A 57,671-nucleotide genomic window follows, 5' to 3' on the forward strand; every position below is an offset into this window, starting at 1 on the left:
ATGGTACTGCACTGGAGACGGTGTGGGAGAGTAGGTGGCTGCCGGTTTTTAAAAATGAATAAAGCACAACATATATAAATGAGGGCTTATAGCTCAGCCGGTTAGAGCGCACGCCTGATAAGCGTGAGGTCGGTGGTTCGAGTCCACTTAAGCCCACTGGCAGAGAACTTGATGAAAGCGAGTCTCAGACGAAGCTTGAATCTAGTCGTAGCCGTGTCACCACAGTTGGCGAGGTTTTTAACGAGCCTGCTAAGAGTGACCTGACAGTAACTCTGTAAAAAGAATAAATAGCAACACCTGGGGGATTAGCTCAGTTGGGAGAGCGCCTGCCTTGCAAGCAGGAGGTCACGAGTTCGAATCTCGTATTCTCCATTTGAACTTCTTAAGAGGTTCAAATGATAATAAATGTACCTTGAAAACCGCATACAAGAGAAATGATAAAATATTTTATCAAGACATCCGAGGTGACATCGAAAGATGGAACTTTAACTTCGAGAAAACGAAGAAAAAAAACAACCTAACCAAACATCTTCAACGCTATGAAGATGTGAATAATAACCACCCGTAAAAGAGGTTATTGTTCGAGTTTGGTCATACATAAAAGAGCGTATGGTGGATGCCTTGGCACTAAGAGCCGATGAAAGACGTGATAAGCTGCGAAAAGCTTTGGGGAGGAGCAAATATCCTATGATCCAGAGATATCTGAATGGGGAAACCCGGCTGAGCAAACCTCAGTCACTGCATAGTGAATACATAGCTATGTAGAGGGAACCCGGTGAACTGAAACATCTAAGTAACCGGAGGAAGAGAAAACAACATGTGATTCTGTAAGTAGCGGCGAGCGAAAGCGGAAGAGCCCAAACCGAAGTGCGTGCACTTCGGGGTTCGGACTGCATAATTGATTCTAAAGTTTTAATGGAATGGTTTTGGGAAAGCCAGCCAAAGAGGGTGAAAGCCCCGTACATGAAAAGACGATAGACATGGCAGTATCCAGAGTACCACGAGACACGAGAAACCTTGTGGGAATAAGCGGGGACCACCCCGTAAGGCTAAATACTCCTTAGTGACCGATAGCGCATAGTACTGTGAAGGAACGGTGAAAAGAACCCCGGGAGGGGAGTGAAAGAGAACCTGAAACCATATGTTTACAAGCTGTGGAAGCACTTTATATGTGCAACCGCGTACTTTTTGTAGAACGGTCCGGCGAGTTACGCTGGCTGGCAAGGTTAAGCACTACAAGGTGTGGAGCCGAAGGGAAACCAAGTCTTAATAGGGCGATATTAGTCAGTCGGAGTAGACCCGAAACCGGGTGATCTATCCATGTCCAGGTTGAAGTTGCCGTAAAAGGCAATGGAGGACCGAACCCACATCCGTTGAAAAGGGTGGGGATGAGGTGTGGATAGGGGAGAAATTCCAATCGAACCCGGAGATAGCTGGTTCTCCTCGAAATAGCTTTAGGGCTAGCCTTGTTTTAGAATCTTACGGAGGTAGAGCACTGAATTTCCTAGGGGGCGTCAAAGCTTACCGAAGAATATCAAACTCCGAATGCCGTGTAGATAGAAACAGGAGTCAGACTATACGAGATAAGTTGGATAGTCGAAAGGGAAAGAGCCCAGACCTACAGCTAAGGTCCCAAAATGTGTGTTAAGTGGAAAAGGATGTGAGATTTCGAAGACAACTAGGATGTTGGCTTAGAAGCAGCCATACATTCAAAGAGTGCGTAATAGCTCACTAGTCGAGAGGTCTTGCGCCGAAAATGTCCGGGGCTAAAACACACTACCGAAGCTTAGGAATTGATTATATCAATTGGTAGAGGAGCATTGTTAGCGGGAAGAAGCTACACTGTAAGGAGTAGTGGACTGCTAAGAAGAGAGAATGCCGGAATGAGTAGCGAGAGGAAGGTGAGAATCCTTCCGGCCGAATATCTAAGGTTTCCAGAGTAAAGCTGATCTGCTCTGGGTAAGTCGGGGCCTAAGGCGAGGTCGAAAGACGTAGTCGATGGATAACAGGTTGAAATTCCTGTACTACATTTATACAGAACTGTGGGGACACGTGTGGAAAGCATAACCCGGGAATGGAAAGACCGGGGTAAGCGAGGTAGGAGTATGGTAGGCAAATCCGCCATGCAATCCGAAGACGTGATACGGAGCGAACTTTAAGTAGTGAAGTATGTGAGCCATGCGTCAAGAAAAGCCGCTATTGTTATAAATGTACCCGTACCGTAAACCGACACAGGTGGATGAGGAGAGAATCCTAAGGCCGACGGGAGAAGCATTGTTAAGGAACTCGGCAAAATGACTCCGTAACTTCGGGAGAAGGAGTGCCAGTTAACGCTGGCCGCAGAGAATTGGCCCAAGCAACTGTTTAGCAAAAACACAGGTCTATGCAAAACCGAAAGGTGAAGTATATGGGCTGACGCCTGCCCGGTGCTGGAAGGTTAAGGGGAGAGGTTAGAGGTAACTCGAAGCTTTGAACTTAAGCCCCAGTAAACGGCGGCCGTAACTATAACGGTCCTAAGGTAGCGAAATTCCTTGTCGGGTAAGTTCCGACCCGCACGAAAGGCGTAATGATTTGGGCACTGTCTCAACAATGCACCCGGTGAAATTGAAATACCAGTGAAGATGCTGGTTACCTGCGCCAGGACGGAAAGACCCCATGGAGCTTTACTCCAGCTTGATACTGGGATTCGGTATTGTATGTACAGGATAGGTGGGAGACTGAGAAGGCATGACGCCAGTTGTGCCAGAGTCGATGTTGGGATACCACCCTTGCAGTATTGGATTTCTAACCAACAGCCGTGATCCGGCTGGGGGACAATGTCAGGTGGGGAGTTTGACTGGGGCGGTCGCCTCCGAAAGAGTATCGGAGGCGCTCAAAGGTTCCCTCAGAATGGTCGGAAACCATTCGAAGAGTGCAAAGGCAGAAGGGAGCTTGACTGCGACACCGACGGGTGGAGCAGGTAGGAAACTAGGACTTAGTGATCCGGTGGTATAAAGTGGGATTGCCATCGCTCAACGGATAAAAGCTACCCTGGGGATAACAGGCTTATCACTCCCAAGAGTTCACATCGACGGAGTGGTTTGGCACCTCGATGTCGGCTCATCGCATCCTGGGGCTGTAGTAGGTCCCAAGGGTTGGGCTGTTCGCCCATTAAAGCGGTACGCGAGCTGGGTTCAGAACGTCGTGAGACAGTTCGGTCCCTATCCGGCGTGGGCGTAGGATATTTGAGAGGAGCTGCCCTTAGTACGAGAGGACCGGGGTGGACTGGCCGCTGGTGTATCTGTTGTCTTACCAAAGGCATAGCAGAGTAGCCAAGCCGGGACGGGATAAACGCTGAAGGCATCTAAGCGTGAAGCCCCCCTCAAGATGAGATATCCCTACGTAAGTAGTAAGACCCCTTGAAGACGACGAGGTAGATAGGGCAGAGGTGGAAGTGCAGTAATGTATGGAGCTGACTGTTACTAATCGGTCGAGGGTATGACCAAATCTAGAGCACTTAGCGAGCTAAGCGAAGCGAAAGCCGAGCTTAGTGGGAAGATTGTTCGAAGGAACTTAATGAAAGCGAGTCGAAAGACGAAGCTTGAATTTAGTGAATCGAACTTCCTTATGAAAAGTGCCTAGGCAAATGGATAGGTAGGATGTTCTATTTTCTTGTATGCAGTTTTGAAGGTAGGTTAGAATTAAATGAGTTTATTTAGTAGTATTGAATGTAAAGTTCAATACTATTTTTTATTAGGAAAGGAGAATTCCATGGTAATCAAAACAGAACGGTTAATACTCCGTCCTTGGGAAGAAAAGGATGCAGCTGATTTGTACGAATACGCAAAAGATGAACGAGTTGGACCAAGTGCAGGCTGGATACCCCATACCAGTGTTGAAAATAGCAAAGAGATTATTCAGACAATTTTTTCGGCACCAGAAACATATGCAGTAGTATTAAAAGAGACAAACCAGCCAATAGGAAGCATAGGCTTAATGATTGGAGAAAATAGTAATCTGGATATTCTTGAGGATGAATGTGAGATTGGTTATTGGATAGGTGTCCCTTATTGGGGAAAAGGACTAATCCCAGAGGCAGTAAGAAGATTAGTAGACTATGGATTTACTGACTTAAAGATGAAAAAAATATGGTGTGGTTATTTCGATGGAAATGAAAAGTCGCGTCGCGTTCAGGAAAAGTGTGGATTTCAATATCATCATACGAATAAAGATATTAAGTGGGAGATAACAGGAGAAATACTAACGGAGCATGTGACGTGCTTAACAAAGGAAATGTGGGAATAGAATAAAAAGTCCGTAGCTGTGTGTATGAGCCTGAGCCGACCCGCAAAAGCTATGGACTTTTTTTGTGTTATACTGTTTTTTTGTAGGTAGAAGGAGGGATTCCAAAATGCTTTTTAAAGAGTTTGCTAAAGTGATATGCATCCTCGTATCCCACTGATTGGGCAATAGTTTGAATGCTTAAGGCTGGGTTTTCTTTCATTATATTCCTTGCTTTTTCCATACGCAGTCCTATGAGATAGCTTATAGGAGTGTCGCCAGTTTCACTTTTAAAAATCTTTGACAGATAAAAAGGGCTTAGATACATATTTTGTGCAATGCACTCCAGGGAAATTTTCTCGGGGTAATGTTCGGTAAAGTACCGGATCATTTGATCTACAACGTATTTTTTGTTAGGAGAGGCAAAAATATATCCCTCCTGAGCGTGCTTAATAAATTGCTGGCCTCGTAAAAGAGTTACAAGGAATTCTATTAAGTATGCCTTGAGCATGAAGTAACGCCCAGGTTTATTACTTTGTGATTCCTTATTCATGGAGTTACAAAGGTCTAAAACATGTTCCTTTATCTCACCACTTAGGGAATAGATGAAATCGTGATCTGGAAAAGGAACCGTATTGGGTTCGCAGTCTCGGAAGTTAATATCTGTAAAGGCGATATAGTACTCTGTCATTAATTCTTCCTTGTTCGTCATTACGCTTTTATGATAAGTTCCGGGATTGAAAATCAGAAGATCTCCTGCTTTTACAGGATAGTCTTTCCCGTCTACATGAAAAGTTCCTTTGCCCTTGGCAATAATAGAAATCTCGATGTGTTCATGGCTATGGTAGCAGACCTCATTTTCAGTACGTACCAGGTTACACACATAAAGAAAGGTTGGGTTCAAATCATTATAGGTCAAATCATAATCTTGTATTTTCATAGGCATTTTCCTTTCTATGTTCTCTAATAAGAATACTCCAATAAAGCAAACTTGTAAATAAAGAAGAAGTATGATATTCTTATTTTTGACAACCCCCATAGGGGGATATTGCAAAGGAGAAAATTATGGAGCAAATACATGATATGCAGGACAAAAAAGCAATTATTCATCGCCTTTCCAGAGCAATTGGGCATTTGGATTCCGTTCGTACAATGGTCTTAAACGATAAGGATTGTACAGAGATATTGATACAGTTGGCTGCAGTTCGTTCTGCACTGGCTGGTACAGGTAAAACGATTTTGAAAGATCATATTCACAACTGCATTGCAGAGGCAGTTGAAAATGGGGATCAGAAAAAGATTGATGCACTAGACGAAGCAATTGATCAGTTTATTAAGTAAATGAAAGAGACTAAGACCGTCTTAAAGCTATCCATACCAATCATTATAGAGACAATTCTTCAAACCCTTTTAGGGACCACAGATGTCTACTTTGCTGGCAGAGTTGGGGATGTGGCAATTGCGGGAATCAGTATTACGAATCTGATTATGAACATTTTTATTGCCTTCTTTTCTGCTGTAAGTGTGGGAAGTATTGCAGTTGTTTCCAGATATTTCGGGAAAAAGGATAATCCGAAAGTAAAGATGGCAGTCATGCAATCAATATTGGTTGCAATTTTATTAGGAATTATAGCCGGAATTATTAATCTACTATTTCCATCCTTTATATTAAGGCTTTCCAGGGCAGATAAGGCTATTATTGCCTCAGCCCTGCCTTATTATCGGATTGTAGGTATTCCGGTTGTTTTTCTTGCCCTCCAAATGACTTTGTCCAGTTGCCTCAGAGCAATGAAAAATACAAAAGCACCTATGTATATTACGGGGATATCTAATGTTTTAAACATCGGTTTGAATACGATCTTTGTTTCTATGGGAATGGGAGTCTTCGGCCTTGGGTTGGCAACGACACTTTCCAGAGCTGTAGGAGTTGTACTGTTATTTTTCAGCTTGAGAAAGCAGAATCAAAGTCTCTATTTTAGCTATAAGGATTTATTTGTTCATACCCAAACGATGAAGCAGATTCTGTCCATTGGTGTTCCAGGAGGAATTGAGAAGCTGGTGATGCGGATGGGGCAGCTTTTATATAATGGAATGATTCTCTCTATTGGAGTGCATGCATACGTAGCTCATAACATTGCAGGAACGGTGGAAAATTATACGTATATTCCATCAACAGGTTTTGGATTGGCAGTTTCTACTTTGGTTGGAGTGTCCTTGGGAGAGAGGAATCCCCAACAGGGAAGAAGCTACGTCTATAAAAGCTATTTTATATCGGCTTTTTTAATGCTTCTAATGGGTGTGGGCTTTTTTCTTTTTGCACCGGAGCTGGCAAATTTTTTCACCAATACAAAAGAAGTGCAGGTACAAGTAATAAAAGTTCTTCGTTTTATTGCTTTTTTTCAACCCTTTTCAGCCTTAGTTCAGGTATTGACCTGTGCTCTTCAAGGTGCAGGAGATACAAAGTTCTCAATGTATACTACCTTTGCTGGAATATGGGGGATTCGTCTTTGCCTTGGATATTATCTTGGAGTTGTTTTAGAACTGGGATTAATGGGAGTTTGGTATGCATATGCGTTGGATTTGGTGTTGAGGGGGACAATTCTTTATTGGCGATTTCGCAAAGGTAAATGGATGAATATAGAGTTATAACAAAATAATACAAGAAAAGCACAAGAAACTACATTTTAATTCCAAATAAAACAGTTATAATAAAACAAGTTTGTAAAAATTGGAAGGATTGATGTAGAATGACAAAAGAAATGACAAAAGGGTCTCCAGCAAAGCTGATTATTGCTTTTACGATACCGCTTTTAATTGGAAATATTTTTCAACAATTTTATAGTATGGCAGATACCCTTATTGTAGGAAGAACGATTGGAGTTAATGCACTGGCGGCAGTGGGAAGTACAGGGAGCATTAGTTTCTTGATATTGGGTTTTGTTTTTGGTGTCACGACGGGGCTTAGCATTATTGTGGCACAGCGCTTTGGAGCAGGTGATATGGCGGGGTTACGCAGAAGTGTTGCAACGGGTATATGGATTAGCTTGATTATGACGGCAATATTAACAGCAGTATCTGTCATTTTTGCACGGCAGATTTTAGAGCTGATGAACACACCTCCAGAGATTATAGAGGACGCCTATGATTATATTATTATTATTTTTTGGGGAACCATAGCAAATATGATATTTAATCTATTCTCCAATATTATAAGAGCTTTAGGAGATAGTAAGATGCCGCTGGTGTTCTTGATTGTGGCTTGTGTTTTGAATATTATTTTAGATTTTGTGTTTATACTAGGTCTGAACAGTGGAGTAGCGGGTGCCGCATGGGCAACGGTGATATCCCAGATGGTATCAGGACTCCTTTGCATTTTTTACATTGTAAAGAAGATACCGATGATTCATCTGTCGAAAGAAGACCTAAAATCCAATTCATGGGATTTTAAACAGCATTTAGAAGTTGCTCTGCCTATGGGATTTCAGATGTCTATTATTGCCATTGGAGCAGTGGTTTTGCAGTTTGTATTAAATGGTCTTGGAGCTATATCAGTAGCAGCCTTTACGGCGGCACAAAAGATTGACCAGATTGCAACGCAGCCGATGAATTCCTTTGGAACGACAATGGCAACTTATTCGGCGCAGAACTATGGAGCCGGAAAAATTGATCGAATCAAAAAGGGAGTATTTCAATGTAGCTTGATTTCAGTAGGATTTAGTGTTTTTATGGGATTTGTCAATATATTTGCCGGGTACATGCTAACGGCAGTATTTGTAGGTAAAGAAAATGTAGAGGTCTTACATCTTTCTCAGGTTTATTTAAAGGTCAATGGTTCCTTATATTTTGTCTTGGCCTTACTATTTATATTTCGCTTTACCTTGCAGGGTCTTGGAAGAAGTGTTATGCCAACCCTTGCTGGTATTATGGAGTTGGTAATGCGAATTTTTGCAGCGGTTATTTTAACTTCCAGATTAGGCTTTTTAGGTGCAAGCTGGGCAGGGCCTCTTGCATGGATTGGAGCCTGCATTCCTTTGATTATTGGCTATTTTGTGACCATTCGGGGATTACAAAAGAAAAAGGACGAAAAAGAGCGCCTTTTAATTTCTGAATAATTAGAGTATTATAGGTATTAGAAATAAGGCATTAGGAGTAAATCATATGATTCAAATGAAAGAACGAATGGAAGCCAATCTTTCTGGGGCAATAAAAGAAAGCAGCAATGAAGAGATTTTCATTGCTCTTTTAAAATCTGTCAAGGATATGGAAGAAGAGAAGCCAGTGATTAAAGGGAACAGAAAGCTTTATTATATATCTGCCGAGTTTCTTGTGGGGAAATTACTGTCAAATAATCTAATTAACCTTGGGGTCTATGATGAGGTGAAAACCCTTTTGGCAGAGAATGGGCGAAGCATTCATGAAATAGAAGAAATTGAAAAAGAACCTTCTCTTGGAAACGGGGGATTAGGAAGACTGGCAGCTTGCTTTATGGATTCCATAGCCACCTTGGGATTGCCTGGAGATGGGATTGGATTAAATTATCACTTTGGTCTTTTTAAGCAAGTATTTAAAAATCACAAGCAAATGGAAGAAATTAATCCGTGGATTGAGAAGAACAGTTGGCTAAGGGAAAGTGGAGATCGTTTTTTGGTTCACTATAAGGACTTCACTTTGCAATCAAAGCTCTATGATATTGATGTAATTGGATACGAGAATAACCGCAATAAACTCCACCTTTTTGATGTGGAAAGTGTGGAAGAATCTCTTGTGAAATCAGGAATTGATTTTGATAAAACAGATATTCCTGAAAATCTCACTCTTTTTCTTTACCCAGATGACAGTGACGAAGCTGGACAGCTTCTCCGTATTTATCAACAGTATTTTATGGTTAGTTGTGGGGCACAATTGATTTTAAAGGAAATGGACGAAGCCGGTCATTATATTCAAGATTTGGATAAACATGTGGTGATTCAGATTAATGATACGCATCCCTCTTTGATTATTCCGGAACTAATAAGACTTTTAATGGAACGGGGAGTGGATAAAGAGCGGGCAATTTATCTGGTGTCCAAGGTATGTGCTTACACGAACCATACGATATTAGCAGAAGCATTGGAAAAATGGCCAATGTCTTATCTGGAGCAGGTAGTCCCTCATTTAATTCCAATTATTGAAACTTTAAATGAAAGAGCAATCAAATCCTATGGAGAAGATGTTGCTATCATAGATAAGGATCAGAAGGTGCATATGGCATATATGGACATTCACAATGGATTTAGCGTGAATGGAGTGGCAGCGCTTCATACGAAGATATTGAAAGAAACGGAACTGAGAAAGTTCTATGAAATATATCCAGAAAAATTCAATAACAAGACGAACGGAATTACTTTCCGCAGATGGCTTTTACACTGTAACCCAAGACTTTCTGATTTTATTACAGAGAAAATTGGAAGTGGATGGAAAAAGAACGCCTGTGAATTGGAAGGCTTACTTCAGTATAGTGAAGACAAAGATGCTTTAAGTACATTGTTAGGCATTAAAGAAGCAAATAAAAAGGACTTAGTTACTTATCTGAAAAAGACACAAGATATCCAAATCTCAGAAGACTCAATTTTTGATATTCAGATTAAGCGTCTCCATGAATATAAGAGACAGCAAATGAATGCTCTTTTTGCTATCTACAAATATTTGGAAATCAAAAAAGGAAATCGGCCATCTACACCAATTACCATCCTGTTTGGAGCAAAGGCTGCTCCGGCGTACCGAATTGCAAAAGATATTATTCACTTGATTTTATGTTTGTCTGAGTTGATTAATAATGATCCGGAAGTTTCTCCTTACCTTAAAGTAGTGATGGCTGAGAACTACAATGTCACTTTGGCAGAGAAATTGATACCTGCTTGTGATATTTCGGAGCAAATTTCTCTTGCATCGAAAGAGGCAAGTGGAACTGGAAATATGAAATTCATGCTCAACGGAGGAATTACCCTTGGAACGGAAGATGGGGCCAATGTAGAGATTAAGGAGCTGGTTGGAGAAGAGAATATTTTTATCTTTGGTGCAAAGAGTGAAGAGGTAATTGAGCTTTATGCAAAAAGCAGTTACAAGTCTAAGGAGTATTATGAGCAGGATTCCAGAATAAAGACCTTAGTAGATTTCATTATAGATCCAAAGCTTCTTGCAATTGGAGATAAGGAACTGCTGACCCGTCTCTATGATGAAATCATAGGAAAAGACTGGTTTATGACATTGTTAGATTTGGAAGATTATATACGAGTGAAAGAAGAGGCTTATGAGGCTTACGAAGATAAAGAAAGCTGGGCAAAGATGATGCTGTATAATATAGCGAAGGCAGGATTCTTTTCTTCCGATCGGACAATTGAAGAATATAATAGAGACATATGGAAGTTAAATGTGTAAAATAGGGAATTTTTCCTTGACAGTTTAGGTACTATTATGATATAAATATCTAGTGCGATACGAGTTATCGCACTATTTTAGGGGATTGGTCAAGTGGTATGATAGGGGTCTCCAAAACCTTTGGCGGGAGTTCGATTCTCTCATCCCCTGCTTGATGAAAATGACACTGAAAGTTGAAATGACTTTTAGTGTCATTTTGTGTTAGGCTATAAAAATTGGATCCATGTCAAAGCCTGAGCTTTATCTTTAAATCGGGATAAGGTATAATTAGGCTATCTAAGCAAAGCATTTGATGGAAAGGAAATATTGTAGAAAATGATAATCGGATACTTACTAATAATTAATCTTATTACATTTATTGCATTTGCAGTGGATAAGAACAATGCAAGAAAACAAAGATGGAGGATACGTGTCACCACCTTATTAGGACTTTCCTTTATTGGAGGTTCTCTTGGAGGTTTATTGGGGATGTATTTGTTTCGACATAAAACCCAGAAAAAGGCTTTCACAATTGGTATTCCATTCATGCTTATCATGCAATTGTTTATCAGTTTTTACTATTTGACAATAGAATTTTGAAACATAAAATTGGGAGGTAATGAAAGTGGCATATCAAGAAGTAATGGAAGCAGCAAGAAAAAATGTGGGGTCTTTTTGTAAGGCCTGTCCCATTTGTGATGGACGAGCCTGTCGAAATCAGATACCGGGACCAGGAGCCAAAGGCTCAGGAGAAGGAGCAATAAGAAACTATAATAGCTGGCAAAAAATTCGTCTTAACATGGATACAATTACAGAAAACAGACCAATAAATACCCAGGTGCAAATTTTTGACGTAAGCTTTGATTTGCCAATATTTGCTGCACCAATTGGCGCAATGAAGATGCACTATGGCGAGAAGTATACAGATATGGAATATAATGATATTTTGATTCCTGCCTGTAGAAATGCAGGAATTGCTGCTTTTACCGGAGATGGAATGGATCCAGAGGTAATGAAAGGAGCTACAACAGCGATTAAAGCAAACCAAGGCTTTGGTATTCCTACGGTAAAGCCCTGGGATAAGGACACCCTTTTGAGAAAACTTGAGCAAATTGAAAAGTCCAGGTCAATTGCTGTGGCTATGGATATAGACAGTGCTGGTCTTCCGTTCTTAAAGAATCAAATGCCACCAGCAGGTTGTAAGTCTGTGGAAGAATTAAAAGAAATAATCAAAAGTATTAGTCAACCTTTTATCATCAAGGGAGTTATGACGGTTAAAGGTGCAATAAAAGCCAAAGAAGCTGGGGCGGCAGGAATTGTTGTATCCAATCATGGTGGAAGAGTATTGGATGGCTGCCCAGGTACAGCGGAAGTCTTACCAGAGATTAAAGAGGCAATAGGAGATTCCTTAAAGATCTTTATCGACGGAGGAATTCGTTCAGGCCAGGATATCTTTAAGGCGTTAGCTCTTGGAGCAGATGCCGTGCTTATTGGGCGCCCATTTGTAACAGCACTTTATGGTGGTGCAGAAGAGGGTGTGAAATTATTGGTGGATAAGCTTGGTGAGGAGCTGAAAGATACGATGATGATGTGTGGTGCCTACGATATTGCAGAGATAACTAGAGATATGGTGAGGAATTAGAAAGATAATTTCAGCACCATATTGTTTGGCAAATATGATAATATATACAAAAGGATTGAGTTTGAAAGGAGTGGGTTGTATGCAGGTGACAATTCAAACTTTATTGGAGCAATATGTAGAACGATTAGTAGAAATCTATGAATCGCATTTAAAGAGCGTTATCTTGTATGGTTCCTATGCCAGGGGAGATTACTCAAAGGATTCAGATATAGATATTATGTTACTTTTGGATTTGACGGATATGGAACTGAAGGAATACCGTCATCAATTATCGGAACTTACTTATGATTTTTTAATGGATTATGATGTGGATATTAAGCCAATTGCGAAAAACATAGACCACTTTGAAAAATGGATATCAGCGTATCCATTTTATTATAACGTAAGAGAAGAGGGAGTGAGTTTATTTGATGCAGCATAAAGAAGAAGGTACAAGAAAAGATTTAGTTGGATACAGGATTACAACTGCAAAGAGTGATTTGAAATCGGCAATATTATTGTGTGACGCAAAAGAATATAGAGGTGCGAATAATAGAGCCTATTATGCAATTTATCATGCTATTTCAGCTATTCATGCAATGAGTGGAGACGCTTATAAGCGACATAAAGATGCATTAGCCAATTTTAATAAGAAGTATGTTAAAAGCGAAATATTTCCACGTGCTTTAGGAAGGAAGGTTGCACAGGCTGCTGAGATAAGGCATGCAAGTGATTATGATGATTTTTATATTGCGACGAAAGTTGAAGCCCAAGAACAAATTGAAACAGCTAAAGAAGTAATAAATTCTATTGAGGATTATTGTACTAAAAAATATCTTGAGTAATAGTCAAAATTGTAGGGATGAGGTGTAGACACAACTATATCGTGTAATAATAGCACGATATGTCTATACCTGTTTGTTAAGTGTTTTTGAAAATGTTATAAAATTTTGTTGACAGGGAAAAACAGCAATGCTATAATTTCCCCGTGATGACAAAGAGGTCAAATCCAAGAGAATTTGGATTTGGCCTTTTGTTTTTTTGTATTTTGTATAAATATATTATCAAGACAATGGGGTCTGGTTTCGTTTGAAACCGGACCCCATTAACCATTTAAAGGAGACGATGAAGGATGAAAAAAAAGAGAATTATGGCACTTTTGATGAGTATTGTTATGACAGGGGCACTAGTAGGCTGTAGTGGGGCACAAGCAAAAGATGCAGATAGCGATGAAGCTTCAAGCGTAAAGGTTGGTATTCTTTATTCAGCCACAGGCTCAATGGCAATCAGTGAAGGTGCAGTAAAAGACGCAGAAGTGCTCGCAATTGAGGAGATTAACGCAGAGGGTGGCATACTTGGAAAACAGATTGAATACGTAGCGGAGGACGGTGCCTCAGAGCCATCAACATTTGCTACAAAAGCAGAAAAATTAATTGATCAAGATAAGGTTAGTGCGGTGTTTGGTTGTTGGACATCGGCATCCAGAAAAGCGGTTAAGCCAGTATTCGAAGAATATGAAAATCTTCTTTTATACCCAGTACAATATGAGGGGATGGAAGAATCATCAAACATTGTATATACAGGTGCAGCACCAAACCAACAAATCGTTCCAGCAATTGATTATTTGATTGAACAAGGCTATAAAAAATTCTTCCTGTTAGGTTCAGATTATGTATTCCCAAGAACAGCTAACATGATTATTAATTCACAATGCGAAGCAAAGGATGTTGAGGTTGTTGGCGAAGAATATGCACAAATGGATCAAACAGACTTTGGCTCAATTATTGCTAAGATTGAAGCGGCAAAGCCTGATGTAATCATAAATACCCTAAATGGTACAGGAAATCTCTCATTCTTTAAACAAATGAACGAGAAGAACTATACTTCAGAAGATTACATGACAATGTCTTTTTCAATTGCAGAAGAGGAAGTGAAAACAATTGGTGCAGATATTTTAAAAGATCATATGGTTTCATGGAATTATTATATGACAACAGATACCCCAGAAAATGAGAAGTTTGTTGAAGCGTATAAAAAGGAATACGGTACAGATCGTGTAACATCAGACCCAGCGGAAGCAGCATATGATGCAGTATACTTGTGGAAAGCAGCGGTGGAAAAAGCGGAAAGTTTTGAACCAGCCGACGTTATTGCAGCAATCGAGGATGGAGGTATTAGCTTTCTTGCCCCGGAGGGTATAGTAGAGATTGATGGTACCAATCATCATTTAATCAAACCAGTAAGAATTGGTGTAATTGCAGAGGATGGGAAAATCAACATAGTTAAGGAAACAGAACCGGTAAAGCCAGACCCATACTTGGAGTCATACGATTGGGCTGTAGACTCAAATCTTAAACCTCTTGAGTAGTTCGTATATAGGTTTGTATCGAAGATATTAATTTGTTCAATGGAAGTGAGGACATAACATGGCACAATTTATAAATACAGCCTTTAATGGACTGAGTCTTAGCTCTATAATATTGCTTACTTCGCTAGGACTGGCTATTACGTTTGGTCTAATGCGAGTAATCAATATGGCGCATGGTGAATTTTTGATGATTGGTGCGTACATCACATATGTAGTACAAACCATATTTGAAAAAGTCTTTCCTGACAGTTTATTTAGCATTTATTATTTTTTGGCTCTTATTGTTGCATTCGGAGTAACGTTTTTGTTGGGTATGCTTATGGAGAAATTCATTATTTCAAGATTATATGGGCGTGAGGTAGACAGTTTGCTTGCAACGTGGGGTGTTAGTATTATTTTACAACAAGCAGCCAGAAGTGTATTCGGCATGCAAGGTGTTAATGTTAAAGCACCGTCATTTTTAAACGGAGGTATGACAGTTGGTCGTTGTACTTTTTCATACAACCGTCTTTTCATTATCGGATTAGTTATCCTGTGTATGATATTAGTTTGGTATATTATGTACAAATCAAATTTTGGCAAACAGATGCGTGCTGTTATGCAGAACAGATCAATGGCTCAGTGTATGGGAATCAACTCACGTGAGGTGGATACATTGACCTTTGCATTCGGTTCAGGACTTGCAGGACTTGCAGGCTGTTCGGTAGCACTGCTTGGTTCGATTGATTCAACAATAGGGCAAAGTTACATTGTAAATTCATTTATTGCTGTTGTACTTGGCGGTGTAGGAAAACTTATTGGTACAGTATTTGGTTCTTCAATTATTGGTTTTGCAAATATTGGTATAGAAAATTATACCTCAGCAAGTATTGCAAAGGCAGCAGTGTTACTGCTTGTAATCATCGTATTACAGTTTAGGCCTCAGGGTTTATTTGCAATTAAGAGCAGAAAACTAGACGAATAAGGAGAACATACAAATATGAAGATAAAAAAACAAGGCTATAATATCTGTTTTGCAGTTATTGTGGTAATACTGGCACTAATGCCTGTACTTTTGAATGCTGGAGTTATTTCAAGCAACTCGTTCATTCTGTTTCTTGGAAAATGTATTGCATTTTCAATTGTAGCAATTGGACTTGATCTCATCTGGGGTTATACCGGTATTTTATCGCTAGGACATGGGTTGTATTTTGCACTTGGAGGATATGCAATGGCTATGTTTTTAAAATTGCAGGCAACTGATGGCAACATCACATCGTTTATGCAAACTGGTGGCATGACGAAATTACCACTCATGTGGAAACCATTTCTTTCAGGTTATCTTTCTGTAATTTTGATTATTGCAATTCCGGCTGTACTGGCAGCGACAATAGGATATTTCATATTCAGAAATAGAATTAAAGGGGTATATTTTTCAATTATATCTCAAGCACTTACGTGGGCAGCGTATTCACTATTTACAGGATTACAGTCATATACAGGTGGAAATGTGGGGATTACAGAAATCAAATCAATTATTGGAAGTATAAAGGGTGATGCAAATACGGGTAAGATGTTTATCCTATTTTATATTTCACTTGCAATACTTGTCTTGATTTATGGAATATCGTATTTTCTTACACACAGCAAATTTGGAAAGATATTAATAGCTATTCGTGATGGTGAAAACAGAACATATTTTTCTGGCTATTGCGTAAGTACGTACAAAAACTTTATTTATGTTTTATCTGCAATATTCGCAGCAGTTGCAGGTGCCATATTTGTAAATTTTAACGGATCAATCACTCCTACTCAAATGACTATATCGTACTCAATTACAATGGTGATATGGGTAGCCGTTGGTGGACGTGGAACACTTGTGGGTGCTGTAATGGGTGCGTTTCTAATAAACTTATGCGACTATCACTTCAGCTCAGGTGTGATGGTAGAAGCATGGCAGTACATACTTGGCACGATTTTTGTTGTTACAATCTTATTCTTCAAGGGCGGCTTGGTTGGAGTTATTCGTGATCAGCTTCCTATACTTATAAGAAGAGTGGCACATAAGGAGAGGTGATAAAGTGACAAATGATACAGTTTTGAACATTCAAGATGTGACAGTGGACTTTGATGGGTTTTGTGCTCTTTTGCGAGTGAACGTTGCTGTTAAGAGGAATACAATTCATTTTTTTATTGGACCTAATGGAGCAGGAAAAACAACTCTTTTGGACATTATATGTGCAAAAACAAAAGCGACAGATGGTGAATGTACTTTTTATCCAGAAAATCGCTCACCAGTCAAATTGACAGGCATGAAGGAATACAAAATCGTCGGTGAAGGCATAGGACGTAAGTTTCAGGTGCCGTCGGTGTTTGTGAATTTAAGCGTTATAGAAAATATGGTTTTGTCATTAAAGGACAACAAAAGTATTTGGCAGTCTATTTTTTATCGAATCTCTAAGGAAGAAGAAAAAAGTATAAATGAAATATTAGAAGCCGTTGATTTACTTGACAAAAAGGACGAAAAGGCAGGTTCGCTTGCACATGGACAAAAGCAATGGTTAGAAATTGCTATGCAACTTGTCCAAAAACCAGAAATCATTATGCTGGATGAACCAGCAGCAGGAATGGGTAAACCAGAAACATATAAAACAGGTGAAATTCTAAAGAAAATAAAAGATCAATGTACAATCATAATCGTAGAACATGACATGGATTTTGTAAAACAAATTTCCGATTGCGTAACGGTATTGCATGAGGGAAAGGTGCTTTTGGAAGGCGATTGTGATTTGGTACTTGCCAATAAAACGGTACAGGAAGTATATCTTGGTAGGGGAGGAGAAAGAAATGCTGAAAATTAAAGGTATAGATTCTTATTATGGTGAAAGTAGAATCATATCCTCATTAGACTTGGAATTTGAGAAAGGCAAAATCACCTGTTTAATTGGCAGAAATGGTGTAGGGAAGAGTACAACACTAAAAAGTATTATGGGATTGGTCAAGACACCAGAAGGTAATATTTGTTTTGATGGAGATGAAATTATAAAAATACCAACCTATAATCGCGTTAAGCAAGGGATAGGATATGTACCTCAAGGACGTGAGATTTTTCCACAGATGACTGTATACGAAAATCTAATGCTTGGCATATGGGCAAATGGTGGAAAGGGCGAGTTACCTAAATATATTTATGAACTTTTTCCGATTTTGAAGCGTTTTGAAAAACGAAAGGGGGGCGATTTGTCTGGTGGACAGCAACAACAGCTTGCTATTGCAAGGGCTCTTGTTAGTGAACCTAAAATCTTGATTTTAGATGAGCCGACGGAAGGGATACAACCGTCTGTTATTCAAGATATCGGAGAGGTGATCAAAAAAATAAATAAGGAAATGGGCTTGACGGTATTAATCGTAGAGCAATATCTTGATTTTGTACTTGGAATTTCGGACTATCTATACATAATGGAAAAGGGTGAAATTATTCTAAAGGGAAATACGGCTCAATTAGATTCGAAAAAAGTTCAAGCTGCAATGACACATTAAACAAGGATACCTAAATAAAAGAAGGAGTTAGTAATTAGAATATGCACTTAACTACAAGAGAACAGGAACGATTATTGTTGCATTATGCAGGTGAATTAGCAAAAGCAAGAAAGGATCGTGGTCTAAAGCTAAACTATCCTGAAGCAATTGCTTACATAACCTCCGAATTGCTTGAATTAGCAAGGGATGGAAAAACGGTTACCGAGCTTATGCAATTAGGTAGAAAAATACTAAAAGATGATGATGTGATGGATGGTGTTGCAGAAATGATTCATGAAATACAGCTCGAAGCGACTTTTCCAGATGGGACAAAGCTTGTTACCGTTCATTCTCCTATACAGGGAAATGAAAAAATTATCCCCGGTGAAATGATTTTTGATGAGGGTGAGCATGTTATTAATGAAGGGAAAACGACTGTCGAAATGTATGTTACAAACACCGCAGATAGGCCAATACAAGTGGGTTCACACTACCATTTTTTTGAAGTAAATAAACAGCTTAAGTTTGAACGCTCAAAAGCATATGCAATGAGATTAGACATACCATCTGGTACGGCTGTACGATTTGAACCAGGTGAAACAAAGCTTATACGATTGGTTCAAATTGGGGGGAATAGATGTGGACACGGTTTAAATGACCTAGTACAGGGCAGCTTTGATGATGATAATGTGAAAATAAAAGCACTCGAAAAAGCAATCAAGCTAGGATTTAAAGGAGATTAGAACAATGTTTAAATTAAGTAGAAAGCAGTATGCTGACATGTACGGTGCAACAGTTGGCGATAGAATCCGACTTGCTGACACATCATTAATCATAGAAGTTGAAAAAGATTTGACCGTAAAAGGTGATGAAGCTAAATTTGGTGGTGGTAAATCCCTTCGTGATGGAATGGGGCAATGTTCCACAATACCAGATGATAAATGCCCGGATACAGTTATCACGAATGCGGTAATTGTTGACTATACGGGTATTATTAAAGGGGATGTCGGGTTGAAAAAAGGGAAAATTTGCGGAATTGGAAAAGCAGGTAATCCCGATATAATGGATGGTGTATCCCCTGAATTAATTGTAGGTGCATCTACCGAAATAATTGCTGGTGAAGGTCTGCTATTAACTGCTGGCGGAATTGATACGCATATTCATTTTATAAGTCCAACACAAATTGAAACAGCATTGTACTCAGGTATCACGACAATGATAGGAGGAGGAACGGGACCTGCCGATGGAACAAATGCGACCACCTGTACTCCAGGTAAATTCAATTTGGAAAAGATGATAGAAGCGGCAGAGGCATATCCTATGAATCTTGGTTTTTTGGCCAAAGGAAACTGTGCAGATATAAATGCACTTGCCGAACAAGTTGAGGCAGGTGCGTGTGGGCTCAAAATTCATGAGGATTGGGGGTCAACTCCTTCGGTAATTAACAAAGCATTAGAAACCGCAGATAAATACGATGTTCAGGTATCCATTCATACGGATACCTTAAATGAAGCTGGATTTGTGGAAGATACTCTAAATGCAATTGACAACCGAACAATTCACACATACCATACAGAAGGTGCAGGTGGCGGTCATGCACCAGATATTATAAGAGCAGCAGCTTTTCCAAATATATTGCCCTCTTCCACAAATCCAACAATGCCATTTACAATCAACACAGTCGATGAACATTTAGATATGCTTATGGTATGCCATCATTTGGACAATCGTGTTAAGGAAGATGTAGCCTTTGCAGATTCAAGAATTCGTCCTGAAACGATAGCTGCGGAAGATATACTTCATGATATGGGTATTTTTTCGATGATGAGCAGCGATTCGCAAGCCATGGGTCGTGTGGGTGAGGTTATAACAAGAACGTGGCAAAGTGCTTCAAAGATGAAAACACAACGTGGAGTATTACTAGAGGACAATGAAAGAAACGATAATTTTCGAGTGAAACGCTATATCTCAAAATATACAATAAACCCTGCAATCACTCATGGCTTATCAAAATATATTGGATCAGTCGAACAGGGAAAGTATGCAGATTTGGTTTTATGGAAACCAGCCATGTTTGGTGTTAAGCCAGAAATGATAATAAAAGGTGGAATGATTACTGCTTCGAAAATGGGAGATGCAAATGCATCTATTCCGACTCCGCAACCAATAGTGTACACAAAAATGTTTGGAGCATATGGCCTTGCAAGAAAAAGAAGCTGTATAACATTTACATCAAAAATAGCACATGAGCAGGGCATAAAAGAACGGCTTGGACTTTCAAGAGTTGTGCTTCCTGTTGAAAATTGTCGTGACATTCGCAAGTCAGATATGAAATTTAATAATCGTTGCGGTGATATACAGGTGGATGCTGAAACATATAAGGTTACTGTAGATGGTGAGGAAATTATTTGTGAAGCGGCAACAGAATTACCACTTACTCAGAAATATTATCTGTTTTAAGAAAGGATATATAAATGATTATCGAGAAAATAATAGGCAGTATCGGTGATACGAATAAAAAAATAGATTATGTAAATGTCGAATGGTTTGAAAGAGATAAACGTCTTTTAAAAAAAGTATCAGAAGAAGGCGTTGAGATAGGACTTCGTTTACACAAGCCACTTAATGATGGTGATATTTTGTTTGAAGATGACGAAAAAATCATTGCAGTACAGCTTACTCCAACGGAATTAATCAAGATTAGGATTAATGACATTAAGGAAATGGGCAGAGCTTGTTTTGAAATTGGTAACCGCCATATTTCTCCAGCTATTGAAGCTGATTGCGTAAAGATACCTTTTGATGAACCGACTCTGGCATATTTAATAAAATTGGGATTTTCGGCAGAAAAAGTGATAGAGAAGTTTGTTGGATTTATTGAGTGTCAAGGGCATTCCCATCACCATGAATAATCAAAATATTTTAAAACTTGTGCAGACCCTTGACCCTCTATTTCCTATTGGCGGATACACGCTATCAAATGGAATGGAAACTTATGTTCAAAAGGGAATAGTGTATGACTATAAAACCCTCGCCGCATATCTTGATTCGTATTTGTATATGCTGTCCTTTAATGACCTTGCATTTGCTGCAAAAGCATATGAAGTTGAGGATATTGCTAAGTTGGATTTACTATGTTCTTCTTTAAAAGCACCGATTGAAATACGCCAAGGCAGTATCAAGCAATGTTCACGTTTTTTAAAATTGCATACCAAAATGAATTCATATCCAAGATTAATTCAATATCAAAATCAGATTAAAAATGGGGAATGTGAAGGACATTATGGGATTTCGATGGGACTGTTTATAAAGGAGCTTAATATTAATCTCCAAGAGGCTTTGGAGTTATATTGTTACAGTTTAATATCTACGGCTGTAAACCATGCTGTTAAAATGGTGCCTCTAAGGCAGCTTGACGGACAGATAGCCATTTATGAATTGATGGAGCATATCCCAAAAGCAGTCACAACTGCAATTAACACAAAAATGATGGATTTGGGTGCTTCAGGTTGTGGATTTGATATCCGGTCAATGCAACATGAAACATTATATACCAGGCTATATATTTCTTAATCAAATTTTGAACCAAGAAAGGAATGAATATAAATATGAGCTATATAAAAATTGGTGTCGGGGGGCCAGTAGGTTCAGGGAAAACGGCTTTGATCGAAAGATTGACCCGAAAAATATCAGATGAATATAGTATTTGTGTTGTAACAAATGACATATATACAAAAGAGGATGCGGAGTTCCTTATCAAAAATTCCAAACTGGATTCAGAAAGAATTGTAGGTGTGGAAACAGGAGGTTGTCCGCATACTGCTATACGAGAGGACTGCTCAATGAATCTGGAAGCCGTTGAAGAAATGGCAGCAAAGTTTCCAGATGTGCAGATTATCTTTATTGAAAGTGGTGGTGATAATCTAAGTGCAACCTTTTCACCAGATCTTGCGGATGCCTCTATTTATGTCATTGATGTGGCACAAGGCGAAAAAATCCCCAGAAAGGGTGGTCCAGGAGTTACACGTTCAGATTTGTTAGTGATTAACAAAACGGATCTTGCAACTATGGTTGGTGCAGATTTATCAATCATGGAAAGTGATTCAAAGAGAATGCGTGGCGAAAGACCATTCTTGTTTACAAACTTGATAAGTATGGATGGTGTAGATGAGGTAATTGAATGGATAAAAAAATCTGTTCTATTTGAGGGGTTATAATATGGGGAAATTGCGTATTGAAGCTCATGTACATAATGGAAGAACAGTTATCACAGATTGCTTTTTTACCGCTCCATTTAAGATTGTAAAACCGTATTATGACAAGAATCGAGCAGAAGTTATGATTATGCAAGCATCAGCAGGGATTTTAGAAGGCGATAAATACGAGGTGGAAATAGTTGTAAAATCAGGTGCTTCCTTGATGGTAACAGGGCAATCATATACAAAGCTGTTTAAGATGGATAGTGGCTATGCAACGCAAAATGTAAAAATCACAGTAGAGAGTGGAGCATCATTGTTTTACTTGCCTTGTCCAATTATTCCTTTTGGTGGAAGTAGTTTTGTAAGCGAAAATGAAATACATCTTCAAAAAGGTTCGGAATTTATTATGCAGGACATTTTGGCATGTGGCAGAAAAGGTATGGGTGAGGAATTTAAGTTTCGAAAATATCATTCACGAGTGGTTGTATATGAAAATGAAAGGCTGATTTTTGTAGACAATACCCGGTTGATACCCAAAGAATATGAATATCACAAAATGGGATATTTTGAAGGCTGTTCGCATCAAGGTGTGGCATATTTCTATGGACGAAAACAAATAAAATCCATTAATAAGAGCGAAAGCATTACGGCAGCAATCACAAATCTGCGAAAGGGTCAGATTTTGCGCATTCTTTCCGATAGTGGTGATCGAATAGTAAACTATATAAAAACATATGTAGAGGAGGAGAACGATGGGACATAAAATTATCACGGTAACCCGGCAATTTGGCAGTCTTGGTAGAAAAATTGCAAAATCAGTTGCGGACGAATTAGGATATGAATATTATGACCGTGACATAATAGAATATTCAATTAAGGAGATGCGTGGTGATATCGAAAAACTTGCTGCATTTGATCAAACACTGTCATCACCATTTGAAAGAATGATGTATCCATTGGGAAGAGGCAATGCAGCAATGAAAAAGGCTTTGTTTGAGATGGAAAAAAGCATAATGGTTGATCTTGCAACAAGAAATAATTGTGTTATTGTAGGACGTTGCTCGGATTTTGTGTTAAGACAATATGGAATACCTGAAGAGGATATGCTTAATGTATTTATATATTCACCAATCGATAAACGACTTTTGAATTGTAAAGATGAATTAGATATAGATAATCCAGGTAAGGCGTATACATATCTAACCAAGGTAGACAAAGCACGTGAGGATTTCTACAAGCATTACACAAAACATAAATTCACATCAACGAGATTTCGCCATCTAATGATTGATAGTTCCATAGCAGACTTTGATAAGGTAGCTAAGTCTATAAGTGATACAGCGAGGATTAAGTTTGGAATTTGCTAATTAGTAAATGTAAAAATAATGAGGAGGAAATTATTATGGGATGTTTTATAGCTCCAGCTGCTGAGGCGGTTGTAACGACAATTGTAAAGAAAAGATTAGACTTCAAAGAGGTAGGAGAAGATGGTGAAATAAAGATAGAGTGCAAATCGAAAAACATGTTTTTAAGAAGGCTTAATTGGCTTAATACAATGCTTTGGGGTGGTAGTGCTTTATTAGCCTTTGAACATGTTTGGCATGGGGAGGTAGTTCCATGGTTTCCATTTTTGACAGCGATATCAAATCCAACAGACACGGCACAAATGCTTGCCGAAATGTCAACGGTAGGCGTATCTATGTCGGTGTTTGTAACTGCCGTATGGGCAGGAGTTGTTCTTGTCACCAATTCTATTGAAAAAGCACCTATGAGTAATATACGTGTGGCCGAAGGAGGTGCTAGAAAATGACATTATTAATCACGGTTTTTGCATCGATTATATCTACAATTCTTTGGTATATAAATTCAGAAAGAAATGATCTGAGGCTTGGTACACTTTCTCTTATGTATTGGGGTGCAGCACTTATGTGGTTTGTTGATGCAATATTTGAATATGTGGAAATGGGAGAAGAATTCTTCACACCACCATCATCAGATATGCTCAATGATGGGTATCTTGGACTATCGGTGGTGGCATTAGGACTTATGATTTGGTTGGTGATAGTAATCACAAAGTCAAGCATTTTGAAACAATCCTTAAATAAGTGAAACATTAGCCCAGGCTTTCTCTAGGGTTTTTGAGAAGAGTTTTATTCAATTAAAATTCTTCTCTTTTTTTTAGAGAAGATGCTATAATAGAAAACAAAATGTGTCAGGGAGGAAAAGATGTTTCAAAGCAATGATTTACGAAAAAAACTACAAGAAATCAACAGAAGAAGTTATCCAGCTTATAAAGGAGTAAAAGGAAGTTATCGATTTGATGGATTCTTATTAAATATAGAGCATGTACAAGGAGACCCCTTTGCAGCCCCCTCAAGTTTAAGTATAACCGTAGCACACCAAGTAAATAAAATCCCAGAAGAATACTATGGAAAAGGATTTGAGAAAGCTACACTGTCAGATTATCTCCTTCGTCGATTCAAAAAAGAAATTGGGAAGTTTTCTTATCAAGCCAAGGGATCCGGAAAAAGTGGTTTGATTAGCATTAGTGGCTGCGGACAAGAGGTATTACAACGATCTGCCTGTGAAGTCAGAGAAAAAGATATTATCCTTCGGTTTCAGGTTGGATTTCCGGCAAGAGGCAGAACCATTGACTCAACGGAATTGATCAAAATACTCTTTGACTATTTGCCTGTTTGCGTGGATAAAAGTTTGTATTACAGAAATCTTCCCCAAAATGAACTTCAGGAAACGATTCAGTTAGCGAGAGATCAGCAAGTGGTTCGAGAAGAACTTAAAAAGAGAGGGCTGGTGGCCTTTATTGCAAATAACTCAATCCTGCCAAGAGAAAGTGGAATTTCCAATAAACCAATGAAAGGCGGGATTCCTTTTGTTACCCCAGATTCTATGAAGGTGGTTATGGATTTGCCCTATAAAGGTGAGATTATCGGAATGGGCATCAAAAAAGGAATCACAGTCATTGCCGGGGGAGGATATCACGGTAAATCTACGATTTTGAAAGCAATTGAAAGAGGAGTTTACAATCATATAAAAGGGGATGGAAGAGAGTTTGTTATAACAGATGATACTGCCTTGAAGGTGCGGGCAGAAGACGGACGTAAGATTACGGATGTGGATATTTCCCTCTTTATTAATCATCTTCCAAATGAAAAGGATACCAAAAGCTTCTCAACTTTGGATGCCAGTGGAAGTACTTCTCAGGCCGCGAATATTGTAGAAGGCATTGAGGCTGGAAGTAAGCTTCTGCTTATTGACGAAGATACATCGGCTACGAACTTAATGGTCCGGGACGAATTGATGCAAAAGGTGGTGGCAAAGGACAAAGAGCCTATTACACCTTTCTTAGAAAGAGCGAAAGGCTTATATAAAGAGGAAGATATTTCCACGATTTTAGTGGTAGGAAGCAGCGGAAGCTTTTTCCAGATAGCCGATAAAATCATTCAAATGGACACATACAAAGCATACGATATTACGGAACGTGCAAAGGCGGCTGCAAGTGAATTCAAGAAGGATACCCTGGAGGAATCTTATATTTCTCGGACAGAAAAGAAAAGGTACAAGGATTTTCAGGGAAGTACGCAAAAAAGAAAAAGCTATCGCGGAGATAAAGTAGTAGAGTCCAGACTGAAAATCAAACAGTGGGATGACTTCTCGTTCAGCCTTGGGAATGAAAAAATCGATTTGAGATATGTGGAACAGATTGTAGACAAAGAACAAACCCAGACGTTAGCCTATGTGTTAAGGTACATCAAAGAAAATAGCAATCAGAAAGAACAGGATTTAAAGAAACGTATACAAGAAGTTATAGGAGAACTAAACGAAAAAGGATTTTCAATGTTCTTTCAAAATGATAATGTATCATCAGGACTTGCATATGTAAGGGAGCAGGAAGTGTTTGCATGTATAAATCGTTACTAAAGAAAAGTGTTTGTATACTCTATTTTCTTCTCTTAATTGTGGTGAGTCAACTCACCTTTTTTTACAAGGTGCCCATTGGGAAAATCGTGAAAATAGAAGAAAATGAGTACGTACAAAAATTGGAGATTCGAATCTTAAACACCAAAGACAAGGGTACAAAGATACAATTGGATAATAAGTACACCTTTGAACGAGTGGACAGTATTAAATATCGTAAAGGGAATCAGGTTATTCTATCGGTTGGAAAGGATGGAAATATTGAAGATGCAATATTAAGAGGACCAAGAAGGGATGGCTATGTTTTGATATTGCTTGGAATTCTTTTGTTTCTGCTGATTGCTTTGGCCGGAAAAAAAGGAGTTTTATCGATTTTGTCACTGAGTATCAACACAGGAATTTTCCTGGGATGCTTAAAGTTTTTCGAAAATAGCGACACCATTTATATTGCAACAATAGCTTTGATTTTTGTGTTTACAGTCGTTACTTTGTTACTGGTTAATGGATTGAACAGACAATCTTTGGCAGGAATCGTTTCGACAATTTTAACAGTCAGTATTACGCTATTGATTTTTCAATTTGCAAGAACAGTTGGAACAAAAATTGATTATGCCGCTCTTGATTACCTGACGGGTGATATGGATTATGAGAGCCTGTTTTTCGCCAGTATAGGGATTGCTGGACTGGGAGCGATTATGGATGTGGCAGTATCTATTGCTGCTACATTAAATGAACTGATTGAAAAAGACCGGAATATCTCATATCAGAGTCTTTTTCAATCGGGAAGAGCAGTGGGCATGATATTATGGGAACGATGACGAATGTTCTGTTGTTTACCTACGTTAGTGGTTTGATTCCCCTTACTCTGATTAAAATGAAAAATGATGTAGGACTTTTTACAATTATTCGCTTGCAGTCTTATTCTTGGCAATCGGCGGGGAAAGAGGTGCCATTTCCTTAATAGCCCTAGCGGGAAATATCATTACATTTCTGATTAGTATATATGTTATGGCATGGGGAATAAATCCCGTTCTAATTACACTGATTGCCGGAGTCATTATTAATAGTATTACCTTATATTACCAAAATAAAAAGAACGACAAGACAAAAGCAGCCTTTCTTTCAGTTGTAATCACAACAGTGGTGTTGCTTTTTGTTATGCTGCCGATTTTTCTTCAAATGCATTTAAATGGACTGGACGAAATTGAGCTTTCAGGAGACCTTTCAATCTATTATTCTTTTGCAATAAAGATTAATATGGAGCTGGTATTTTTATGTGTTGTATTGATTTGTTTTTTGGGTGCCATAATGGATACTGCTATGGCAGTTGCCAGTGGAATGTACGAGATTAAAGCAAACAATCCAGAGATCTCAGAAATAGAATTATTTCATTCAGGAATAACAATCGGAAAAGATATTATAAACACGACAATGAACACTCTGTTTTTTGCCTATTGTGGAGAAGCATTATTTATGTTCCTGTATTTTAGGAAATATCAGTATAAAATGATGACCATTATGAATTCCAAGGCATTACTTTTAAATCTTGCAGCTATCGTTACCAGTGGAATTGGATGCATTGCCATTATTCCACTTTGTGCGAAAATATGTGCAAAATTAATAAAAAGTACTGGAAAATAACAGACAAATATAGTATTATAATAAATACTTCAAAAGATTTAAAATCAATTCTTTAAGAAAGCCTTGTTCTAAGGCTTTAATTACCCAATGAAGGCACATTGATAACTGAAAAAAGCAACAAGGTTTCCGATACCTTGCGTAGTAAGTGACTATAAAATCGGATGTGTAAATAAAAATGAATAACTAATAGAAAAAATAATTTTACAATTAAATATGATTATGATATATTGTAGTAAATATGAATGCAAAAAGAGTAGAAAGGAGGATAATGATTTGAAAACGAAGCACATAATTGCTACTGTAATTACGATTGTAATAGTATCTGCACTGTCCATAGGGAGTGGGGTATTAGCGGCACCATCCAATGCATGGTATAACGAGGGAAATACGTGGTGGTATTATAATGGGGCAGGAGAAAATGTAATCGATGATTGGGTATGGTATGGCAGTCAATGGTACTATTTAGGAGCAGATGGAATCATGGCAGATAATACATTTGTCGAAGAGGGCGGAAAAACATATTTTATACAGCCTGGCGGTGCAATGAAACGAGGGTGGCTGGATCGAAGTAATGGAGATTGGAATTTCTTCAATGACTCCGGAGATCTGGCCAAAAATCAATGGGTACTTTCTTCAGGACGCTGGTATTATATGGATAAATCCGGATACATGGTTCGGGATAAATTTTTGACCGTTGATACAGAGTACTACATAAACAATGATGGAGTAATGCTTACAGGCTGGATTAATTGTGGTAATGGTGACTGGAAACATTTTGGCTCGGATGGGCGTATCACAAAAGATCAATGGGTAGGGAACTACTACCTGGGCTATGACGGATGGATGTGGCGAGACGTATGGATTGGCGATTGGTATGTGGATGATTCGGGAAAATGGATACCAGATGCCAAGAAGGATGTGATAGAAGACGATGCCGCAAAGTGGGAATTCAGAGACTTTTACATGTATTATTCTGTGAAACGTACCGATGAATGGGAAAGGATTCAAAGGGCTGATTATTATAAAAACGATCGCGAATTTTATGATGCAATTGTAAACAAAACCTTGGATAAATGGTATCCTGGTTGTTATGATTGGGGAATGCTGAGAACAGATTTGTAGTTCGTAAAATAGAAAGGACTTGAGTGAATGAATCACTTGAGTCTTTTTTTATATGTATTTGAAAGGAGGAAAAAATGAATTGTAAGACATTCGCAAAAACAAACTGTTTCCTGGGAATAATTGTAGTGATACTATCCATTTCTTTCGCTGGAATGAGGATGGTAAAAGCAGCAGATCAAACTTATCCGCCAGGAATGTTTGAAAGATGGAGAAATAAAGTGCTTCCAGGAGTTAATGATGGAATGTCTGCCAGTAGTGATGCCATCGAGCATATCACGCTGACGGAAAGTGACCGTACAAAGTTTAGCATTGATCCCCGGCATTATCATGGCTTTGGAGCGGACAGAGCAGAAAGCTTTTTTGTGACAGGTAATGCAGGGACTATAGAAGTTCGATACACTGGAGTAATGGAGTCACTGGATAATCGTCAAATTGGGCTCAAGCTTACAGTAACCAATTTTACTCTTACAGAGCCAAGTAAGGGTGGGATTGAGGAGCCCATTCCCTATCTGTCATTTTCGGAAAATATTAGAGAGGGACACTCATCACAAGGAATTAGTTCTTTTGATATTCACGCAGAGTTTTTTTATGAAGATACGGGAGAGAAATTTCAGGGAAAAGGAATGTATTTTTTCTATGGTTCCTTAAATCTTGGAGAAGGTGTTATTTTCAAATCCAATAACCTTGTTCATACGAAAAGACTCACCAATACCAATGTACAAAATTCTGATCTGGGGTGGGAAGGCAAGAATGATGAATTTAAGGATTACTTAGAAGAAGATACCTTTAATTATAATTCAATTGTGGCGGAAACGAATACTCCGGAGTTGTTGTACACAGTGTATACAAGATCCTTGAAATATACACAAGGACCAGGGCTGCTTGAACCAGGGACGGAAGTTCCCGACCCTGATTTAGTCAAAGAATGGTCTGGATATAATTCGGATTTATGGTGTGCGATTAGTTTTTCACCAATGGCAGCGACTGCGCCAATACCGGAAAAGGATTTGAAAGTCTCAGGAAGTGACTGGGTGAAAGATTACGATGGAGTAAAAATCGGGGATACAGTTTTATATCGAGTCAAACAAAAAGTGCAGATACTTGGTTATAGCGGAGCATATAAGTATACATCCTTTTCTTTTTCAGACACGCTTCCCAAAGAAGTGGATTATATAGAAGCATCTATTTGTAAAAATGGAAATGATATTGGCTTAGAGCATTATACCATTGACTATGATAAAAATAACCATAGTGTAACTGGGGTAATTCGCTCAGAATATTTAGCGGATGGTATGGAATATAAGGGTGAGACTTATCAACTTGTGATAAAAACAGAGGTTAATAAAAAGGCCTTTGATACTGGAAAAGCATTTTCGAACAAAGGTACCACAACAATAAACGGTGATACAGCAGAGACAAACGGAACAACAACAAAACCGATTGCACCTGTGCTTTCGATTGAAAAGACTGTAAATGGAAAGAAATATGAAGAATATAAAGTGGGAGAGAAAATACCATATCGACTTGTTATAAAGAATACAGTGGCAGGTTCCCTTGGAAAAGAGGTGATTGTGAAGGATTATTCTCTTCCAGAAGATTTGAAAATCGATGCTTCCAGTGTCAAGGTCTCTGGAATCAAAGATGCAAAAGCAAAGGTGGTTCATAATAAGTTGACTGTTAGTGTAAGTGAATTGGCAGATGAAGTCATGATTGTATCCTTTAATGGGATTGGAAATAAGACCTTAAATGGAAAGGAAATAATCAATACGGCAAGTGCTGCCGCAAAAAATGTTTCAAAGGAAGTACAAGATAACAGTAAAGTTTATATCAATTCCCCGGAAATTTCCCTTACAAAGGAGGTAAAGAAATATGAATATCAAGTAGGTGAAGAAGTGGAATATACCATAAAAGGGCGGCAGACGATACCAGGTGGAACGGGGAGAGACATTGTGATTATGGACGAAAGTCTGCCGAAAGATATGATAATCAATCCGAAATCTGTAAAAGTAACTGGACAGGCAAAGGTGGTTCTAAATGGACAGGTGATTGACAATGAGCCCTCTATCAAAGTGAAAGATAATAAAATCTCCGTTCAATGGAAATATTTGCAAAATGAAGTTGTTAGCATAACATTTACAGTGAAAGTACCTGCTGAAAAGAACGGAATGGAAATCATTAATACAGGGAAAATGTCTGCATCAAATGTTGAGAAAAACAATATGGAAGCAAAGGCAAAGATTTGGGTTAATTCTCCTCAGTTAACCTTAAATAAAAGAGCAGATCGTGAATCGAAAAAATATAAAGTGGGTGATTTGGTGACTTATACCGTTGATTTATCAAATAAGCAGGCTGGAACGATTGCACGAAATGTTGTTTTTAAGGATGAGATTAAAACAAAAGGTGTTAAGCTTCAAAAAAACAGTATTGTGTTTACCGATTCGGGAGGAAAAGTGATTCAACCAGCCAGTCTTGAAATTATTGGGAATTCTTTTACAGCAGTGTTAGAAAGAGACTGTGTAAATACAGACAACTATATCCTTTGTGACAATGGTAAAGAAACGAGGCAAGAGAAGCAAAATCCAAAGAATCAAAAAACGGAAAACTTAATCACGTTGGAATATCAGGCTGCGATAGTAGAGGAAGCATTAGTGGGAAAGTCCGTTGAAAATGTTGCTGTGGTATCTGGGGATAACACACCAGAAGAAAAGGCTGATGAAGTAATTATTGTTCCAAAAGATGATACCTATCCAGGACTGTCGATTCGGAAAACGGCAGATAAGGCATGGTACAATGTAGGGGATCGCTTCTATTATCAATTAGATGTGACAAACAAAATACCGGGAACGGAAGCAAAAGACGTAATCATTGAAGATACTTTCCAAACAGAGGGGGCAGATGTTGAAAAAGAAAGTCTGAGGATTACTTTCAACGGAGAAGTTTTTGAACCAAAGGAAGTGATTTTTCATGAAGATAAAAAGAAAATTCAAATCAGAACCGGTAAGAATCTGTCTGGGGAGGATCAAATTCGGGTTTGCTACCAAGGAACATTTAATGAGCGGGCATTATTACAAGAGAAAGGAGTTCTTAACTGTGGAGCGGTCAGCGCCAAAAACATTCCACCTGTTACCGATGATAATACCGTTGAAATTATGCAAAAATCAGGGATTCTTAACGTTCGGAAAAAGGCAGATAAAGAGGCGTATTACGTAGGAGAAACTGGAAAGTACAGTATTGTTGTAACGAATCCTCAAAAGGATTCGGTTGTGAATAAGGTTGTAATCGAAGACCGAATGAAGACCAAAGGAATGATAAGTCATATGGATTCGATTAAAATGAAATTGAACGGTAAAGAAGTTGAAATAGGAAAAGATAAGCTCCAGGTTCAGAAGGGGAAATCTTTTCAATTGATGACAGGATTAGATATTACGGACAAAGATACCCTGGTCATAACATATGATGTTACTTATACAGAAGCATCAGCTGTGGGACAGGCTGAAAACAGGGTGACGGTTCGTGGTGATAAGATTCCCCCTTTTACAGATGAAGAAATTGTGGATTTGGTTCCCCCAGAGTTAACCCTAGAAAAAACCGCTGATAAGAAAGAGTATTCGTTGGGTGATGTGGCAGAGTATTCATTACGGGTAACAAACAAGTTTAAAGAGGCGACAGCCCTGGACGTCATCATTTATGATAAGCTTATTACGAAAGGAGCAAGAGTGATTGCCGATTCCTTTCATCTTTTCTATCAGAATGAGGAGGTAACAATAACAGATCAAATGCTCTTGTTAAGAGAAGACGGCTTCGAAATTAGAACGGGTATTAATCTAAAAGAAAATGAGGAGATAAAGCTAAAATATAAAGTGAAGTTCACCGAGATAATGAAAGAAGAATGTGCTGAAAATAAAGCATCAGCTCAAGGTGATAATACATTGCAGACGGAAACAGAGCTGAAAGTTCCCGTTGCAATCACCAAACCTCTATTCAGTCCGAAGAAAGAAATTTCCACAGGAGTACGCACGGGAGATGGCAGCAGTGTAGTGTTATACGCACTGATGATTTTTTTGGCGCTGTTGGCAGGAGTGATATGGTATCGAAAAAGATAATGTGCAAGAAAGAAAGGAGTGTGATATGATATATTTGTTGTAGATTTTTAGTTAGGAGAGAAAATGGAAAGTATTTATTTGGGAATTAGTGTAGTATTTCCGTTATTAGTATATATGGTAATCGGATTTACAGTACGAAAAATAGGGTGGGTAAGCCGTCAAGCACTAGCAGAAATTAATAAAGTTGTTTTTCGGATATTAATGTTTATTTTAGTGTTTTTAAATGCATATACGGCAGACATGGAAAAAGTATTTCAAAAGGAGAGCATGAAATTAATTGCTCTAGCAGTTATTTCGTTGCTGGTTGTTTTTGCAATTGCATGGATTATAACAGGAAAAACAGTAGAAGACAAAAAGAGACGAAGTGTGATTTTTCAAGGAATCTACAGAAGCAATCTGATTCTATTTGGTCTTCCAGTTAGTATAGCAGTGTATGGAGAGGGCGGAGTTAGTGTTATCAGTATATTGATTGTTATACTGATTCCCATCTATAATATAGTAGCTGCATTCGTGCTAAATGGAGCCAAAAGGGGCCAAGGAGGAATACTGAATTGTGTGGGGGCAAGCTTAACGAATCCAATGGTTTTAGGCGCTGTAGGCGGGATTCTTTTTAATGCATTACAGATTCATGTTCCAGAAATTATATATACACCCTTGTCGGCTCTTTCAAAGACGGCAACACCTCTTGCATTTATTATTCTTGGAGGAAGCTTGATGTTTTCCAAAATGAAAGCGGACTTGAAGCCCATTCTGATGGTTTCAGTGATTCGATTGTTACTCATTCCTGCCTGTGTCATAAGTATTGGACTATTTATGGGGATTCGCGGAGAAGGCATTGTAGGTTTGCTCTGTGCATTTGCATCCCCTATCTCGGTTTCTTCCTATACCATGGCGAAAGACTTAGACGTTGCGTCGGATTTGGCAGCAGAGCTAGTGGCAGTTACCACAGTTGCTTCAATTATTACCATGTTCTTATGGATTTCAAGTTTGAATTATTTCCATATTATATAAATAAAAACTCCGGAAAAATCCGGAGTTTTATTTATGAAATTCTTTGATTAAATACGTGCTACACCACTGTCTTTTGCAGCTTGAGCTACCGCCTGAGCTACTGCTTTTGCTACATCCTTATTTAATGCACTGGGAATAATATATTCCCTACTTAGCTCTTCATCGGATACAAAGCCTGCAATTGCTTTAGCAGCCGCAATCTTCATTTCGTCGTTAATATCTGTTGCACGAACGTCTAAGGCACCGCGAAAAATTCCAGGGAAAGCCAAGACATTATTAATCTGATTTGGGAAGTCACTTCTTCCGGTACCAACAACTGCAGCGCCGGCTTCCAGAGCAAGATTGGGCATAATTTCAGGTGTTGGGTTTGCCATTGGGAAAAGAATAGGATTTGAAGCCATAGAAGCAACCATTTCCTTTGTAACAGAGCCAGGAGCAGAAACACCAATAAATACATCAGCGCCTTTTATAACCTCGGCAAGGGTACCTTTTTCCATTTTGCGGTTTGTAATCTTTGCCATTTCTTCCTTTTCAGGATTCAAATTGTCTCTTCCTTCATAGATTGCACCGGTTCGATCCGTCATAATTACATTTTCCAGACCCATGCTAATCAGAAGCTTAATAATTGCAATTCCAGCAGCACCGGCACCACTTGTAACCACTTTGATTTTGTGGATATCCTTACCAGTGAGCTTTAAAGCATTAATCATAGCTGATAACGTAACAACAGCCGTTCCGTGTTGGTCATCATGAAAAATAGGAATATCACATTCTTTTTTGAGACGGGATTCAATTTCAAAACATCTTGGAGCTGAAATATCCTCTAAGTTTACTCCGCCAAAGCTTCCGGCAAGAAGCTTTACTGTATTTACTATATCATCAACATTTTTGGAACGAATACATAATGGAAAGGCGTCTACATCTGCAAAGGCCTTAAATAAAGCACATTTCCCCTCCATGACAGGCATCCCTGCCTCAGGCCCAATATCTCCCAGACCAAGTACTGCAGTTCCATCTGTAACAACAGCGACAAGGTTGCCTCTTCGTGTTAGGTCATAGCTTAAGTTTACATCTTTTTCAATAGCAAGACAAGGCTCAGCTACTCCTGGGGTGTAAGCGATAGAGAGGTCATCTTTTGTTTCCAAAGGAACGTTGGTTACGACCTCGATTTTGCCTTTCCACTGAGCGTGTTTCGTCATTGCTTCTTTACTGTAATCCATTTGTATGTTCTCCTTTCGGTGTGCGTGTTTTTTATTCCACCTGTCATTTTAGCACATATAGCGTTGAAGTCAATGCATGGTTTTATGATTGTTTAATAATTTTTCAGAGATATTTTCTTGTGAATGGAAGAGGAAAGACATAGTATTAAGTATAGAACACATTGATATAGAAGAAAGGGGATAAAAATTCATGGATAAAAAGGGGTTTATTGGAGAATTTAAGGAGTTTATTTCCAGAGGAAATGTAATAGATTTGGCAGTAGGTGTTATCATTGGAGGGGCTTTTTAAAAAATTGTCACCTCTCTTGTAGAAGATGTGATTATGCCGATTGTCACCTTAGTTACCGGAGGAGCGAATTTTCAGGACTGGCAGCTAAAGGTTGGAGGAGCCACCATAAGCTATGGAAATTTTCTGTCAGAGGTTATAAATTTTATCTTAATGGCTCTTGTCATTTTTATTATGATTAAGTTAATTAATAGGTTCAATAATTTAAAGAAGAATCCAGCGCCGGAAGTAAAGAAGGATACAAAAGTCTGTCCCTACTGTCTGTCGACAATTCCATTAAAAGCTGTAAAGTGTCCAGAGTGTACAGCAGATTTACCACAAACAGAATAAAGAATATAAGAAGGTCATTATTGCAGAAATGCGGTAGTGACCTTTATTTAGTTAGGAAACTAAATAATGTTAAAAAAGTGTGAACTTTTACAAATCCCCCTTGATTTTAAATAGATATCTGTTAAAATCAACAAGTAATTTAGTTAGAAAACTAACTAATTGGAGGTGAAAAGGTGGTTGAGTGTCAAGAAGAAAAAACGTTTGTGCTGTTAAAGAAATTGTTTCATATGACAGGATATTTATCAATGCAGAAAATGAGCCGTGTTGGAATTAAGCAAGGGCAGGCATGGGTGCTTTTTGCTCTTCATAGATTTGGAGAGCTGTCTCAGAAGGAACTTGCTCAAAAAGTGCATATTACTCCTCCTTCCATGACAGTTGCAGTTAAAAAGATGGAAGAAATGGGATTGGTCAAGAAAGAAATTGACGAAAAGGACAAACGGATTATACGAATCTGTATTACAGAGCAAGGTGAGAAGGTTGTAAAGAGGAGTATGTGTATAACCGACGAAATCGATCAGATATTGCTGGAAGATATGACAGAAGAAGAGAAGCAAGAATTTCATGCCTTGTTGCATCGAGCAATGAGAAGTGTGGAAAAGAATTCGAATATGAAAGAGCATAACCATATGTTTTTCTCGCACCATGGCGAGACAATATAATATGTAGAGAGGAAAAAAATGGGAAAACTAGTTAAATTTTTAAAGCCATATATGGCAACGGTTGCAGCGATATTTGCAATTTTAATTCTGCAGGTATATTGTGATTTATCCCTGCCAACTTATACTTCCGACATTGTGAATGTGGGAATTCAACAAAAAGGTATCAGTGAAAAGGTACCTTATCATATTACAAATGAGGATTTGCAGTCCTTATTAATGCTGTCTAAGAAAGAGGATCAAGAGTTTATACAGAAATCCTATGAAGAGGGGAATAAAGAGGGAATCTTAGAACTTAAGGAATCAGTAAAGGATAGCGAAAAAGATTTATCAAAATTGGAGAAGTCATTAAAAGGACCAATGTTTCTCGTTTTGGCTCTCCAGGAACAAGGCACGAATCAGCAAGGCGGGCAGCAAATGGCACCTGGACAAAATCAAGAGGTTCCAAGTGTAGATGAATTGCAGAAGCAATACGACATTCCAGATACAATGCTGGAACAGTCATCAGCAGCTTATATTGAGAAGGCCTATATAAACGCAGATGTAAATATGGATAAGGTTCAGACCTCATACATCTTAAATACTGGTGGAAAGATGCTTTTGCTTGCACTTCTTGGAATGCTTGCCAGTGTTTCAGTTGGCTTCTTAGCTGCAAGAACAGGCGCAGGAGTTGGCCGGACAATCAGGAAGGGTGTCTTCACAAAGGTAGTTGGATTTTCCAATGGAGAGTTTGACAAATTTTCAACGGCATCTCTTATCACGAGAAGCACCAATGACATTCAGCAGATACAAATGATTTTGACGATTATGCTGCGTCTGGTTTTATACGCTCCCATTATGGCCATAGGTGGAGTATGGAAAGTCTTCCAAACCAATGTAAATATGTCATGGATTTTAGCAGTAGCAGTAGGTCTTGTGTTAGCAGTTGTATTCGTGCTTTTTTTGGTAGTAATGCCGAAATTCAAAATTGTACAGAAGCAATTAGACAGGATTAACCTTGTGAGTAGAGAAATTCTTACAGGGATTCCAGTAATCAGGGCTTTCACAACACAAAGACATGAAGAAGAGCGCTTTGATGATGCAAATAAGGCATTTACCAAAACAAATCTTTTTGTAAATAGAGCAATGACTTTTATGATGCCGGCGATGATGTTGATTATGAACTGTATTACAGTCTTAATCGTTTGGGTAGGAGCCAGCGGAATAGATAGCGGAAACATGCAGGTAGGCGATATGATGGCATTTATCCAATATACGATGCAGATTATTATGTCCTTCCTTATGATTTCTATGATATCTGTAATGCTTCCAAGAGCAGCAGTATCCGCAGAGCGTGTGGATGAGGTGTTAAGAAGTGAAACCTTAATAAAAGACCCTGAAAGGGTGAAAACCATTTCGGAAAAAGGGAATGGCAAGGTAGAGTTTAAAAATGTATCTTTCCGATATCCAGGAGCAGAAGAGGATGTACTAAGCCAATTAAGCTTTACGGCAAATCCTGGTGAGACCACAGCAATTATTGGAAGCACTGGCAGTGGAAAATCCACGATGGTTCATTTAATCCCAAGATTCTATGATGTAACAGAGGGTTCTGTTACGGTGGACGGAGTGGACATTCGTGACATAGCGCAGCATGACTTAAGGGAACGAATTGGATTTATACCGCAAAAGGGTGTGTTGTTTTCAGGAGATATTCGTTCCAATATTCTGTATAGTAATGAAGATGCAGGTGATGACGTAATGAAGGATGCGGCACGAGTTGCCCAGGCCAGTGAGTTTATAGAGGAGAAGGAAGAGGGCTATGATAGTCCGATTTCCCAAGGAGGAACCAACGTTTCTGGTGGTCAGAAGCAAAGGATTTCTATCGCAAGAGCGATTGCAAAAAATCCGGAAATTTATATTTTTGATGATAGCTTTTCAGCACTTGACTATCAAACGGATGTAACACTTCGAAAAGAGCTGAAGAAAAAGACCGCAGATAGTACCGTTCTGATTGTAGCCCAGAGAATCAGTACGATTCTCCATGCAGAGAAAATATTAGTTCTTGATGAAGGGAAAATTGTGGGGCAAGGAACCCATAAAGAACTTTTGAAAAGCTGTGAAGAATACTATCAGATTGCATCTTCACAATTATCAGAAGAAGAACTAAACAGAGATATACAGGAGGTGGGCTAAATGGCAGAAAAGAGACAAAGAATTGGTAGAAGAGGGGGCGGTCCACAAGGAATGATGCCCGGAGAAAAGCCAAAGAACTTCAAGTCGACCATGAAAAAGTTAATGAATTATATGGGAAGATATAAAGTCGGCTTACTGTTGGTTCTTATTTTTGCAATTGGTGGTACCATATTCAATATAGTAGGACCTAAGATACTTGGAAAAGCAACGACAGAAATATTCAATGGATTGGTTTCAAAAGTACAAGGTGGAGATGGAATTGATTTCACCAAAATCGGACAAATTCTTTTATCCTTGCTTATTCTGTATTTAGTCAGTGCATGTCTGACTTTTATGCAAGGTTATATTATGACTGGAATTTCCCAGAAACTAACCTACAGAATGCGAAAAGAAATTTCGGAGAAGATTAATCGTCTTCCAATGAATTATTTTGATCGTATGACCCATGGAGAGATTCTATCAAGAATCACAAATGATGTGGATACCTTGAGCCAAAGCTTGAATCAAAGTGCTACTCAAATTATTACGTCAATTACAACCATTATTGGTGTTCTGGTTATGATGCTGAGTATTAGTCCGCTTATGACGTTGATAGCGTTGTTGATTTTACCGGTTTCTATGGGAATTATATCGGTAATCATCAAGAAGTCACAAGGGTATTTCAAGAGCCAGCAGGAATATTTGGGAAACGCAAATGGCCAGGTAGAAGAGGTATATGGCGGACACGTTATTGTAAAGGCATTTAACAAAGAAGAGGATGTGATTTCAACCTTCAGTGAGACGAATGAAAAGCTTTATCAATCAGCATGGAAATCTCAGTTCTTATCCGGTATTATGATGCCAATCATGCAGTTTGTATCCAATCTGGGTTACGTGGCAGTAGTTGTTTTAGGAGGATATCTAACCTTGAAGAGCAAAATTGAGGTTGGTGATATTCAGTCCTTCATTCAATACGTAAGAAGCTTCACACAGCCAATTCAGCAGGTGGCTCAGGTGGCAAACATGCTTCAATCAACAGCGGCAGCATCGGAGCGCGTATTTGAATTTCTTGAAGAGGAAGAGGAAAGTCCTACATCAGAAAAGGCGGTTAAGCTTTCTGAGATGGATTTGGACAGTAGTGTTGAATTTAAACATGTCAAATTTGGTTATTTAAAGGACCAGATTATTATAAAAGATTTTTCTGCTAAGATTTTACCGGGACAAACCATTGCTATTGTTGGGGCTACTGGAGCAGGAAAGACCACGATGATTAAGCTGTTGATGCGCTTTTATGATATTAATGCAGGTTCTATAAAGGTCGATGGTGTGGATATCAGAGATATGGATCGAGATGAGCTGCGGGAACAGTTTGGCATGGTTTTACAGGATACATGGCTTTTCAAGGGTACTATTGAAGAGAATATAAAGTATGGAAAATTGGATGCAACTCATGAAGAGGTAGTGGCGGCAGCAAAAGCAGCTCATGCCCATCGATTTATTCAGACATTACCAGGGGGTTATGATATGGAGCTGAATGAAGAGGCCTCCAATGTATCCCAGGGACAGAAACAGCTGTTGACTATTGCAAGAGCAATTCTTAAAAATCCAAAGATGCTGATTTTGGATGAAGCAACCAGTTCTGTTGATACAAGAACTGAAATCCGAATCCAAAAAGCAATGAACAACCTGATGAAAGGAAGAACCAGCTTTGTAATTGCACACAGGCTCTCAACAATAAGAGATGCAGATCTTATTTTAGTCATGAAAGATGGAGACGTAGTAGAGCAAGGCAAGCATGATGAATTAATCAAAGAAGAAGGATTGTATGCACAGCTTTATAATTCGCAATTTGAGCAAAGTGCTTAAGAAGGAGAGAGTATGGACAGGCTAAAAAAGCAATTTGATTTTATACTGGAGATTGATAAAGAAAAACAGATTGTAAGGCAAAACTATCTGGCAGATGGCAGTCGGAAAGAAAATGACTCTGAGCATGCATGGCATATGGCAATCATGGCCTTATTACTTCATAAATATTCAACAGATGCAGTTGATGTAGGAAGAGTAATTGCGATGCTTTTAATCCATGATTTGGTGGAAATTGATGCAGGTGATACATATGCTTATGATGAAGAAGGTCAAAGTGGGAAACAGGCAAAAGAAGAGGCAGCAGCAAAGCGCATCTTTGGAATACTTCCAGAGGACCAGGCAGAAGATTTTATGGACTTGTGGCAGGAGTTTGAGAATGGAATTACCGCAAATGCCAGATTTGCAAATGCATTAGACAGTCTTCAACCTATGATGCTAAATGGGGCAGCCGGTGGCAAATCATGGGTGGAGCATGGTGTGAAATTGAGTCAAATTTTAAAACGAAATGATGTGACTGCGCAAGCTGCACCAGAGCTTTGGGAGTTTTGCTTTAAGGAGTTTGTAAAGCCGAACTTAGAAGCCGGTAAGATTGTGAATGAGTAATAAAATAAAAGGATGTCCTGAAGGTTTCGATTTCAGGGCATCCCTTTTTATTTTATTTATTTTCAGCTTCCTGAAGCTTCATTGCACGTACCTTTAAAGAAAGACCGAAGAGATTAATAAATCCTTCTGCATCATGATGATCGTAAAGATCTCCAGTGGTAAAGCTTGCTAAAGATTCATTGTAAAGTGAATAAGGAGAAGTTGTACCAGCCTTAATAATATTACCTTTGTAAAGTTTGAATTTAACTTCACCTGTAACATATTTCTGAGTTGTATCAACGAAAGCCTGGATTGCTTCACGAAGAGGTGTGAACCATTTTCCTTCATATACAATCTGAGAAAACTTATTGCCAAGATCCTTTTTCACAGCATAAGTATCACGGTCGAGAACTAACTCTTCTAATTGTTGATGAGCTTCCATCAAAATGGTACCACCTGGAGTTTCATATACTCCTCGGGATTTCATTCCAACAACACGGTTTTCAACAATATCTATAATACCAACCCCATGTTTGCCGCCAAGAGCATTTAGCTCTTTGATAATATCTGCAACCTTCATGTCCTTACCATTCAGAGTTTTAGGCACTCCGGCTTCGAAAGTCATTGTAACGTATTCACCCTCATCCGGTGCGTTTTCAGGGGAAACACCAAGAACTAAAAGCTTGTCAAAATTTGGTTCTTCATTGGGATCTTCCAGTTCCAGACCTTCATGGCTAATGTGCCATAAGTTACGGTCACGGCTATAGCTTTGACTTGCATCGAAAGGAAGGTCAATTCCATGAGCTTTCGTATACTCGATTTCATCTTCACGAGATTCCATTGTCCAGATATCAGTCATTCTCCAAGGAGCAATAATTTTCAAATCTGGAGCAAGTGCTTTGATACCAAGCTCGAAACGAATCTGGTCATTTCCCTTACCGGTTGCACCGTGACAAATAGCAGTTGCACCTTCTTTTCTTGCAATTTCAACAAGTTTTGCAGCGATAGTAGGACGAGCCATAGCAGTTCCAAGAAGATATTTGTTCTCATAAACGGATCCTGCCTTTACACAAGGCATTACATAGTTTTCACAGAAATCATCAATCACATCTTCAATGTAGAGCTTGGAAGCTCCCGATAATTTTGCTCTTTCTTCTAAACCATCTAATTCTTCACCTTGTCCACAATCAATACAACAACAGATTACTTCGTAATCAAAATTTTCTTTTAACCAAGGGATGATTGCTGTAGTATCTAAGCCCCCGGAATATGCTAAAACAACTTTTTCTTTCATAATATTTTGTACCTCCTAAATACAATTTAACTAGAGATTACTATACACTATAAAAAGGAAATAAGCAATAAGAATTTATAAATATGCATAAATATTTATAATTATACATATTGACAAGAAAGTTCAGATGTGTATAATAAAGAAAAGGTTTCAAAAAAAGGAGACGCATATGTTTGCAAAATTTAATGATGAATTAAATACTAGACAATGTTCTCTTCTGCTTTCAGCAAGCAGTGTTGTTTGTGTGCCGTGTAGCCCGAGTCCCGCTGGGGTTTTTTTTGTGCACAATTGAACACTGATGAAAAGAAAGTAAAGTAATTATAGACGATAATCTTGTAAATGAAACAGGACTAGAGTGTGATGCTTTAGTTCTGTTTTTTTGTTATATTGATGAAAAGGAGAGCAAAAATGGATGTAAGAGAATCATTAAAGGATAAGAAGAAAATAGTAATCAAGGTGGGGACTTCTACCATTACCCATAAGGAAACAGGAAATATAGATTTGGATAAGCTGGAAAAATTTGTACGTATCTTGACGAATTTGATTAATAAAGGAAAAGAAGTGATTGTAGTTTCTTCCGGCGCAATTGGGATTGGGAGAAATATATTGGGGTTAAAAGAACGCCCCAAGGATAAAGCAATCCGTCAAGCATGTGCAGCCGTAGGCCAGGGTAAATTGATTATGATGTACGAAAAACTATTTGCGGAGTATGGATATCTAACTGCCCAAGTACTGTTGACAAAAGAGTCTATTTCAAATGGAGTTTGTGCAAAAAATGCACGAAGCACTTTCGAACAGCTCTCAAAAATGAAGGTGATACCAATTGTGAATGAAAACGATGCAATCAGTGTAGACGAAGAGGGCTATGGAAATTTTGGAGATAACGACACCATGGCAGCAGATGTGGCTTCTTTGGTCAATGCGGATTTATTGATTTTAATGTCTGACATTAACGGGTTGTATACAGACGACCCAAAAGAGAATCCAAACGCAAGGTTTGTTCATACGGTAAGCCGTATTGATAGCGAGCTTGAAAGAATGGGAAGAGGTTCTGGGACAAGCCTTGGCACAGGAGGTATGGCAACAAAAATTAAGGCAGCAAAAATTGCAACGAACGCGAATGCAGATATGGTAATTGCCAATGGTGAGAGTATTTATATGATTAATGACATTATGGCAGGAAAGAAAGTAGGTACTATTTTTCTATCTAAAAAGCATCCTTATAAAGGAGAAAATGAATTGGCACCAATTAAGGATATCTATCGAAAACATAGAAATAAAATAATGAAAAACACAAAAGGAGAATTAAATGATGAGCTATATGCAAGTAATTGGTAAGAAAGCAAAGGAAGCATCAGGACTTATTTCGGTTTTGGGACAAGAGGTTAAAAATAAAGCATTAGAAGAAGTTGCTCAAGCTCTGATTGAAGATACGAAGGGGATATTAGATGGAAATAAAAGAGATTTAGAAAATGCAAAAGCCAGTGGAATGAAAGCTTCTTTATTAGATCGCATGCTATTGAATGAGGAACGAATAGGTGCTATGGCAGAAGGGCTCCGGGATATTGCAAAACTGAAAGACCCAATCGGTGAATTTGAGCGTGTAGAAGTGAGGCCTAATGGACTTCGTATTGGGAAAAAGAAAGTCGCTCTTGGTGTAGTTGGTATGATTTATGAGTCTCGTCCTAATGTTACCAGTGATGCATTTGGACTGTGCTTCAAAACGGGAAACGTTGCAATTTTAAGAGGGAGTAAGGATATTATTTATTCCAACCAGGCAATTGTAGCAGCAATAAAAAAAGGACTGGAAAGAGCCTCGGTCTCAACAGATGCGGTTCTCCTTGTGGAAGATTTAAGCTATGATACGATTGATGAGATGATGAGTCTGCGGGAATACATTGATGTGCTTATTCCAAGAGGAGGGGCGGGACTTATTAAACGCGTCACAGAAAACAGCAGTGTGCCAGTAATTGAAACAGGAACAGGGAATTGTCATCTTTATATTGATGAGTATGCAGATGAGGAAAAGGCAGTTGCCATTGTTGTGAATGCCAAGACGCAAAGGCTTGGGGTTTGTAATGCATGTGAATCTTTAGTGGTTCATAAAACCCTACTGGAAACCATCCTTCCCAAAGTATGCCAAAAGCTAGAAGAAAAGGGTGTGGAAATCAGAGGAGATGAGAGTGTAAAGAAAGCATGGGAGAATACTGTTTCTGCCACGGAAAAGGATTGGGGAGAAGAATATTTAGACTCTGTCATATCGATAAAAACAGTAGACAGCATTGAAGATGCCATATATCATATTAATAGATATAACACGGGTCATTCCGAAGGAATTATTACAGAACACTATAATAATGCTGATTTGTTTCAGGAGCGCATTGATGCGGCGGCGGTGTATGTGAATGCTTCTACAAGATTTACAGATGGATTTGAGTTTGGATACGGAGCAGAAATCGGAATCAGTACACAGAAATTGCATGTAAGAGGCCCTATGGGACTGGATGCATTAACGACAACAAAGTATGTGATCTTTGGAAATGGCCAGATTCGAGATTAAATAACTTGCATATTATACATAAATAATGTATAATTATGCAAAAGTTAGGAGATGATGGCATGATAAAAGTAGGAATAATTGGCTCGACAGGTTACGCGGGAGCTGAATTGGTAAGGATTTTAACGAATCATAAGGAAGCAGAAATTATATGGTATGGTTCGAGAAGTTACAAAGATGAATACTATGCAGATATCTATCAAAATATGTTTCAAATAGTGGATGCAAAATGCATGGATGAAAATATGGAAGTACTGGCAAAGGAGGCAGATGTGATTTTCACGGCAACTCCTCAAGGCTATTGTGCTTCTATTATAAATGAAACCATTCTGTCAAACACAAAGATTATTGATTTAAGTGCGGACTTTCGGATTAAAGATGTGGATACTTATGAAAAGTGGTATCAACTGAAGCATGAAAGTCCGGATTTTATTAAGGAAGCCGTATATGGACTTTGTGAGGTCAACAGAGATGGTATAAAAAAAGCAAGGCTTGTAGCAAACCCAGGATGTTACCCGACTTGCTCTTTCTTATCTATATATCCTTTGGCAAAAGAAGGAATTATCGATATGAATTCCTTGATTATTGATGCGAAATCCGGTACATCAGGTGCAGGGAGAGGCGCGAAAATTGATAATCTATTCTGTGAAGTTAACGAAAACATTAAGGCATATGGAGTGGGAAGTCACAGACATACACCTGAGATTGAAGAGCAACTTTCTTATGCATCAAATAAAAAGTTTGCGATAAATTTCACTCCACATTTAGTACCTATGAATCGAGGAATCTTAATCACGGCTTACGGAAATCTTATTAAAGATGTTACAAAAGAAGAAATAAGATCTATTTACGAATCTTATTATAAGGAGGAACACTTCGTTCGTTTCCTGAAAGACAAGGTAACGCCTCAGACAAAATGGGTAGAGGGAAGTAACTTTGTGGATGTGAACATAGAGGTGGATACAAGAACCAATCGTGTCATTATGATGGGGGCTATGGATAACCTGGTAAAAGGGGCGGCAGGACAAGGGGTACAAAATATGAATCTGATGTTTGGACTTGATGAACAATGTGGATTAGATCTTGTACCTATGTTCCCATAGGTGAAAAAAATGATAATTCGAGAAATGACAATTGATGATTATGAGGAAGTAAGCAATCTGTGGATGACAATCCGAGGATTTGGAATTGTGAAAGTAGATGATTCGAAAGAAGGAGTAGAGCGGTTTTTAAAAAGAAATCCTTCTACCAGTGTGGTTGCAATAGAAGATGAGAAAATAGTAGGAAGCATTTTGTGCGGGCATGATGGACGAAGAGGTCATTTCTATCATGTGTGTGTAGCGGAAGAGTATCGACGTATGGGAATTGGGAAAAGCATGGTGGTTGAGGCAATGCAGGCACTTCGGAAGGAGAAAATTACCCGGGTGTCATTAAACGCATTTCGAGATAATGACTTAGGAAATGCCTTTTGGAACACCATAGGCTGGACGAAGAGGGAAGACTTCAACCATTACGAATTTACGCTCAATAAAGAGAATATAACAGCTTTCAATAATCAGTAGGAGGAAATAGGTATGAAAAAAATAGAAGGAGCTGTAACTGCAGCGAAGGGATTTGAGGCAGCAGGTGTGGCAGCAGGGGTAAAGTATAAAGACCGTATGGATATGGCAATGATTTATAGTAATGAACCTTGTGTGGCAGCAGGAGCCTTTACTCAGAATATTGTAAAAGCCGCACCAGTACTTTATGACAAAGAGATTATAGACAGCAAGAAGAAGGTCAAAGCAGTAGTGGTTAATTCCGGAATTGCAAATGCATGTACGGGCAAGGAAGGATTTGCATACTGTGAGCAGAGTGCAAAAATCACGAAAGAAGCGCTTGGATTTTCGGAGGAAGTTTTAGTTGGCTCAACAGGAGTGATTGGCATGCAGCTGCCTATGGACAAAATAGAAGCAGGTATTCTTGCTCTTGCAAAAGAGAAAAAGGAAGATGTTCAAAGTAGTACCAATGCGGCAAATGCAATTCTAACAACGGATACGAGAAAAAAGGAAATTGCCTTTTCTTTTGAAATACAGGGAACAGAAGTAAAGATGGGAGGAATGGCCAAAGGATCAGGAATGATTCATCCGAATATGTGTACCATGCTTTCTTTTGTTACCACAGATGCGAACATTAGTGGAGATACGTTGCAGAAAGCATTAAGTGAGGATGTTCCAGATACCTACAATATGATTTCTGTAGATGGCGATACCTCAACGAATGATACGGTATTGGTGTTGGCAAATGGTCTTGCCGGCAATGCAGAAATCTGTTATGGAACGGAGGAATATAACCAATTCAAGAATGTTCTCCATGAGATTAATGTGTATTTAGCAAAGGAAATCGCCGGAGATGGAGAAGGAGCAACGGCTTTGTTTGAAGTCGAAGTAAAAGGAGCCAAAACCGAAGAAGATGCTAAGAAAATTGCGAAATCAGTAGTGTGCTCTGATTTGACAAAGACAGCAATAGCAGGACATGATGCAAACTGGGGAAGAATCCTTTGTGCGATGGGCTATTCCGGTGGAGTTTTTACTCCGGAAAATGTAAACCTTTCCTTTGTGGGTTGTGAAAATACAGTCATTATTATGAAGGATGGGGATGCTGTTTCATACAGTGAGGAAGAGGCAACAAAGATACTGTCGGAAAATCCGGTAAAGGCTCTGATTGAGCTAAATGAAGGAAAGGGATGCGCAACAGCATGGGGATGTGACTTAACCCATGGATATATTGAAATAAATGCGGATTATAGGAGCTAGCAAATGATGGTTATGAAAAAAGAAATGCAGAAATACTTGGAAAAAGCAGAGGTTTTAATAGAAGCACTCCCTTACATACAGCGATTTAATCGCAAAATCATTGTAGTAAAATATGGTGGAAGTGCCATGGTAGATGAGAAGTTAAAAGAACAAGTTATTAAAGATGTGGCACTTTTGAAGCTGGTTGGATTTAAGCCGATTATCGTCCATGGCGGCGGCAAAGAAATCAGCAAATGGGTTGGAAAAGTAGGGATGGAGCCGGAATTTAAGAATGGCCTTCGTGTCACAGATGAAGCAACCATGGAATTAGTAGAGATGGTTTTGGGAAAAGTCAACAAGAGTCTCGTTCAGTTAATTGAAGGTTTAGGAGTTCATGGGATAGGAATCAGTGGAAAAGATGGTGGTCTTCTAAAGGTAGATAAGAAGCTGGCAGATGGCGAAGATATTGGATTTGTAGGGGAAGTTACAAAGGTAAATACTCAGATACTGGAAGACTTAATCGAAAAAGATTTTCTCCCGGTTATCTGTCCAATCGGAATGGACGATCAATTTAACACCTACAATATCAACGCAGATGATGCGGCATGTGTGATTGCAAAAGCTATGAAGGCGGAAAAACTTGCGTTTCTGACAGATATAGAAGGTGTATACAAAGATCCAAAGGATCCCAAAACACTGATTTCTGAATTGAGAGTAGAGGAAGCAAAAAAACTGATGGAAGATGGTTACATTGGCGGCGGAATGCTTCCGAAGCTGAATAATTGTATTGATGCCATTGAATCTGGGGTATCAAGGGTTCATATTCTGGATGGAAGAATTCCTCATTGTTTGCTTTTAGAGATTTTCACAAACAAGGGAATTGGAACCGCTATTTTACATGGAGAAGAACCAAAGTATTATCAGGGAGAGTAAAAGAATGAAAGAATATATTGAAGCAGCAAATGAAGCATTGGTACATACTTACAACAAGTTGCCAGTGGTTTTAGATAAAGGAGAAGGGTCTTATCTGTATGATACAGAAGGGAAGGAATATCTGGATTTCTCGGCAGGTATTGCAGTATCTTCAATTGGTTATGGAAATCAAGACTTCAAAAATGCACTTACCGATCAATTGGACCACCTGATTCATACATCGAACTTGTATCATCATTCCCAATCGCTGGAAGCAGCAAACGGACTTCGTAAGCTTTCCGGAATGGATCGCATATTTTTTACGAACAGCGGAACCGAAGCAATTGAAGGGGCATTGAAAACAGCCAGAAAATATGGTTTTTTAAAAGATGAAAAAAAATATGAATTTATTGCCATGGAAAATTCCTTTCATGGCCGTACTATGGGAGCCCTTTCGGTCACAGGAACAAAGGCATACAGAGAGCCTTTTGAGCCTCTCATTCCAGGGGTTTCTTTTGCCCAATATAATGACATTGAAAGTGTGAAGGAAAAAATCACGAATCAAACATGTGGAATTATATTAGAGCCAATGCAAGGAGAAGGTGGAATCCACCCAGCCACAGAAGAATTTTTAAAGGGAGTAAGAAAACTGTGCGATGAGAAGGATATTCTTTTGATTTTTGATGAGATTCAATGTGGAATGGGTCGCTGTGGCTATCCTTTCCTTTGGCAGAAGTATAACGTTAAACCAGACATTCTTGTTATGGCAAAGGCAATTGGAAGCGGGCTGCCAGTAGGTGCATTTGGACTTACAGAACACGTGGCAAAAAATTCCCTTGTGCCAGGAGATCATGGAACCACCTATGGCGGAAATCCTTTAGCTCTTCGAGCAATCAGTGCCACCGTATCGATATTTGAAAAAGAGAAGTTGATTGAGAATGCGAAAAGTATGGGAAAATACTTAGAAAGCAAGTTGGATGAACTAAAAGAGGAAAAAGAGGTTATAACAGACCGGCGGGGAGTTGGTCTGATGCAGGGGATTGCTCTTCGCACACCTGTTGGGGATGCAGTGAAAAAAGCTTTTGAAAGAGGACTTTTACTGATAGCGGCAGGGGGAAATGTGATACGTTTTGTACCACCTCTTACAATCCAAAAAGACGAAATTGATAAAATGGCAGAAATATTAAACGATATACTCTAGAAATTATTCAGATTCCATAGTACAATAACAACGACAAGAGCATAAGAGGGTATTTACAGGAATTCGACAGACTGTAAGGAGAAACTTATGCAAATGAAAAAAAAGAGAACATTGTTTTGTATTGTCAGCATGCTAAATGTCATGCTTTTGTTGGGGTGCCAAAAGGAAGAGCTGGTTGAGCTGCAACAGAAAGAAGAAGTAAGGGATGAAGTGAATGAGGATCAAAAGGAGATGATTTTTATTCATATTTATGGTCATGTAAATAAACCAGGTGTATATGAAATGACCTTGGGAAGCCGAATTTTTGAGGCAATTGAAGAAGCAGGCGGTGCGACGGAAGATGGAAACACCAATGCTTTAAATCTTGCAAAGCTTTTAGAGGATGGTGAACAAATTTATATTCCTTCTTTTCAAGAAGCAGAAATGCAACAGAATAAAGAACAAAATGATGGTAAAGTTAGTATTAATCATGGAACCAAAGAGGAACTCATGACTCTTACTGGAATTGGTGAAGCAAAAGCCGAGAGTATTATTGCCTACAGAGAAGAAAACGGGGGCTTTCATACTGTGGAGGAGCTGAAAAATATTCCGGGAATAAAAGATGGAGTTTATAATAAGATAGAAGACAGTATTAAGCTATAGGGGGATTGTATGGCTCAAAGAGTATTGATTGTAGACGATGAAAAATTAATAGTTAAGGGGATTCGCTTTAGTCTGGAGCAAGACGATATGGAGGTGGATGCGGCATATGACGGAGAAGAGGCTCTTTCGTTGGCAAAGTCAAAGGAGTACGACATTATTCTTCTCGATATTATGCTGCCTAAATTAAGCGGACTTGAGGTTTGTCAGCAGATTCGAGAATTTTCCGATGTTCCCATTGTTATGTTAACAGCCAAGGGAGAAGATATGGATAAGATTCTGGGACTGGAATATGGAGCCGATGACTATATTACAAAACCTTTTAATATTTTAGAAGTAAAGGCTCGTATTAAGGCAATAATGCGGCGAATTTCCAAAAATGGAAAGAAAGAAGCAACTTCCAAAAATATTGTCAAAGGTGATATGCGTATTGATGGAGACAGCAGAAGAATTTTTGTAGGTGAGCGGGAGATTAATCTTACAGCTAAAGAATTTGATCTTTTGGAGCTTTTGGCAATGCAGCCCAATAAAGTATACAGCAGAGAAGAGCTATTAAGTATCGTGTGGGGTTATGAAAATCCAGGAGATGCCAGAACAGTAGATGTACATATACGTCGTTTACGGGAGAAAATTGAGGCGAACCCAAGTGATCCCAAATATGTGTACACAAAGTGGGGAGTTGGTTACTATTTCAGGGGCTAGAAGAGTTTGGAATTTTAAATATTTCCGCAGCATGCGTGTATTATTAATCGTTCTTTTGATTATTGCAGGCATACTTCCTGCTGTAATTATGAAGGAAGTAATTACTAGAAGCTATGAGACGAGAGCAGTCAATGTAAAGACTGCTGAAATACAAAATCAATGCAATATTCTTTGTGACCAAATAGCAGAATCTAATTATCTAAGTGAGCAGACATCGGAAGTTTTAGCGGCAGAGATTACCCAGTTGTCGAATATTTATAACGGTCGTATTATGGTCATCGACAATGATTATAAGATTGTAGAAGATACGTATGAGTTTGATGAGGGAAAGACCATTATTTCCCATGATGTTGTGACTTGCTTTAAAGGGAAGGGAACAACTAATTATGATCGGAGAAATAAGTATATTGAAGTGACTTCTCCGGTTTTGGATGAAAACAAAGAAATGGTAATGGGGGTCATGTTGGTGAGTGTATCAACGAATTCCATTGCAGATACGATTTCACTTCTTGAAAACACAGCAAATGTTGTGATGATTATTATTGCCGTTTTTGTGGTACTATTTGCATTTATTGTAGGCACAAGGATGGTAAAACCTTTGAACCGAATTACCTCATCCATTGAAGCGGTTACAGAGGGCTATGACGAAGATTACCTTCATGAGAATGCATATCTGGAAACGAGAGTTATATCGGATTCCTTTAACAAAATGCTTGGGCGAATGAAAACGCTGGATGATACCAGAAAAGAATTTGTATCAAATGTCTCTCATGAGCTAAAAACACCGTTAACATCTATGAAGGTATTAGCGGACTCACTTCTTACGCAAGAGGATGTGCCAAACGAGCTGTATAAAGAGTTTATGGAAGATTTGTCCAAGGAAATTGAAAGAGAAAATGATATCATTAATGATTTGCTTTCATTGGTAAAGATGGATAAGACGAATCCGGATTTAAACATGAATCTGGAGAATATCAATGAGATGATTGAACAGATTTTAAAACGTTTACGTCCGGTAGCAACGTTAAGAAATATAGAGTTGGTATTTGAGAGTCTGCGCCCGGTTACAGCTGCTGTAGATAAGGTGAAACTTTCTCTGGCAATTTCGAATCTGGTTGAGAATGCTATAAAGTATAACAATGAAAATGGTTGGGTACATGTAAGGTTAAATGCAGATCATAAATGGTTTACCTTAGAAGTTGCGGATTCGGGAATTGGAATTCCGGAAGACAGTATTGGGAATATATTTGAACGGTTTTACCGCGTGGACAAATCTCACTCCAGAGAAATAGGAGGAACGGGACTGGGGCTGGCAATTACGAGAAGTGCAGTGCTTCTCCATAGAGGCTCCATTAAGGTATTTTCAGAACCGGAGAAGGGGACAACATTTTCACTTCGAATCCCCTTAACCTACGTTGCATAAGGAGTATGGACAATGAAGAGAAAATCTGTAATATTTCTATTGGTCATATGTATATTCTTGCTGGGCGGATGTAAAGACAGAGGAATTCCCCAAGGGGAAGGACCTTTTCTCTATTTTCAGAACACAGAAGGAACGAATCTGATGAAGGAAAAGTATACATTTAAAAAAGGAAGTCCCCTAAGCCAGATTCGGGAAGGGCTTGAAAAGTTAAAAGAGAATCCGGAAAATGAAGATTATATCAGTGTCTTTACGAAGGATGTATCCATTCAAAAGGAAGCCTTTGAAGAGGGAATTGCAAAACTTTATTTCTCAGACAAGTACAATAAACTAAGCAAGACACAGGAAGTGCTTTTGCGCTCTGCAATTGTACAGACCTTAACCCAGCTCGATGAAGTAAAGGGTGTGGAATTTGTGGTTGGAGAGAAGCCTCTTTCGGATAGCAAAGGGGTAGAAATTGGTGTCATGAAAGGAGAAGACTTTGTGCAAAACATAGGCTCCTCTATTCATTCAGCAGAGAAAGCGAATTTAACCATTTTCTATGGCAATGAGCAAGGGGAAAAATTGGTTCAAAAGAATATAAGCGTTCGTTACAATAGCAATATGTCTTTGGAGGAGCTGGTTATACAGCAGCTTATAAAAGGACCAAGGTCGAAAAATGCATTGAAGACCATTCCTCAAGATACAAATTTATTAAGCATCACTACAAAGGAAAACACATGTTATATCAATTTCAATGAAGGGTTCTTAAACAATCCACTGCAAATAAATCCGGAAATCAGCATTTACTCTATTGTGAATTCTATTATTGAGAATCATCTCGCTGAGAAGGTGCAGATTTCTGTAAATGGAGAAACAAACGTATCTTACCAGGGAGTGGTGGATTTAAGCAAGCCTTTTAGTTTAAATATGGAAAAAGTGGAGGGAAGATGACACACAGACCGTTAATGAGTGTTCTTCTTGGTCTGGTTGCCCTTTATCTCACTATTTATCATCTGTTTCTTTATACGCCTCCTCCCGATATGGAGGAGACGGTTATAAAGGTACAAGGAAGGGTATACAAAAAAGAAGAAACAAAAAAATCAAGTAAAATCTATATCAAATCAATATCCCCTTATTCCGGGGAGAAAATCCTAATTTACAATCAAGAAAAAACAAATATTAAAATTGGAGAACTCTTATCCTGTACTGCAAAGGTGTCTTCTTTTGATGGAGCAAGAAATCCGGGTGCCTTCGACCAGAAGAAGTATTATGAAAGGCAGGGAATATACCGCAGAGGACTTGTGGAGACGGTAGAAGATGTTTCAGGCAAGGAGAGTTCATTAAAAGAAGCACTGTATCAATTCCGCAGGAGCTGGAAAGAAAAACTGGTAAGCACCCTGGGAGAAGAGCAGGGAAATATCTTAGCAGGAATTATACTGGGAGAAAAAGGAGAGATGAATGAGGAGATAAAGGAAGCTTACCGTCTCAGTGGTATTGGTCATATACTTGCCATCTCAGGGATTCACATTTCAATTTTAGGAATTGGATTCTATAAAATTATTAGAAGAGCCACCGGATCCTTTGGAGTGGCAGCAATCGCAGGAATCCTTGTTCTCTTGCTTTACATTTTAATGGTTGGTTGGGGAATTTCAATCTTTCGCGCCTTTATCATGTATCTATTTCGTGTGGGTGCAGAGGTAGTGGGAAGAAAGTATGACTTAGCTACGGCGTTAGTGGTGGCAGGAAGCATCATTTTGTTCTATCAGCCCATGTGCTTATTTGATGGCGGGTTTTGGTTGTCTCATTTGGCAGTTGTGGGAATCGGTCTCTTTTCGATGTCTCTTTCTGGCTTTAGCATTTCCCTTATTCTTATAGGACCTTGTCTGTATTTCTTTTATGAAATTCCGGTGTACTCCTTTTTCCTCAATCTCATGATTGTTCCACTGATGAGTCTCTTATTGTTTTTTGGCTTGATAGGAAGTATAGCGGCTGGAGTTGCCTGGATACCTTGTAAATTGATTATAAGCTTTTATACATGGGTGTCGGAGTTTAGTCTGCAGCTTCCCATGGCCAGATTGATTCTGGGGCGTCCTCCTTTGTATTTGATTTTAAGCTATTACGGAATCCTGCTATTGATTTTTTTCTTTGTGAAAAAGAGAAAAGGAGTGGTTTTACTGGGCGTCTATTTTTTATTCATTCTACTGGTGGGGACAAAATTTTATGAACCAGAATTCCAGGTTACCATGGTGGATGTAGGTCAGGGAGATGGGATTTTTATCCGGGAAAAGTTTGGAGGAAATATTTTTATTGATGGGGGCAGCAGCACAGAGGAAAAGGTAGGACAGTATCAAATGGAGCCTTTTCTAAAGTATAAGGGAGTAAGAAGCTTGGACTATGTTTTGATATCTCATGGGGACAGTGATCATTACAGTGGTATTTTAGAAATGATTCAAAGAAAAAAATCATCCATTCCCATAAGGAATCTTGTTTTACCGGCTGGATATCGGGAGGATGAGAGCTTACTTATGCTTGCAGAAGAAGGAGGGAAGGCAGGAATAAAAATATTGGAGATGGGAGAGGGAGATCGAATCCAGATTCGAAATCTTATTCTGACATGCTGGGCACCGGCTCAAGATAAAACAGGGAAAAGCAGTAATGAGGATTCCATGGTACTTTCCCTCAATTACAAAGAATTTTCCATGCTTTTTACCGGGGATTTGGAAGGTCCCAACGAATTGCTGGTGGGGAAAAAGGTCAAAGGGAATTATGATGTATTAAAGGTGGCACATCATGGTTCGAAAAATGGAACCAGTGCAGACTTCTTAAAGAATGTAAAGCCGAAGGTGGCACTCATATCGGCAGGAGTAAGGAATACCTATGGGCATCCTCATAAGGAGGTCATAGAGCGATTAAAAGAAACGGGATGCGAAATTTATTCAACGAAGGAGAGTGGTGCTGTGACGATTTTTATAAAAAACAAAGATTATCCCTTTCGGTTTTACATTTCCAAACATCTCAAGTATAATAAAGGCTATGAAAAGTATAATTGAAGATATTAAAACAGGTGACTATAAAAGCGTGTATCTCTTCTATGGAGAAGAGAATTACTTGAAGCAACAATATAAAAAAAAGCTGATTGAAGCATTGATACCCCAGGATGACACTGTCAACTTTGCTTCCTTTGAAGGAAAAGATGTAAAGGTTGAGGAGATTATGTCTCTGGGGGACACAATGCCTTTTTTTGCTGAGCGAAGATTAATTGTAGTGGAGAATTCAGGTTTCCTAAAACAGAAGTCAGAAGAATTGGCAAGCTACATACCAGAGATTCCTGAGTCTGCAGTTCTTTTGTTTGTAGAATCAGAAGTAGATAAAAGGGGAAAAGTATATAAAGCAATCACCAAAAAGGGAAGAGCAGTGGATATGAGTGCTCAGGATGAAAAGAGTTTGATTATGTGGCTTGCATCCTTAATCAAGGGAGAGAATAAGAAAGTAAAAGAAAGTACGCTTCGTTATTTTATTGGGAAAGCCGGTCACAATATGGATACCCTAAAAAGAGAGATGGACAAGGTGATTTCCTATGCTCTATATGAGGATGAAATTACACCTCAGGCAATAGATGCAGTCGTAACGAATCAGATTGAAAATCATATCTTTGATATGGTGGAAGCAGTTTCCCTTAAGAAACAGAAAGAAGCGCTGAGGCTTTACTATGAGCTACTGGCCTTAAAGGAACCTCCAATGCGAATTCTATATATGCTGAGCCGTCAGTTTAAACAGCTCTTAGAAGTAAAAGGATTAAGAAAGCAAGGATATGATAAGGGGAAAATCGCAAAGGCAGCAGGAATTCATCCTTTTGTAGTGGGAAAACTTCTGAATCAGGTCAATCGTTTTCGAACCAAAGAGTTAATTTCTATTCTGGAAGGTGCGCTTGAAAGTGAAAAGGCAGTTAAAGTAGGAGATTTAAAAGATACTCTGAGTGTAGAACTCTTTATTGTAAAGAATTCTGCCTCATGATATACTTATTTGTCAGGTAGAAACTGTAATTTAGTCAGAAATGTTAATTGGGAAGGAAATAAAAAAGTGGCAGGAATCGAACAAAAAAACATACGAAATTTTTGCATTATTGCACATATAGATCATGGAAAATCAACCTTGGCAGATCGTATTATAGAAAGAACGGGATTGCTTACCAGCAGAGAGATGCAGTCTCAAGTTTTAGACAACATGGATCTTGAGAGAGAGCGCGGTATTACAATTAAAGCACAAACGGTACGTACCGTTTATAAAGCAGAAGACGGAGAAGAATATGTCTTTAACTTGATTGATACTCCAGGACATGTGGATTTCAATTATGAAGTATCAAGAAGCCTTGCGGCTTGTGATGGTGCCATCTTAGTGGTGGATGCGGCACAAGGAGTAGAAGCCCAGACTCTGGCCAATGTTTATTTGGCATTAGACCATGACCTTGATGTGGTACCGGTGATTAATAAAGTGGATTTACCCAGTGCCGAGCCAGAACGGGTGATTGAAGAAATTGAAGATGTAATCGGAATAGAGGCTCAGGATGCACCCCTGATTTCGGCGAAAACAGGACTGAATATTGACCAGGTATTGGAACAAATTGTGAAGAAAATTCCGGCACCATCAGGAGATCCAAGTGCACCTTTACAGGCTTTGATTTTTGATTCCTTGTATGACGCCTACAAAGGAGTAATCGTTTTTTGTAGAATTATGGAAGGAAATGTTAAAAAGGGAGATCCCATCCTTATGATGGCAACGGGAGCAAAGGCTGAGGTTGTGGAAGTAGGATATTTCGGAGCCGGACGGTTTATTCCTTGTGATGAATTAAGTGCTGGAACCGTTGGTTATATTACGGCAAGTCTTAAGAATGTTAAAGATACTCAAGTGGGAGATACCGTAACGAGTCCGGTAAGGCCATGCGAA

At 38.8% G+C, this 57,671-nt stretch carries 51 protein-coding genes, 3 tRNA genes, 1 rRNA gene and 2 pseudogenes (1 of these 57 running past the window's edge); 54 read left to right on the plus strand and 3 right to left on the minus strand.

What is annotated here, in order from left to right:
• The first annotated feature begins 82 nt into the window (after nt 1-82).
• The 5 genes from NHH15_RS07435 (at nt 83) to NHH15_RS07455 (ending at nt 4,284) form a co-directional block, all read left to right on the plus strand.
• Nucleotides 83-156, plus strand: a tRNA-Ile gene (locus NHH15_RS07435).
• 143 nt (nt 157-299) lie between these two features.
• Nucleotides 300-372, plus strand: a tRNA-Ala gene (locus tag NHH15_RS07440).
• Between the two features lie 217 nt (nt 373-589).
• Nucleotides 590-3,485, plus strand: a 23S ribosomal RNA gene (locus NHH15_RS07445).
• Nucleotides 3,478-3,621: a hypothetical protein gene (locus NHH15_RS07450; protein WP_262066026.1), complete on the plus strand. Its 144-nt coding sequence runs from the start codon at nt 3,478-3,480 to the stop codon at nt 3,619-3,621. Before NHH15_RS07445 ends, NHH15_RS07450 begins: the two co-directional genes overlap by 8 nt.
• Nucleotides 3,622-3,750: 129 nt before the next feature.
• Nucleotides 3,751-4,284, plus strand: coding sequence for a GNAT family N-acetyltransferase (locus tag NHH15_RS07455; RefSeq protein WP_262066027.1), 534 nt, complete (start codon nt 3,751-3,753; stop codon nt 4,282-4,284).
• Nucleotides 4,285-4,351: 67 nt separating this feature from the next.
• Here NHH15_RS07455 and NHH15_RS07460 read toward each other — a convergent pair whose 3' ends face one another.
• On the minus strand, nt 4,352-5,200 hold the full coding sequence (locus NHH15_RS07460) for an AraC family transcriptional regulator (protein WP_262066028.1): 849 nt from the start codon (nt 5,198-5,200) through the stop codon (nt 4,352-4,354).
• A 125-nt stretch (nt 5,201-5,325) separates the two neighbouring features.
• On the opposite strand from NHH15_RS07460, the gene NHH15_RS07465 reads away from it, so the two are divergent.
• The 30 genes and pseudogenes from NHH15_RS07465 to NHH15_RS07605 all read left to right on the plus strand — a co-directional run bounded on the left by NHH15_RS07465 (nt 5,326) and on the right by NHH15_RS07605 (nt 34,155).
• Complete coding sequence (locus tag NHH15_RS07465; protein WP_262066029.1) at nt 5,326-5,601, plus strand: metal-sensing transcriptional repressor; 276 nt, start codon at nt 5,326-5,328, stop codon at nt 5,599-5,601.
• Nucleotides 5,602-6,909, plus strand: a complete 1,308-nt coding sequence (locus NHH15_RS07470) for an MATE family efflux transporter (protein ID WP_262066030.1) — start codon at nt 5,602-5,604, stop codon at nt 6,907-6,909. It begins immediately after the preceding gene.
• Between the two features lie 98 nt (nt 6,910-7,007).
• On the plus strand, nt 7,008-8,372 hold the full coding sequence (locus tag NHH15_RS07475; protein ID WP_262066031.1) for an MATE family efflux transporter: 1,365 nt from the start codon (nt 7,008-7,010) through the stop codon (nt 8,370-8,372).
• Between the two features lie 46 nt (nt 8,373-8,418).
• A complete protein-coding gene (locus NHH15_RS07480; protein ID WP_262066032.1) occupies nt 8,419-10,677 on the plus strand; it encodes a glycogen/starch/alpha-glucan phosphorylase in 2,259 nt (752 codons plus the stop codon).
• A 79-nt stretch (nt 10,678-10,756) separates the two neighbouring features.
• Nucleotides 10,757-10,827: transfer RNA gene (locus tag NHH15_RS07485), tRNA-Trp, on the plus strand.
• A gap of 165 nt (nt 10,828-10,992) precedes the next feature.
• Nucleotides 10,993-11,256, plus strand: a complete 264-nt coding sequence (locus NHH15_RS07490; RefSeq protein ID WP_262066033.1) for a DUF1294 domain-containing protein — start codon at nt 10,993-10,995, stop codon at nt 11,254-11,256.
• 25 nt (nt 11,257-11,281) lie between these two features.
• On the plus strand, nt 11,282-12,298 hold the full coding sequence (locus NHH15_RS07495; RefSeq protein WP_262066034.1) for an alpha-hydroxy-acid oxidizing protein: 1,017 nt from the start codon (nt 11,282-11,284) through the stop codon (nt 12,296-12,298).
• A 79-nt stretch (nt 12,299-12,377) separates the two neighbouring features.
• Nucleotides 12,378-12,719 (plus strand): nucleotidyltransferase domain-containing protein, encoded by a 342-nt coding sequence (locus NHH15_RS07500; RefSeq protein WP_262066035.1) that lies wholly within the window; start codon nt 12,378-12,380, stop codon nt 12,717-12,719.
• Nucleotides 12,706-13,122, plus strand: a complete 417-nt coding sequence (locus NHH15_RS07505) for a HEPN domain-containing protein (protein ID WP_262066036.1) — start codon at nt 12,706-12,708, stop codon at nt 13,120-13,122. The genes NHH15_RS07500 and NHH15_RS07505 overlap by 14 nt, the downstream gene beginning before the upstream one ends.
• Before the next feature lie 287 nt (nt 13,123-13,409).
• Nucleotides 13,410-14,645, plus strand: coding sequence for an urea ABC transporter substrate-binding protein (urtA, locus tag NHH15_RS07510; protein WP_262066037.1), 1,236 nt, complete (start codon nt 13,410-13,412; stop codon nt 14,643-14,645).
• A 58-nt stretch (nt 14,646-14,703) separates the two neighbouring features.
• Nucleotides 14,704-15,609 carry an urea ABC transporter permease subunit UrtB gene (gene urtB, locus NHH15_RS07515; protein WP_262066038.1) on the plus strand — a complete coding sequence of 302 codons (906 nt, stop codon included), beginning with the start codon at nt 14,704-14,706 and terminating at the stop codon, nt 15,607-15,609.
• Nucleotides 15,610-15,624: 15 nt separating this feature from the next.
• Nucleotides 15,625-16,701 (plus strand): urea ABC transporter permease subunit UrtC, encoded by a 1,077-nt coding sequence (urtC, locus tag NHH15_RS07520; RefSeq protein WP_262066039.1) that lies wholly within the window; start codon nt 15,625-15,627, stop codon nt 16,699-16,701.
• A gap of 4 nt (nt 16,702-16,705) precedes the next feature.
• The gene (urtD, locus tag NHH15_RS07525) at nt 16,706-17,485 is read left to right on the plus strand and encodes an urea ABC transporter ATP-binding protein UrtD (protein WP_262066040.1); all 780 of its coding nucleotides are present in this window, start codon (nt 16,706-16,708) and stop codon (nt 17,483-17,485) included.
• Nucleotides 17,472-18,164 (plus strand): urea ABC transporter ATP-binding subunit UrtE, encoded by a 693-nt coding sequence (gene urtE / locus NHH15_RS07530; protein WP_262066041.1) that lies wholly within the window; start codon nt 17,472-17,474, stop codon nt 18,162-18,164. The genes urtD and urtE overlap by 14 nt, the downstream gene beginning before the upstream one ends.
• Nucleotides 18,165-18,205: 41 nt before the next feature.
• Nucleotides 18,206-18,886: an urease subunit gamma gene (gene ureA / locus NHH15_RS07535; RefSeq protein WP_262066042.1), complete on the plus strand. Its 681-nt coding sequence runs from the start codon at nt 18,206-18,208 to the stop codon at nt 18,884-18,886.
• Nucleotides 18,887-18,890: 4 nt separating this feature from the next.
• Complete coding sequence (ureC, locus tag NHH15_RS07540; RefSeq protein ID WP_262066043.1) at nt 18,891-20,603, plus strand: urease subunit alpha; 1,713 nt, start codon at nt 18,891-18,893, stop codon at nt 20,601-20,603.
• A 14-nt stretch (nt 20,604-20,617) separates the two neighbouring features.
• Nucleotides 20,618-21,055, plus strand: a complete 438-nt coding sequence (locus NHH15_RS07545) for an urease accessory protein UreE (protein WP_262066044.1) — start codon at nt 20,618-20,620, stop codon at nt 21,053-21,055.
• A complete protein-coding gene (locus tag NHH15_RS07550) occupies nt 21,048-21,716 on the plus strand; it encodes an urease accessory protein UreF (protein ID WP_262066045.1) in 669 nt (222 codons plus the stop codon). The genes NHH15_RS07545 and NHH15_RS07550 overlap by 8 nt, the downstream gene beginning before the upstream one ends.
• Before the next feature lie 35 nt (nt 21,717-21,751).
• On the plus strand, nt 21,752-22,360 hold the full coding sequence (ureG, locus tag NHH15_RS07555) for an urease accessory protein UreG (protein WP_262066046.1): 609 nt from the start codon (nt 21,752-21,754) through the stop codon (nt 22,358-22,360).
• A 1-nt stretch (nt 22,361) separates the two neighbouring features.
• Complete coding sequence (locus tag NHH15_RS07560) at nt 22,362-23,105, plus strand: urease accessory protein UreD (protein WP_262066047.1); 744 nt, start codon at nt 22,362-22,364, stop codon at nt 23,103-23,105.
• Nucleotides 23,095-23,709, plus strand: coding sequence for a cytidylate kinase-like family protein (locus tag NHH15_RS07565; RefSeq protein WP_262066048.1), 615 nt, complete (start codon nt 23,095-23,097; stop codon nt 23,707-23,709). Before NHH15_RS07560 ends, NHH15_RS07565 begins: the two co-directional genes overlap by 11 nt.
• Before the next feature lie 35 nt (nt 23,710-23,744).
• Nucleotides 23,745-24,152: a hypothetical protein gene (locus tag NHH15_RS07570; RefSeq protein WP_262066049.1), complete on the plus strand. Its 408-nt coding sequence runs from the start codon at nt 23,745-23,747 to the stop codon at nt 24,150-24,152.
• Nucleotides 24,149-24,451: a hypothetical protein gene (locus tag NHH15_RS07575; RefSeq protein WP_262066050.1), complete on the plus strand. Its 303-nt coding sequence runs from the start codon at nt 24,149-24,151 to the stop codon at nt 24,449-24,451. The genes NHH15_RS07570 and NHH15_RS07575 overlap by 4 nt, the downstream gene beginning before the upstream one ends.
• Nucleotides 24,452-24,568: 117 nt before the next feature.
• Complete coding sequence (locus NHH15_RS07580; RefSeq protein ID WP_262066051.1) at nt 24,569-26,281, plus strand: ABC-ATPase domain-containing protein; 1,713 nt, start codon at nt 24,569-24,571, stop codon at nt 26,279-26,281.
• Complete coding sequence (locus NHH15_RS07585; RefSeq protein WP_262066052.1) at nt 26,263-27,096, plus strand: YibE/F family protein; 834 nt, start codon at nt 26,263-26,265, stop codon at nt 27,094-27,096. The genes NHH15_RS07580 and NHH15_RS07585 overlap by 19 nt, the downstream gene beginning before the upstream one ends.
• Nucleotides 27,084-27,239 carry a YibE/F family protein gene (locus tag NHH15_RS15860; protein WP_416386576.1) on the plus strand — a complete coding sequence of 52 codons (156 nt, stop codon included), beginning with the start codon at nt 27,084-27,086 and terminating at the stop codon, nt 27,237-27,239. The genes NHH15_RS07585 and NHH15_RS15860 overlap by 13 nt, the downstream gene beginning before the upstream one ends.
• Nucleotides 27,200-27,919, plus strand: a pseudogene (locus tag NHH15_RS07590) (YibE/F family protein); the annotation flags it as partial. The gene NHH15_RS15860 and the pseudogene NHH15_RS07590, both read left to right, overlap by 40 nt.
• A gap of 273 nt (nt 27,920-28,192) precedes the next feature.
• Nucleotides 28,193-29,041: a PspC-like choline-binding domain-containing protein gene (locus NHH15_RS07595; RefSeq protein ID WP_262066053.1), complete on the plus strand. Its 849-nt coding sequence runs from the start codon at nt 28,193-28,195 to the stop codon at nt 29,039-29,041.
• 74 nt (nt 29,042-29,115) lie between these two features.
• Nucleotides 29,116-33,144: an isopeptide-forming domain-containing fimbrial protein gene (locus tag NHH15_RS07600; RefSeq protein ID WP_262066054.1), complete on the plus strand. Its 4,029-nt coding sequence runs from the start codon at nt 29,116-29,118 to the stop codon at nt 33,142-33,144.
• Nucleotides 33,145-33,207: 63 nt separating this feature from the next.
• Complete coding sequence (locus tag NHH15_RS07605) at nt 33,208-34,155, plus strand: AEC family transporter (RefSeq protein WP_262066055.1); 948 nt, start codon at nt 33,208-33,210, stop codon at nt 34,153-34,155.
• A 47-nt stretch (nt 34,156-34,202) separates the two neighbouring features.
• Here the strand turns inward: NHH15_RS07605 and NHH15_RS07610 are convergent, their stop codons facing one another.
• Nucleotides 34,203-35,375 (minus strand): NAD(P)-dependent malic enzyme, encoded by a 1,173-nt coding sequence (locus NHH15_RS07610; protein WP_262066056.1) that lies wholly within the window; start codon nt 35,373-35,375, stop codon nt 34,203-34,205.
• A gap of 190 nt (nt 35,376-35,565) precedes the next feature.
• Here NHH15_RS07610 and mscL point away from each other — a divergent pair.
• From mscL to NHH15_RS07635, 5 genes and pseudogenes are all read left to right on the plus strand, one after another.
• A pseudogene (mscL, locus tag NHH15_RS07615) lies at nt 35,566-35,991 on the plus strand (large conductance mechanosensitive channel protein MscL).
• Nucleotides 35,992-36,164: 173 nt separating this feature from the next.
• Complete coding sequence (locus NHH15_RS07620; protein WP_262066057.1) at nt 36,165-36,650, plus strand: MarR family winged helix-turn-helix transcriptional regulator; 486 nt, start codon at nt 36,165-36,167, stop codon at nt 36,648-36,650.
• An 18-nt stretch (nt 36,651-36,668) separates the two neighbouring features.
• Nucleotides 36,669-38,819: an ABC transporter ATP-binding protein gene (locus tag NHH15_RS07625; RefSeq protein ID WP_262066058.1), complete on the plus strand. Its 2,151-nt coding sequence runs from the start codon at nt 36,669-36,671 to the stop codon at nt 38,817-38,819.
• Complete coding sequence (locus tag NHH15_RS07630; protein WP_262066059.1) at nt 38,820-40,664, plus strand: ABC transporter ATP-binding protein; 1,845 nt, start codon at nt 38,820-38,822, stop codon at nt 40,662-40,664. It begins immediately after the preceding gene.
• Between the two features lie 12 nt (nt 40,665-40,676).
• Nucleotides 40,677-41,267 carry an HD domain-containing protein gene (locus NHH15_RS07635; protein ID WP_262066060.1) on the plus strand — a complete coding sequence of 197 codons (591 nt, stop codon included), beginning with the start codon at nt 40,677-40,679 and terminating at the stop codon, nt 41,265-41,267.
• A 52-nt stretch (nt 41,268-41,319) separates the two neighbouring features.
• Here the strand turns inward: NHH15_RS07635 and NHH15_RS07640 are convergent, their stop codons facing one another.
• Nucleotides 41,320-42,540 carry an argininosuccinate synthase gene (locus NHH15_RS07640; protein ID WP_262066061.1) on the minus strand — a complete coding sequence of 407 codons (1,221 nt, stop codon included), beginning with the start codon at nt 42,538-42,540 and terminating at the stop codon, nt 41,320-41,322.
• Between the two features lie 408 nt (nt 42,541-42,948).
• Here NHH15_RS07640 and proB point away from each other — a divergent pair, with 408 nt between their 5' ends.
• The 14 genes from proB to lepA form a co-directional block, all read left to right on the plus strand.
• Nucleotides 42,949-43,878 (plus strand): glutamate 5-kinase, encoded by a 930-nt coding sequence (proB, locus tag NHH15_RS07645; RefSeq protein WP_262066062.1) that lies wholly within the window; start codon nt 42,949-42,951, stop codon nt 43,876-43,878.
• Nucleotides 43,850-45,100: a glutamate-5-semialdehyde dehydrogenase gene (locus NHH15_RS07650; protein WP_276008757.1), complete on the plus strand. Its 1,251-nt coding sequence runs from the start codon at nt 43,850-43,852 to the stop codon at nt 45,098-45,100. The genes proB and NHH15_RS07650 overlap by 29 nt, the downstream gene beginning before the upstream one ends.
• Before the next feature lie 59 nt (nt 45,101-45,159).
• Entirely contained in the window at nt 45,160-46,200 is a 1,041-nt protein-coding gene (gene argC, locus NHH15_RS07655; protein ID WP_262066063.1) for an N-acetyl-gamma-glutamyl-phosphate reductase, read from the plus strand.
• A 12-nt stretch (nt 46,201-46,212) separates the two neighbouring features.
• Nucleotides 46,213-46,659, plus strand: coding sequence for a GNAT family N-acetyltransferase (locus tag NHH15_RS07660; RefSeq protein WP_262066129.1), 447 nt, complete (start codon nt 46,213-46,215; stop codon nt 46,657-46,659).
• A gap of 12 nt (nt 46,660-46,671) precedes the next feature.
• Complete coding sequence (gene argJ, locus NHH15_RS07665; protein WP_262066064.1) at nt 46,672-47,892, plus strand: bifunctional glutamate N-acetyltransferase/amino-acid acetyltransferase ArgJ; 1,221 nt, start codon at nt 46,672-46,674, stop codon at nt 47,890-47,892.
• Between the two features lie 12 nt (nt 47,893-47,904).
• Nucleotides 47,905-48,804: an acetylglutamate kinase gene (gene argB / locus NHH15_RS07670; protein WP_262066130.1), complete on the plus strand. Its 900-nt coding sequence runs from the start codon at nt 47,905-47,907 to the stop codon at nt 48,802-48,804.
• A 4-nt stretch (nt 48,805-48,808) separates the two neighbouring features.
• The gene (locus NHH15_RS07675) at nt 48,809-49,984 is read left to right on the plus strand and encodes an aspartate aminotransferase family protein (RefSeq protein WP_262066065.1); all 1,176 of its coding nucleotides are present in this window, start codon (nt 48,809-48,811) and stop codon (nt 49,982-49,984) included.
• Between the two features lie 93 nt (nt 49,985-50,077).
• Nucleotides 50,078-50,626 (plus strand): helix-hairpin-helix domain-containing protein, encoded by a 549-nt coding sequence (locus NHH15_RS07680; protein WP_262066066.1) that lies wholly within the window; start codon nt 50,078-50,080, stop codon nt 50,624-50,626.
• 9 nt (nt 50,627-50,635) lie between these two features.
• Nucleotides 50,636-51,325, plus strand: a complete 690-nt coding sequence (locus NHH15_RS07685; RefSeq protein ID WP_262066067.1) for a response regulator transcription factor — start codon at nt 50,636-50,638, stop codon at nt 51,323-51,325.
• Nucleotides 51,282-52,748 (plus strand): sensor histidine kinase, encoded by a 1,467-nt coding sequence (locus NHH15_RS07690; protein WP_262066068.1) that lies wholly within the window; start codon nt 51,282-51,284, stop codon nt 52,746-52,748. The genes NHH15_RS07685 and NHH15_RS07690 overlap by 44 nt, the downstream gene beginning before the upstream one ends.
• 12 nt (nt 52,749-52,760) lie before the next feature.
• Nucleotides 52,761-53,678, plus strand: coding sequence for a GerMN domain-containing protein (locus NHH15_RS07695; protein WP_262066069.1), 918 nt, complete (start codon nt 52,761-52,763; stop codon nt 53,676-53,678).
• On the plus strand, nt 53,675-55,777 hold the full coding sequence (locus NHH15_RS07700) for a DNA internalization-related competence protein ComEC/Rec2 (RefSeq protein WP_262066070.1): 2,103 nt from the start codon (nt 53,675-53,677) through the stop codon (nt 55,775-55,777). Before NHH15_RS07695 ends, NHH15_RS07700 begins: the two co-directional genes overlap by 4 nt.
• Complete coding sequence (holA, locus tag NHH15_RS07705; protein WP_262066071.1) at nt 55,761-56,741, plus strand: DNA polymerase III subunit delta; 981 nt, start codon at nt 55,761-55,763, stop codon at nt 56,739-56,741. Before NHH15_RS07700 ends, holA begins: the two co-directional genes overlap by 17 nt.
• Nucleotides 56,742-56,807: 66 nt before the next feature.
• Nucleotides 56,808-57,671, plus strand: partial view of a translation elongation factor 4 gene (gene lepA / locus NHH15_RS07710; protein WP_262066072.1) — the start only. It continues 951 nt past the right edge of the window; the window shows 864 of its 1,815 coding nt (coding positions 1-864); it begins with the start codon at nt 56,808-56,810; the stop codon falls past the right edge of the window.

Source organism: Aequitasia blattaphilus (genome assembly GCF_024721305.1).
In the GTDB taxonomy this organism is placed as follows: Bacteria; Bacillota; Clostridia; order Lachnospirales; family Lachnospiraceae; genus Aequitasia; species Aequitasia blattaphila.

Excerpts from the sequence above, each read along its gene's own strand:
- NHH15_RS07640 (WP_262066061.1), bottom strand. The coding sequence starts at position 42,540 with ATGAAAGAAAAAGTTGTTTTAGCATATTCCGGGGGCTTAGATACTACA.
- NHH15_RS07580 (WP_262066051.1), top strand. The coding sequence starts at position 24,569 with ATGTTTCAAAGCAATGATTTACGAAAAAAACTACAAGAAATCAACAGA.
- urtE (WP_262066041.1), top strand. The coding sequence starts at position 17,472 with ATGCTGAAAATTAAAGGTATAGATTCTTATTATGGTGAAAGTAGAATC.
- NHH15_RS07610 (WP_262066056.1), bottom strand. The coding sequence starts at position 35,375 with ATGGATTACAGTAAAGAAGCAATGACGAAACACGCTCAGTGGAAAGGC.
- NHH15_RS07545 (WP_262066044.1), top strand. The coding sequence starts at position 20,618 with ATGATTATCGAGAAAATAATAGGCAGTATCGGTGATACGAATAAAAAA.
- holA (WP_262066071.1), top strand. The coding sequence starts at position 55,761 with ATGAAAAGTATAATTGAAGATATTAAAACAGGTGACTATAAAAGCGTG.
- argJ (WP_262066064.1), top strand. The coding sequence starts at position 46,672 with ATGAAAAAAATAGAAGGAGCTGTAACTGCAGCGAAGGGATTTGAGGCA.
- NHH15_RS07450 (WP_262066026.1), top strand. The coding sequence starts at position 3,478 with ATGACCAAATCTAGAGCACTTAGCGAGCTAAGCGAAGCGAAAGCCGAG.
- urtB (WP_262066038.1), top strand. The coding sequence starts at position 14,704 with ATGGCACAATTTATAAATACAGCCTTTAATGGACTGAGTCTTAGCTCT.
- NHH15_RS07650 (WP_276008757.1), top strand. The coding sequence starts at position 43,850 with ATGATGAGCTATATGCAAGTAATTGGTAAGAAAGCAAAGGAAGCATCA.
- NHH15_RS07560 (WP_262066047.1), top strand. The coding sequence starts at position 22,362 with ATGGGGAAATTGCGTATTGAAGCTCATGTACATAATGGAAGAACAGTT.
- NHH15_RS07570 (WP_262066049.1), top strand. The coding sequence starts at position 23,745 with ATGGGATGTTTTATAGCTCCAGCTGCTGAGGCGGTTGTAACGACAATT.
- proB (WP_262066062.1), top strand. The coding sequence starts at position 42,949 with ATGGATGTAAGAGAATCATTAAAGGATAAGAAGAAAATAGTAATCAAG.
- NHH15_RS07635 (WP_262066060.1), top strand. The coding sequence starts at position 40,677 with ATGGACAGGCTAAAAAAGCAATTTGATTTTATACTGGAGATTGATAAA.
- NHH15_RS07565 (WP_262066048.1), top strand. The coding sequence starts at position 23,095 with ATGGGACATAAAATTATCACGGTAACCCGGCAATTTGGCAGTCTTGGT.
- NHH15_RS07680 (WP_262066066.1), top strand. The coding sequence starts at position 50,078 with ATGAAAAAAAAGAGAACATTGTTTTGTATTGTCAGCATGCTAAATGTC.
- NHH15_RS07700 (WP_262066070.1), top strand. The coding sequence starts at position 53,675 with ATGACACACAGACCGTTAATGAGTGTTCTTCTTGGTCTGGTTGCCCTT.
- NHH15_RS07600 (WP_262066054.1), top strand. The coding sequence starts at position 29,116 with ATGAATTGTAAGACATTCGCAAAAACAAACTGTTTCCTGGGAATAATT.
- ureA (WP_262066042.1), top strand. The coding sequence starts at position 18,206 with ATGCACTTAACTACAAGAGAACAGGAACGATTATTGTTGCATTATGCA.
- NHH15_RS07470 (WP_262066030.1), top strand. The coding sequence starts at position 5,602 with ATGAAAGAGACTAAGACCGTCTTAAAGCTATCCATACCAATCATTATA.
- NHH15_RS07500 (WP_262066035.1), top strand. The coding sequence starts at position 12,378 with ATGCAGGTGACAATTCAAACTTTATTGGAGCAATATGTAGAACGATTA.
- NHH15_RS07575 (WP_262066050.1), top strand. The coding sequence starts at position 24,149 with ATGACATTATTAATCACGGTTTTTGCATCGATTATATCTACAATTCTT.
- NHH15_RS07460 (WP_262066028.1), bottom strand. The coding sequence starts at position 5,200 with ATGAAAATACAAGATTATGATTTGACCTATAATGATTTGAACCCAACC.
- urtC (WP_262066039.1), top strand. The coding sequence starts at position 15,625 with ATGAAGATAAAAAAACAAGGCTATAATATCTGTTTTGCAGTTATTGTG.
- ureG (WP_262066046.1), top strand. The coding sequence starts at position 21,752 with ATGAGCTATATAAAAATTGGTGTCGGGGGGCCAGTAGGTTCAGGGAAA.
- ureC (WP_262066043.1), top strand. The coding sequence starts at position 18,891 with ATGTTTAAATTAAGTAGAAAGCAGTATGCTGACATGTACGGTGCAACA.
- NHH15_RS07690 (WP_262066068.1), top strand. The coding sequence starts at position 51,282 with ATGTGTACACAAAGTGGGGAGTTGGTTACTATTTCAGGGGCTAGAAGA.
- NHH15_RS07585 (WP_262066052.1), top strand. The coding sequence starts at position 26,263 with ATGTATAAATCGTTACTAAAGAAAAGTGTTTGTATACTCTATTTTCTT.
- NHH15_RS07695 (WP_262066069.1), top strand. The coding sequence starts at position 52,761 with ATGAAGAGAAAATCTGTAATATTTCTATTGGTCATATGTATATTCTTG.
- urtA (WP_262066037.1), top strand. The coding sequence starts at position 13,410 with ATGAAAAAAAAGAGAATTATGGCACTTTTGATGAGTATTGTTATGACA.
- NHH15_RS07490 (WP_262066033.1), top strand. The coding sequence starts at position 10,993 with ATGATAATCGGATACTTACTAATAATTAATCTTATTACATTTATTGCA.
- NHH15_RS07630 (WP_262066059.1), top strand. The coding sequence starts at position 38,820 with ATGGCAGAAAAGAGACAAAGAATTGGTAGAAGAGGGGGCGGTCCACAA.
- NHH15_RS07685 (WP_262066067.1), top strand. The coding sequence starts at position 50,636 with ATGGCTCAAAGAGTATTGATTGTAGACGATGAAAAATTAATAGTTAAG.
- NHH15_RS07480 (WP_262066032.1), top strand. The coding sequence starts at position 8,419 with ATGATTCAAATGAAAGAACGAATGGAAGCCAATCTTTCTGGGGCAATA.
- NHH15_RS07550 (WP_262066045.1), top strand. The coding sequence starts at position 21,048 with ATGAATAATCAAAATATTTTAAAACTTGTGCAGACCCTTGACCCTCTA.
- NHH15_RS07625 (WP_262066058.1), top strand. The coding sequence starts at position 36,669 with ATGGGAAAACTAGTTAAATTTTTAAAGCCATATATGGCAACGGTTGCA.
- NHH15_RS15860 (WP_416386576.1), top strand. The coding sequence starts at position 27,084 with ATGGGAACGATGACGAATGTTCTGTTGTTTACCTACGTTAGTGGTTTG.
- NHH15_RS07465 (WP_262066029.1), top strand. The coding sequence starts at position 5,326 with ATGGAGCAAATACATGATATGCAGGACAAAAAAGCAATTATTCATCGC.
- NHH15_RS07675 (WP_262066065.1), top strand. The coding sequence starts at position 48,809 with ATGAAAGAATATATTGAAGCAGCAAATGAAGCATTGGTACATACTTAC.
- argC (WP_262066063.1), top strand. The coding sequence starts at position 45,160 with ATGATAAAAGTAGGAATAATTGGCTCGACAGGTTACGCGGGAGCTGAA.
- NHH15_RS07475 (WP_262066031.1), top strand. The coding sequence starts at position 7,008 with ATGACAAAAGAAATGACAAAAGGGTCTCCAGCAAAGCTGATTATTGCT.
- argB (WP_262066130.1), top strand. The coding sequence starts at position 47,905 with ATGAAAAAAGAAATGCAGAAATACTTGGAAAAAGCAGAGGTTTTAATA.
- NHH15_RS07605 (WP_262066055.1), top strand. The coding sequence starts at position 33,208 with ATGGAAAGTATTTATTTGGGAATTAGTGTAGTATTTCCGTTATTAGTA.
- NHH15_RS07455 (WP_262066027.1), top strand. The coding sequence starts at position 3,751 with ATGGTAATCAAAACAGAACGGTTAATACTCCGTCCTTGGGAAGAAAAG.